At 65.8% G+C, this 57,671-nt stretch carries 49 protein-coding genes and 1 pseudogene (1 of these 50 running past the window's edge); 24 read left to right on the forward strand and 26 right to left on the reverse strand.

Annotation, left to right across the window (positions count from 1 at the left end):
* Positions 1-77, forward strand: a 77-nt coding sequence (locus DIE21_RS38240) for a 4Fe-4S dicluster domain-containing protein (protein ID WP_133168007.1), incomplete at its 5' end; no start/stop codon positions are given.
* 265 nt (positions 78-342) lie between these two features.
* On the opposite strand, the gene DIE21_RS03195 is transcribed toward DIE21_RS38240, so the two are convergent.
* Complete coding sequence (locus DIE21_RS03195) at positions 343-582, reverse strand: hypothetical protein (RefSeq protein WP_409364612.1); 240 nt, start codon at positions 580-582, stop codon at positions 343-345.
* Positions 583-592: 10 nt separating this feature from the next.
* On the opposite strand from DIE21_RS03195, the gene DIE21_RS03200 reads away from it, so the two are divergent.
* Positions 593-1,009: a hypothetical protein gene (locus tag DIE21_RS03200; RefSeq protein ID WP_260432264.1), complete on the forward strand. Its 417-nt coding sequence runs from the start codon at positions 593-595 to the stop codon at positions 1,007-1,009.
* Here the strand turns inward: DIE21_RS03200 and DIE21_RS03205 are convergent.
* The 6 genes and pseudogenes from DIE21_RS03205 to DIE21_RS03230 all read right to left on the reverse strand — a co-directional run bounded on the left by DIE21_RS03205 (position 963) and on the right by DIE21_RS03230 (position 4,116).
* Positions 963-1,241, reverse strand: a complete 279-nt coding sequence (locus tag DIE21_RS03205; protein WP_124495970.1) for a MerR family DNA-binding transcriptional regulator — start codon at positions 1,239-1,241, stop codon at positions 963-965. The genes DIE21_RS03200 and DIE21_RS03205 overlap by 47 nt on opposite strands.
* A gap of 4 nt (positions 1,242-1,245) precedes the next feature.
* Entirely contained in the window at positions 1,246-1,509 is a 264-nt protein-coding gene (locus tag DIE21_RS03210; RefSeq protein ID WP_124495972.1) for a thioredoxin family protein, read from the reverse strand.
* A 110-nt stretch (positions 1,510-1,619) separates the two neighbouring features.
* Positions 1,620-2,102, reverse strand: coding sequence for a DoxX family protein (locus DIE21_RS03215; RefSeq protein WP_124495974.1), 483 nt, complete (start codon positions 2,100-2,102; stop codon positions 1,620-1,622).
* Positions 2,099-3,004 carry a DNA-binding domain-containing protein gene (locus DIE21_RS03220; protein WP_311767428.1) on the reverse strand — a complete coding sequence of 302 codons (906 nt, stop codon included), beginning with the start codon at positions 3,002-3,004 and terminating at the stop codon, positions 2,099-2,101. The genes DIE21_RS03215 and DIE21_RS03220 overlap by 4 nt, the downstream gene beginning before the upstream one ends.
* Positions 2,920-3,784, reverse strand: a pseudogene (locus DIE21_RS03225) (DUF692 domain-containing protein). The gene DIE21_RS03220 and the pseudogene DIE21_RS03225 overlap by 85 nt, the downstream one beginning before the upstream one ends.
* A gap of 11 nt (positions 3,785-3,795) precedes the next feature.
* Entirely contained in the window at positions 3,796-4,116 is a 321-nt protein-coding gene (locus DIE21_RS03230; RefSeq protein ID WP_124495978.1) for a DUF2282 domain-containing protein, read from the reverse strand.
* 130 nt (positions 4,117-4,246) lie between these two features.
* On the opposite strand from DIE21_RS03230, the gene DIE21_RS03235 reads away from it, so the two are divergent.
* Entirely contained in the window at positions 4,247-4,897 is a 651-nt protein-coding gene (locus DIE21_RS03235) for a sigma-70 family RNA polymerase sigma factor (protein ID WP_124495980.1), read from the forward strand.
* Positions 4,894-5,553 carry an NrsF family protein gene (locus DIE21_RS03240; protein ID WP_124495982.1) on the forward strand — a complete coding sequence of 220 codons (660 nt, stop codon included), beginning with the start codon at positions 4,894-4,896 and terminating at the stop codon, positions 5,551-5,553. The genes DIE21_RS03235 and DIE21_RS03240 overlap by 4 nt, the downstream gene beginning before the upstream one ends.
* A gap of 285 nt (positions 5,554-5,838) precedes the next feature.
* Here the strand turns inward: DIE21_RS03240 and DIE21_RS03245 are convergent, their stop codons facing one another.
* Positions 5,839-6,330, reverse strand: coding sequence for a PLP-dependent transferase (locus DIE21_RS03245; protein WP_260432265.1), 492 nt, complete (start codon positions 6,328-6,330; stop codon positions 5,839-5,841).
* Positions 6,331-6,385: 55 nt separating this feature from the next.
* Positions 6,386-6,958 carry a GNAT family N-acetyltransferase gene (locus DIE21_RS03250; protein ID WP_124495984.1) on the reverse strand — a complete coding sequence of 191 codons (573 nt, stop codon included), beginning with the start codon at positions 6,956-6,958 and terminating at the stop codon, positions 6,386-6,388.
* Between the two features lie 441 nt (positions 6,959-7,399).
* On the opposite strand from DIE21_RS03250, the gene DIE21_RS03255 reads away from it, so the two are divergent.
* Both DIE21_RS03255 and DIE21_RS03260 read left to right on the forward strand, forming a co-directional pair.
* Positions 7,400-7,849 carry a MaoC family dehydratase gene (locus DIE21_RS03255; protein WP_124495985.1) on the forward strand — a complete coding sequence of 150 codons (450 nt, stop codon included), beginning with the start codon at positions 7,400-7,402 and terminating at the stop codon, positions 7,847-7,849.
* Positions 7,850-8,007: 158 nt separating this feature from the next.
* Positions 8,008-8,919, forward strand: a complete 912-nt coding sequence (locus tag DIE21_RS03260; RefSeq protein WP_124495987.1) for a LysR family transcriptional regulator — start codon at positions 8,008-8,010, stop codon at positions 8,917-8,919.
* A gap of 22 nt (positions 8,920-8,941) precedes the next feature.
* Here DIE21_RS03260 and DIE21_RS03265 read toward each other — a convergent pair whose 3' ends face one another.
* Entirely contained in the window at positions 8,942-9,844 is a 903-nt protein-coding gene (locus DIE21_RS03265; protein ID WP_260432266.1) for a gamma-glutamylcyclotransferase, read from the reverse strand.
* Positions 9,845-10,133: 289 nt separating this feature from the next.
* Here DIE21_RS03265 and DIE21_RS03270 point away from each other — a divergent pair, with 289 nt between their 5' ends.
* Positions 10,134-11,318, forward strand: a complete 1,185-nt coding sequence (locus DIE21_RS03270; protein ID WP_124495989.1) for a thiolase family protein — start codon at positions 10,134-10,136, stop codon at positions 11,316-11,318.
* Between the two features lie 63 nt (positions 11,319-11,381).
* Here DIE21_RS03270 and DIE21_RS03275 read toward each other — a convergent pair whose 3' ends face one another.
* The 4 genes from DIE21_RS03275 to DIE21_RS03290 all read right to left on the reverse strand — a co-directional run bounded on the left by DIE21_RS03275 (position 11,382) and on the right by DIE21_RS03290 (position 16,463).
* Positions 11,382-12,938, reverse strand: a complete 1,557-nt coding sequence (locus DIE21_RS03275) for a DHA2 family efflux MFS transporter permease subunit (RefSeq protein WP_124495991.1) — start codon at positions 12,936-12,938, stop codon at positions 11,382-11,384.
* 78 nt (positions 12,939-13,016) lie between these two features.
* Complete coding sequence (locus tag DIE21_RS03280) at positions 13,017-14,177, reverse strand: HlyD family efflux transporter periplasmic adaptor subunit (RefSeq protein WP_124495993.1); 1,161 nt, start codon at positions 14,175-14,177, stop codon at positions 13,017-13,019.
* Between the two features lie 70 nt (positions 14,178-14,247).
* Positions 14,248-15,765, reverse strand: a complete 1,518-nt coding sequence (locus tag DIE21_RS03285) for an efflux transporter outer membrane subunit (RefSeq protein ID WP_124495995.1) — start codon at positions 15,763-15,765, stop codon at positions 14,248-14,250.
* A 116-nt stretch (positions 15,766-15,881) separates the two neighbouring features.
* A complete protein-coding gene (locus tag DIE21_RS03290; RefSeq protein ID WP_409364613.1) occupies positions 15,882-16,463 on the reverse strand; it encodes a MarR family winged helix-turn-helix transcriptional regulator in 582 nt (193 codons plus the stop codon).
* A 143-nt stretch (positions 16,464-16,606) separates the two neighbouring features.
* Here DIE21_RS03290 and DIE21_RS03295 point away from each other — a divergent pair, with 143 nt between their 5' ends.
* Complete coding sequence (locus DIE21_RS03295) at positions 16,607-16,900, forward strand: DUF4148 domain-containing protein (protein ID WP_124495997.1); 294 nt, start codon at positions 16,607-16,609, stop codon at positions 16,898-16,900.
* Between the two features lie 269 nt (positions 16,901-17,169).
* Here DIE21_RS03295 and DIE21_RS03300 read toward each other — a convergent pair whose 3' ends face one another.
* Complete coding sequence (locus DIE21_RS03300) at positions 17,170-18,258, reverse strand: LysR family transcriptional regulator (RefSeq protein ID WP_311767429.1); 1,089 nt, start codon at positions 18,256-18,258, stop codon at positions 17,170-17,172.
* 358 nt (positions 18,259-18,616) lie between these two features.
* Positions 18,617-19,288 carry a glutathione S-transferase family protein gene (locus DIE21_RS03305; protein ID WP_124495999.1) on the reverse strand — a complete coding sequence of 224 codons (672 nt, stop codon included), beginning with the start codon at positions 19,286-19,288 and terminating at the stop codon, positions 18,617-18,619.
* 263 nt (positions 19,289-19,551) lie between these two features.
* Between DIE21_RS03305 and DIE21_RS03310 the strand changes: the two genes are divergently transcribed.
* The 8 genes from DIE21_RS03310 to DIE21_RS37075 all read left to right on the forward strand — a co-directional run bounded on the left by DIE21_RS03310 (position 19,552) and on the right by DIE21_RS37075 (position 25,415).
* Positions 19,552-20,661 (forward strand): alkene reductase, encoded by a 1,110-nt coding sequence (locus tag DIE21_RS03310; RefSeq protein WP_124496001.1) that lies wholly within the window; start codon positions 19,552-19,554, stop codon positions 20,659-20,661.
* Positions 20,662-20,901: 240 nt separating this feature from the next.
* Positions 20,902-21,906, forward strand: coding sequence for a LysR family transcriptional regulator (locus tag DIE21_RS03315; RefSeq protein WP_124496003.1), 1,005 nt, complete (start codon positions 20,902-20,904; stop codon positions 21,904-21,906).
* A gap of 141 nt (positions 21,907-22,047) precedes the next feature.
* Positions 22,048-22,848 carry an alpha/beta hydrolase gene (locus DIE21_RS03320; protein WP_124496005.1) on the forward strand — a complete coding sequence of 267 codons (801 nt, stop codon included), beginning with the start codon at positions 22,048-22,050 and terminating at the stop codon, positions 22,846-22,848.
* Between the two features lie 42 nt (positions 22,849-22,890).
* Entirely contained in the window at positions 22,891-23,175 is a 285-nt protein-coding gene (locus DIE21_RS03325) for a DUF3237 family protein (RefSeq protein WP_124496007.1), read from the forward strand.
* A 30-nt stretch (positions 23,176-23,205) separates the two neighbouring features.
* Positions 23,206-23,967, forward strand: coding sequence for an SDR family oxidoreductase (locus tag DIE21_RS03330; RefSeq protein ID WP_124496009.1), 762 nt, complete (start codon positions 23,206-23,208; stop codon positions 23,965-23,967).
* Positions 23,968-23,988: 21 nt separating this feature from the next.
* The gene (locus tag DIE21_RS03335) at positions 23,989-24,444 is read left to right on the forward strand and encodes a nuclear transport factor 2 family protein (protein WP_260432270.1); all 456 of its coding nucleotides are present in this window, start codon (positions 23,989-23,991) and stop codon (positions 24,442-24,444) included.
* Between the two features lie 21 nt (positions 24,445-24,465).
* A complete protein-coding gene (locus tag DIE21_RS03340) occupies positions 24,466-25,185 on the forward strand; it encodes a hypothetical protein (RefSeq protein WP_124496011.1) in 720 nt (239 codons plus the stop codon).
* A gap of 56 nt (positions 25,186-25,241) precedes the next feature.
* A complete protein-coding gene (locus DIE21_RS37075) occupies positions 25,242-25,415 on the forward strand; it encodes a hypothetical protein (RefSeq protein WP_185642724.1) in 174 nt (57 codons plus the stop codon).
* On the opposite strand, the gene DIE21_RS03345 is transcribed toward DIE21_RS37075, so the two are convergent.
* The 3 genes from DIE21_RS03345 to DIE21_RS03355 all read right to left on the reverse strand — a co-directional run bounded on the left by DIE21_RS03345 (position 25,397) and on the right by DIE21_RS03355 (position 28,066).
* Entirely contained in the window at positions 25,397-26,311 is a 915-nt protein-coding gene (locus tag DIE21_RS03345; RefSeq protein ID WP_124496013.1) for a LysR family transcriptional regulator, read from the reverse strand. The two genes, DIE21_RS37075 and DIE21_RS03345, sit on opposite strands and share 19 nt — an antisense overlap.
* 295 nt (positions 26,312-26,606) lie before the next feature.
* Complete coding sequence (locus DIE21_RS03350) at positions 26,607-27,497, reverse strand: AidA/PixA family protein (RefSeq protein ID WP_124496015.1); 891 nt, start codon at positions 27,495-27,497, stop codon at positions 26,607-26,609.
* A gap of 65 nt (positions 27,498-27,562) precedes the next feature.
* A complete protein-coding gene (locus tag DIE21_RS03355; protein ID WP_124496017.1) occupies positions 27,563-28,066 on the reverse strand; it encodes an inclusion body family protein in 504 nt (167 codons plus the stop codon).
* 643 nt (positions 28,067-28,709) lie between these two features.
* Between DIE21_RS03355 and DIE21_RS03360 the strand changes: the two genes are divergently transcribed.
* Both DIE21_RS03360 and DIE21_RS03365 read left to right on the forward strand, forming a co-directional pair.
* Positions 28,710-30,212: a catalase gene (locus DIE21_RS03360; protein WP_409364615.1), complete on the forward strand. Its 1,503-nt coding sequence runs from the start codon at positions 28,710-28,712 to the stop codon at positions 30,210-30,212.
* An 89-nt stretch (positions 30,213-30,301) separates the two neighbouring features.
* Positions 30,302-30,943, forward strand: coding sequence for an ankyrin repeat domain-containing protein (locus DIE21_RS03365; protein WP_124496021.1), 642 nt, complete (start codon positions 30,302-30,304; stop codon positions 30,941-30,943).
* Between the two features lie 72 nt (positions 30,944-31,015).
* On the opposite strand, the gene DIE21_RS03370 is transcribed toward DIE21_RS03365, so the two are convergent.
* The 3 genes from DIE21_RS03370 to DIE21_RS03380 form a co-directional block, all read right to left on the reverse strand.
* The gene (locus tag DIE21_RS03370; RefSeq protein WP_124496023.1) at positions 31,016-32,932 is read right to left on the reverse strand and encodes a serine hydrolase; all 1,917 of its coding nucleotides are present in this window, start codon (positions 32,930-32,932) and stop codon (positions 31,016-31,018) included.
* Positions 32,933-32,941: 9 nt separating this feature from the next.
* Positions 32,942-33,823, reverse strand: a complete 882-nt coding sequence (locus DIE21_RS03375) for a sterol desaturase family protein (protein ID WP_124496025.1) — start codon at positions 33,821-33,823, stop codon at positions 32,942-32,944.
* A 455-nt stretch (positions 33,824-34,278) separates the two neighbouring features.
* Positions 34,279-36,222, reverse strand: coding sequence for a hybrid sensor histidine kinase/response regulator (locus DIE21_RS03380; RefSeq protein WP_260432274.1), 1,944 nt, complete (start codon positions 36,220-36,222; stop codon positions 34,279-34,281).
* Here DIE21_RS03380 and DIE21_RS03385 point away from each other — a divergent pair.
* Positions 36,188-36,868 carry a response regulator transcription factor gene (locus DIE21_RS03385; protein ID WP_124496027.1) on the forward strand — a complete coding sequence of 227 codons (681 nt, stop codon included), beginning with the start codon at positions 36,188-36,190 and terminating at the stop codon, positions 36,866-36,868. The genes DIE21_RS03380 and DIE21_RS03385 overlap by 35 nt on opposite strands.
* A 74-nt stretch (positions 36,869-36,942) precedes the next feature.
* Here DIE21_RS03385 and DIE21_RS03390 read toward each other — a convergent pair whose 3' ends face one another.
* On the reverse strand, positions 36,943-39,027 hold the full coding sequence (locus DIE21_RS03390; RefSeq protein ID WP_124496029.1) for a hypothetical protein: 2,085 nt from the start codon (positions 39,025-39,027) through the stop codon (positions 36,943-36,945).
* 239 nt (positions 39,028-39,266) lie between these two features.
* On the opposite strand from DIE21_RS03390, the gene DIE21_RS03395 reads away from it, so the two are divergent.
* Entirely contained in the window at positions 39,267-40,385 is a 1,119-nt protein-coding gene (locus DIE21_RS03395) for a helix-turn-helix transcriptional regulator (protein WP_124496031.1), read from the forward strand.
* Between the two features lie 327 nt (positions 40,386-40,712).
* Here DIE21_RS03395 and DIE21_RS03400 read toward each other — a convergent pair whose 3' ends face one another.
* Positions 40,713-53,054, reverse strand: a complete 12,342-nt coding sequence (locus DIE21_RS03400; RefSeq protein WP_124496033.1) for an LWXIA domain-containing protein — start codon at positions 53,052-53,054, stop codon at positions 40,713-40,715.
* A 286-nt stretch (positions 53,055-53,340) separates the two neighbouring features.
* Here DIE21_RS03400 and DIE21_RS37080 point away from each other — a divergent pair, with 286 nt between their 5' ends.
* The 3 genes from DIE21_RS37080 to pal all read left to right on the forward strand — a co-directional run bounded on the left by DIE21_RS37080 (position 53,341) and on the right by pal (position 55,799).
* Positions 53,341-53,607, forward strand: coding sequence for a hypothetical protein (locus tag DIE21_RS37080; protein WP_185640650.1), 267 nt, complete (start codon positions 53,341-53,343; stop codon positions 53,605-53,607).
* Between the two features lie 102 nt (positions 53,608-53,709).
* Positions 53,710-54,966 carry a porin gene (locus DIE21_RS03410; protein WP_124496035.1) on the forward strand — a complete coding sequence of 419 codons (1,257 nt, stop codon included), beginning with the start codon at positions 53,710-53,712 and terminating at the stop codon, positions 54,964-54,966.
* Between the two features lie 341 nt (positions 54,967-55,307).
* Complete coding sequence (gene pal / locus DIE21_RS03415; protein WP_124496441.1) at positions 55,308-55,799, forward strand: peptidoglycan-associated lipoprotein Pal; 492 nt, start codon at positions 55,308-55,310, stop codon at positions 55,797-55,799.
* A gap of 170 nt (positions 55,800-55,969) precedes the next feature.
* On the opposite strand, the gene DIE21_RS03420 is transcribed toward pal, so the two are convergent.
* A complete protein-coding gene (locus tag DIE21_RS03420) occupies positions 55,970-56,449 on the reverse strand; it encodes a hypothetical protein (RefSeq protein ID WP_124496037.1) in 480 nt (159 codons plus the stop codon).
* A gap of 207 nt (positions 56,450-56,656) precedes the next feature.
* On the opposite strand from DIE21_RS03420, the gene DIE21_RS37085 reads away from it, so the two are divergent.
* On the forward strand, positions 56,657-56,824 hold the full coding sequence (locus DIE21_RS37085; protein ID WP_185640651.1) for a hypothetical protein: 168 nt from the start codon (positions 56,657-56,659) through the stop codon (positions 56,822-56,824).
* A 92-nt stretch (positions 56,825-56,916) separates the two neighbouring features.
* Here the strand turns inward: DIE21_RS37085 and DIE21_RS03425 are convergent, their stop codons facing one another.
* On the reverse strand, positions 56,917-57,671 hold the 3' portion of the coding sequence (locus DIE21_RS03425; RefSeq protein WP_124496039.1) for a cytochrome c. The gene runs 508 nt beyond the window's last position; only the last 755 of its 1,263 coding nucleotides appear in the window; its start codon lies off the right edge, out of view; its stop codon occupies positions 56,917-56,919.

Raw genomic sequence — 57,671 nt, forward strand, 5'->3', positions numbered from 1 at the left:
ACATCAAGGACCCGACGCAGAACATCGTGTGGGTCACGCCGGAAGGCGGCGGCGGGCCGAATTACCCGAACATGTAAACATATGCTCGAACGTTGGAGCCCACCTACTCAACCACTTTGATTGCATCGCGCCGGTAGGTTTTTAAGCGCTTTCCCTGTTTCCTCTGAGTCAGGGACAGTGCCCACACCGTACAAAGGATCCCCTTGTGCTGAATTTCACGGGAAAGTCTGTACGCGCATGCCCTCTCGCAGACGATACGAATATGCGACGTTTTCGACTTCGAACGCTTGACCAGGCGATCGATACGATCATCGGCAGTCCCTCCCGGCCTTCGGACATACGTTACATGACGCGCGCAATTGCCTTGCGCGTGACTGCCTCGATGCCCGGACCGTCGAGTTGGTAATGCGCGTACAGATGAGTCGGAGGTGCAATGAGGCTGTACTCGTCATAGATGCCGTGGCGAACCAAAGGTACACCTGCACCCTCATCTGCCAGCACTTCTGCAACGGCAGCACCTAAACCACCAATGACGGTGCAGTACGACCGCGTGATGTACCTGCTAGACGATTCGGCGGCCAATCGGAGCCTCGTGCACGAATACGTCGAAGTCGTTGAGTATCCCAATGGCTTGATTGAGGTCCAGGCCAACGGTGTGGCGCTGTCGTGCCGGCAATACGATCGTATTACGCGCATCGATCAGGGCGCCGAGGTCGAGAACAAGCGGCTGGCCAGCGCACTAGAAGTTGCCCGGCGCATCCAGACCATACGTGACGATCGCCGCGCGGCCGATTCACCGTCCCGCACCCATTGCGGTGACGAGGTCCAGGCGAAGAAGGCGCTCATCGGGCTGAAGAAACAGCGTGCGATCGAGCTTGCCGACCTGAATCAAGCCATTCTTGAGGTCAGCGTCGAAGGAATCAGGGGACGGGGGGCGGCTTCGCCGCCCCACCCCAACCCCATCAACAAAGACAAGCCAAAACCCAAACACCGCGACATTTCAATTTAGCTGGAAGCCCGACAATTGAACTTAGCGGGGACATTGGGTTGTAAGAGCAAAGTTGTAATGTCGCACCCCCTCTGGGCAAAGTTGAAATGTCGTAGTTCGAGGGTTTGGGCGCATACAGGCGGTAGCCCGCGCCTGTTTTCGCCGCCGGCGCGAGCAGCCCCTCGCGCTCGTGATAGCTCAGCGCATCGCGGCTCGTGCCCGACTCGACGGCCAGCTTGCCAATGGTCAGCATGGCGCTACGGCTGTCCGAGCCCTGCCGCCCGTAGACTCTGCTCTTCCACACCCCGGCCGGCACAGCAACTTGCGAGTTGTCCGTCGATCACCACGGCCGGCACTGAGCGGATGCCGAGCTGACGGGCGCGGTCCGCGACCTGCGCATCGTGCATATCGAGCACCAGTACCTCACATGACGGGCAGGCAAGCCGTTGCACCATCGCCACCGTGTCGTTGCAGACGGCGCAGCCTGCGCTGAACACTTCGACCCTACGTTTGGCGGTCATTTCTCACCTCCGTGAACCGACCACGATGTCGGGAAGATGGTCCGATGAATTTCCCCCTAATCTACTTCACGATTGACTCTGGAGCACACGCCAGGGTCAAGGCCTGCAGTTCACCTTTCTGCCGGAGTCCGCTGGAGCCAGCGCGTGCGCACCACGTGATCGATCGATAGCAATCCCGCGCCGCGGCACAGCAGCACGAGTAGCATCGCCGTCCATTGAATGTGGGTGGGCCAGGCCAGCGGATAGACGAAAATTTCGATCACCGCGGTCATGCCGATCAGCACCAGCGCGGCGGGTCGGGTAGCGAAGCCCAATACAAGGAGCAACGGCATACTGAGCTCGATCGACACGGCCATGTAGGCGGCGACGTCGGGCGGCAACAACGGTAACCGGTACTCGTCCGTAAAGAGCTGCAGGGCGGCGTCCCAGTTCGCGAGCTTGGTCATCGCCGAGTTCCAGAAGATGGTGGCCACCGCGATCCGCAGCGGAATGGCGAGCAGCCAGTAAGGGACGCGCTCGAGCGTCTGCACGGCGCGCAGTAGCGCGTCGCCGGCGCTCGCCCAGGTATGGGCGGTTTGGGACAGGCGAGTCATGTCGGTGATCCTCCGTCGAACAGGCAGCCGTTCGCCGACTGCGACGCTTCAGCAAAACATCCGCGCGCGAGACAGGTAGCGATCAGCGCGTGTCCGTCCGCTTCCGGAGCGGCCGCCAGTGCGGCACTCATCGCTTCGCCCGCGAAGAGCGCCGTGGTGATCCGCCATTCGGCAACACTCAAACGGAGCGTCTCCACACCTTCGGCCGTGCACTGCACGAGCAGGTGCACGGGCCCGTCTTCGAGCCGGATCGCGCGCAGGGCCGTATCGTCGTGCCCAAGCACGGCGCGCCAGATCGCATCGGCGGGAAAGTCGCAGCAGAGCAGCCGTGCAGCCGGATGGGGCCGCAACCGCAACTCGCCCAGCACGACGTCGTCGAGCCCCGCGAGGCGGGCAAGCTCGAGTATTGGATCGTCCGGCGCGTGAAGCACGAGATTGACTTGCCATTCGAGGCGTGCAACGTCGCCCAGATACGGCAGCGAAGCGGCATGCGGCATTCGCGCGAGAAACCCGGGAAACCGTGCGCCGTATTCGTCCAGCCACGCGCTATCCGGCGGCGCCGCACCGCAGAACAGGCGCGCGGCGCCGTCGAAGAATTCGGGGCCGACCAGACGCTGCACGGCCGGAAAGCTCAGGCGCAGCGCATTGGTCAGCACACTCAGCGCCGTATTCCGGTAGATGTTCAGGCGCGCCTGTGGCGCCAGCCCATCGCCGAGCACCACGGCGGCGATGTCGTCATTCGCGTCGTGATCGGCATCGCGCAGCAGGTTGCGGCTGAAGATATGTTGCAGTTCAGCGAGCGAAGGCGTGTGCGGTTTCATTTCGAAAGCGCCTCCCGTAGCGAATCCGCGATGGCCGCTTCCTGGATCAGAACCTCGATCGGTGGCACGTCGGTATCCCATTCGATCAGCGTCGGCACCGGGCCAAAACGCCGCAGCGCCGCTTCGTAGAGTGTCCAGACAGCAGATGCGACGCGCGATCCATGATCGTCGATGCGCAGCGCGCCGGCCGTTCTCGAGCCGCCTCGTGCTATGGCCGGCGAGATGGATTTCGCCGATCGCCGCCGGCGGCAGCGCAGCGAGATAGGTCTGCGGATCCCAGCCATGATTACAAGCGCTGACGTAGATGTTGTTCACGTCGCAAAGCAGACCGCATCCTGTGCGCCTCGCGATTTCCGAAAGAAATTCCCACTCCGGAATGGTCGAGTGGACGTAGCGCAAATAGGTGGACGGGTTCTCCACCAGAATCGGCCGCCCGAGCGCGGCCTGAACCTGGTCCACATGCCGGCACACGACCTCCAATGCCTCTTCGGTCATCGGCAAGGGCAGCAGGTCCGCCAGATAGCTGCCACCCACCGCGCTCCACGACACATGCTCGGAAACCAGATCGGGCTCAAAGCGCCGCACTGCTGCACGCACCCGTGCGAGATGCCGGGCGTCCAGCCCGTCCGCGCTGCCGAGGGACAAGCCCACGCCATGTAGTGACAGCGGGTAATCGCGACGAATCGCGTCCAGGCATCGCGACGCCGTCCCGCCGCCCATGTAGTTCTCCGTGTGCACCTCGAACCATCCGACGGCTGGCCGCTCGTCAAGGACGGGCTGATGGTGCCGGAAGCGCAGCCCGACGCCCGCCCGGGCCGGAACCGGGCGCGGCGTCGGCTGATGCGGCACGGATACGCTCATGATGCGGGTCGTCAACCGGCCTTGAGCTTGCCGCCGGCAATCTTGCTGCAGTCGCCGGCCGGCAGCAGCACGAATGACTTCGCATCACGGGCCTGCGTGGCTTGGCCCGCGCACGAATGCGCACCCTCGGCGCAGTCGTTCTTGGCGACCGCGTTCACGCCGTAGCATTTTTCCAGGTGGTTTTGTGCCATCCTGGCCATGTTGTCCTTCACGACCTGAGGCATATTGCTCATATCCTTCATACCCTGCGCCTGTCCCGGAGTGGCTTGCATGGCAAGCGCGAGTCCGATCGCGGCGGACAGGGAGGAAATGGCCGAAGCGGATTTACTCATGGTGTCTTCTCCTGATGTGGGGATCGCGCGATGCGCGACCTTGTCAGAAAATTCGCTCTGCCGCGACTAAAGGTTACGCAGCGTGCCGGATAATTTGCTGCGCCGGACCTTGTAGCGGGATACCTTGGGAATGACTGACGAAGAACGCCCTCGTGCAAAGCGTATCCGCCTGGTCCAGCCGGCGGCCGGGCCGGAAGTCGGCGGCGAACGGGCAGCGATCCGGGAGGATGGATCGCCCGACTGGTCGATGCTGATGGCGTGCGCACAGATCGGAGACCGCGAAGCCTACCGCCGGCTGCTCGAGAGCATCGCCCCATACCTGAGGCGGCTCGCGGCGCGCCACGGCGTTCACCCCGACACCATTGAGGACGTGGTGCAGGACATTCTGGTCACCCTCCATCAGGTGCGTCACACCTACGCGCCCGAGCGGCCGTTCGGGCCGTGGCTGGTGTCGATCGCGAGTCGCCGCATCGTCGATGCGCTGCGTCGCCAAGGCCGCGCCGCATCGCGCGAGATGCCGCTCGACCCCGACCACGAAACCTTGGCGGGTGACGGAGCGAATCTTATGGAAGAGGCGGCGGATGCGCAGGTGCTGCGCGACGCACTCGCCCGGTTGCCGCTGGGCCAGCGCGAGGCGATCCGGATGCTCAAACTCGAGGAGATGTCGTTGAAGGAAGCGGCCGTCGCGAGCGGCATGACGGTTGCCGCCTTGAAGGTCGCGGTCCATCGCGGGATCAAGACATTGCGCAAATTGCTGGTGAGAAAAGGGACAGGCGAATGAAACGGTCGACCTCCGAGCTGATCGAATCGCTGGTGGCGGACAGCACGCCGGTCCGCCCGCTGCGCCGGCCGCTGTGGCGAGCGACTGGCTGGCTGGCGTTCGCGGCGCTGCTGCTCGTGGCCATCGCCGTCGCGCACGGCTTGCGACCGGATCTGTCGTTGAAGTTGCACGAGCACGTGTTCGTCACCGGCATCGTGGCGGCTGCGGCAACAGGGATTCTGGCCGCCGTCGGCGCGTTCGTTGCGAGCGTGCCGGGACGCTCGCTGCGATGGGTGTTGCTGCCGTCGCCGGCCTTGCTCGTCTGGCTCTCGACGATCGGCTACGGTTGCCTGACCAATTGGGTCGAAATCGGCCCTGACGGCCTGTCGCCAGGTGAAACGGCCCGCTGCTTCGCGACGCTCGCGCTCACCGGCGTGCCGCTTTCGTTGACGCTGCTGATCATGCTGCGCCATGTCGCACGCCTCGCGCCGGTGCCGGTGGCCATGGCAGGAAGCCTGGCCGTCTCTGCGATGACGGCGGTGGCGCTGTCGCTCTATCATCCGCTCGACGCCACGATGATGCTTCTTGCGTGGAACGTCGGACTGACAATCGCCCTGTTGATCGCGAGCGCATCGTACGGTGCGCAGTTGTTCCGTTGGGTCGGAGTGGGCGCGTGATTGACAGATGATTGTTCACACCGCGCTGAGCTACTCGGTACGGTTGCGGGCCGCGCCATTCGCGTTGCGTGGAGCGGAAGCTGCTCCTGCCGCGGCGGATCGACCGAATCAGCGCCGGATGCGCGCCCTGATCCGCGGCTGGGCGCTGCATGTCGGTGATCGACTTCGTTGGTTTCCGCCCGACTCGTCTCACGATCCGGTGCCGCGTTGCTTACCCCCTCAACGCCCCCCGTGCGCTCGACCTCAGCGAAACACTTGAGTGACTGGGGCTGGATCATGGCCGTTTCAGGCGAACGTTTCGTCCAGCGCCGCCGCGATATCCGCGATCAGGTCGGCCGGATCTTCCAGACCGATCGACAGCCGCAGGTGCCCGTATTGCCTGAACGCTTCCGGATAGGACGTCGATCCGCCCCGCCCGTCCTTTCCGACATGCACGATCAGCGACTCGTCGTGCCCGAGCGATACAGCCGATGTAATGACACGGAGCGCCGCCACGAAGCGGTTCTGTACGTTCGGGCCGCCCGCCATGGCGAAAGCCATGACCGCACCATATCCCGTACCGGCAAACTGGCGCGACGCGAGCTCGTGCTGGGGATGAGACGGCAGCCCCGGAAACGCCACGAAGGCGACACGCGAATCCTGGTCCAGAAAGGCCGCAACCGCCATTGCCGTCGACATGTGCCGCGCCACGCGCAGCGGCAGGGTGACGGAGCCGCCAATGTAGTGCGGCATAGTGCCAAATTCTGTCACCATGGTCGCAGAGATCGTGACGGTCAAATGCGTCGCCGGTCCGCTCGCCCCCATGCATCGTCCCGGCACGCTATCGTTGCGATCACAGATCAAGCGACAGTCGCATGACGAACCCCATCTTCGGTTCCCGCGTCAGCGTGAAGCCGACTTTGCGGGCCAGCGCGATCATCGCCGCGTTTTCGTTCAATGTCGTGCCGAACAACCGCGTCACGCCCGAGCGCTTGGCGAGGTCGACGAGGCTCATTAGCAGACGGCCGCCGAGCCCTTTCCGCTGCCATGCGTCGTCGATCACGATCGCGCATTCGCCGACGCCGCACTCCCCTTCGTTCATCGCATAGCGCGCGACGCCGACCAACTGCTCGCGGCCATCGGCTTCGGTCGTCACGATCACCGCACCTTCCCGCCGACGATCGATGCGGGTCCATCTGACCATCTCGTCTTCGGTCGGCCGTCGCGCCGACATCAGCCGCATGTAGAGACTGTTGCTGGACAAGCGTCCGATCAAGGCTCGCTCGATTTCGAAGTCGGCGGGAGCAATTTCACGCACGCGCATCGGTGTGCCGTCCCGTGCTTCCCATGTTCGGCGAATGCTTTCAGCCGCCACGTCCGGCACGATCGCGCGACATGCATCCCACTCGCTTTCGGATTCGCCCATCCTTACCTCCGCATTCCGTTCGCGCCGCCCGATACGCGCATGCCTGCAAGCGTTTCGTTGGCCGGCATTGCATATCGGGGTGCTTCGTCATGCATCGAGTCTAGCGATACGCCTGCAATCGCCCTAGAGACGGCGGATCAATTCGGCTTTCCATTCGGAACAATAATGTCGGCGCAAGTTGCCGCGCCGGTCACGCCGGCCGACGCTACGCGCTCAAGCCTGGCATTGGGTCTTGGCTGCATATTTTTCAGCATGGTATCTCTGTACCGCCATCGTTCGAACATCCGCCCGTGAGCAAGCCGATTATTGACGGATATGGAATGCCGCATTCATCGCCTCCCCCTTACTCAACAACGCCACGCTTCGTACATTGGCCTGAATCCGGCCGATGACACAAAGCCGTCATCGGCCGGATCCTTTCCACCGCAACCCGAAACGAACATGGACCCGCAAACCCTCTACTTCGACGACCTCGCTGTCGGCGATACCTTCGTCACCGGCACGTACGAAATCGGCGCAGCCGATATCAAGCGGTTTGCCGCCGAGTTCGACCCGCAGCCGTTCCATCTCGATGAACACGCGGCGCGCGACACGATGTTCGGCGGACTCGCGGCCAGCGGCTGGCATACGGCAGCCGTCACGATGCGGCTGCTGGTCGCGGACGGACCGAAGCTGGCGAACGGCCTGCTCGGCGCCGGCGGCGAAATCGACTGGAAACTGCCCACGCGGCCCGGCGACGTGCTGCATGTCGCAAGCGAGGTGATGGAACTCGTACCGTCACGCTCGCGCCCGGTCGGAACGCTGACGCTGCGATCCAGCACGATCAACCAGCGTGGCGAAGTCGTGCAATTCCTGACCGCCCGGCTCATCGTCGCGCGCCGCCCGGCGTAACGCGCGTCGGGAACAGGCGTGTATCCACTTCGCAGCATGCGTGGCGTCAGCCCCTTTCGGTGACCGGCACCGCCTCGCCATCGACATATCCATGCGCTAGCCGCATGCAGCAGGATGCGGTTTAATGGCGATTCCCCTTTCGACCGGAGTCGCTCGTCATGGACCGCATCACTGCGATGAACGTTTTCGTCCGCGTGGTGGAAGCCGGCACCTTCACGAAGGCGGCCGACACGCTCGATATGCCGAATGCGACAGTCACCCGGCTGATCCAGAAACTCGAGGAAGACCTGCAGGTTCGCCTGCTGCATCGCACCACGCGCTCGGTCACGGTCACGCCGGAAGGCGCGATCTACTACGAGCGCGTCGTGCGGCTGCTCGCCGATCTCGCGGACATCGAATCGTCGACGACCCATGGGCGCGCGAAGCCGTCCGGCAAGATCCGCGTCGATACCGCCGCGGCAATCGGCACACTGGTGCTTGCCCCGGCGCTTGCGGACTTCTACGACGCGTACCCCGACATCGAGATCGAGCTCAATATCGGCAACAGGCGGACCGACCTGGTTGCCGAGGGTGTCGACTGCGTGATCCGTGCCGGTGCGGTCGATGAGCAGCTTCTGGTCGCGCGGCACATCGGAACCTTCAGCTTCACGACCTGCGCGACACCTGCATTGCTCGATGCGCACGGTATACCGGCGTCGCCCGATCAGTTGCACGATCTGCCGACGCTCGGCATGATTCCCGCCCGCGGCAACCGCGCACTGCCGTTCCGGTTCTCGCACGACGGAAAACAGCACGAGCTGGTGCTGAACCATCGGCTCGTCGTGAACGACACCAATGCCTACCTGGCTGCCGGGCTCGCAAGCCTCGGCATCATGCAGACGCCGGCGTATTCGGTGCACGAGGCGATCGCGGCCGGCACGCTCGTGCCGATCCTCGAGGACTGGCAACCGCCTGCGAATCCGATCTACGTGATCTACCCGCCGAACCGCTATCTGAGCGCGAAAGTACGCGTGTTCATCGACTGGGTCGTCGAGCTGTTCGAGCGCGACGAACATCTGAAGCGTCGCTAGACAGCGATACGCCGGCCCTCGGCTACGCAACGGCATCCGCGTCGTCGGCGTCGCGGATGCTGCGCGCGAGACGCGCGATGCCGGCGTCGTGAATCCCGAGCCGCGCCAGCGCCTGCACGGTCGACTCGAAATACGCGCGCGACGTGCCGAGCGGGCCGCGGCCGCTGCGAATCAGCTGCGCGATGTGTTCGACGGGATAGTCACCCAGATAGCGGTCATGCGAACGGTTGACGACGAACGTCAGCGCCCGGATCGGCCGGCCGTCGACCGTCGTCGCAAGCCACTGCGGTTCGTACGAATCGGCCAGCATCTCGCGCCGCCACAACAGCCTCAACTCGGCTTCCACCTTCGCGGCTTCGATCCTGTACAGCATGCCGTCGCACATGCCGCCACGGTCGAGCGCCAGCATCGCACCGGGCTGTTCGGGGGTGCCGCGCGCGACCACGAGCCGCAGGCAGAACGCCCGGTGCCAGCCGTCGATCCGCGCGACCGACGAGCCGGCGACATCGAGCGCCGGATTCCACATCAGCGATCCATAACCGAATAGGTGAAAATCGCGGCCGTGCTCATGGCGCTCGAGCGTCATACGCAACGTACGCTCCAGTTCGGCGTCGCTCCGCAACGTCATGCCCACGGGCGGATCGGCGCGTAGCGCACGAAGCAGCGTGCCGCGCGCCAGATGCTTGCGCGTCATTTCGTAGTCGGCGTCGGGAATGGGGCGATCGTCGGACATGAAGCGGAGGCAAGCACCCTTCGTTGCGGTGACACGACTGTATGTCGCTCGGCGAAGCGCGGAAAGCCGCCGACGAACAATGCTCTTTTGTCGGGAACGGAACAACGGATGCGCGTACCGGACGCCGTGCGTTGCATCGCCGTCTCGAATATCTCGTCGGCCCCCCCTCGCCGATCCCCGTTTGACCGTCACGACGGCAGACGCATTGACAATATGCATATGCATAGATATCGTTTCTTCGCATGAGCAGCCGCGATCCCGAATCCGGTTGCAGCACCGATTGTCCGTACCGGGATATCCGGCACGGACGGTTGTCGCCTGCGCCAACGCACCACACATATCGAACAACACGGTCGGCCGACATCGCATCGAAAACGTTGCGCGGCGAGCCGCTCGATCCGACGGAGCAAAGGTGACGCGAACCGCGCGGCGTGCCCCGCCGCCGCTGCCGCGTCGAGGTACATCGATTGAGGAAACCATCATGAGTACACCTGAAGTTGTCATCTGCCATCCCGTGCGCACGCCGATCGGCACGTTCAACGGATCCCTGAAGGACACGCCCGCCGCCGAACTCGGCGCGATCGCCGTGCGCGAAACGCTTCGTCGCAGCGGAGTCGACGGCTCGACGATCGATACGGTCGTGATGGGCAACGTGATCCAGGCCGGCAACAAGATGAACCCTGCGCGACAGGCGTCGATCGGTGCGGGCCTTCCGGTCGGGGTGCCCGCGCTGACCGTCAACCGCGTTTGCGGTTCCGGCGCACAGGCTATCGTCAACGCCGCTCAGGACATCCTGCTGGGCTTCGCGAATGCGGCGATTGCGGGTGGCATGGAAAGCATGGAGCGCGCGCCGTACCTGCTCGATGGCGCACGCTGGGGATACCGGATGGGTGACGCGCCGATCCGTGACAGCGTGTTGCGCGACGGGCTCGTCGATGCGTTCTCCGACCAGCATTCGGGGTGGCATACCGAGGATCTCGCGAGCCAGCTCGACATCGCGCGCGAGCGCCAGGACCGCTGGGCGCTGCGCTCGCAGCAGCGCTTCTCCACCGCGCTCGCGGACGGCAAGTTCGACGCCGAGCTCGTGCCAGTCGAGGTCCTGCAGCGCAAGGCCCGCATCGCGTTCGCGCGGGACGAAACGCCGCGCGCGGACACCACGCTCGACATACTCTCGAAACTGAAACCGGCGTTCCGCCCCGACGGCACGATCACCGCCGGCAACGCGCCGGGGCTGAACAGCGGTGCATCGGCCATGATGGTGACGAGCCACGCGTTTGCCGACCTGCACGGCATCGCACCGAGCGCACGACTCGTCGCCTTCGGGGTCGCGGCCGTCGAACCCGGCATGTTTGGTCTCGGCCCCGTTCCCGCGGTAAAGATCGCGCTCGAGCGTGCCGGTTGGTCGCTCGGCGACGTCGAGCGCTTCGAGATCAATGAAGCGTTTGCGGTCGTGCCGATCGCCGTCGCCGGCCAACTCGGCATTCCGGAAGATATTGTCAACGTCGAAGGCGGTGCGATCGCGCATGGTCATCCGATCGGCGCGACGGGCGCGGTGCTCACTACCCGTCTGATTCATTCGATGCGGCGCGACGGCATCCGGCGCGGCGTCGTGACGCTATGCATCGGTGGCGGCCAGGGCATCGCACTTGCGATCGAGACGTACTGAATCCGGCCAGCAGCCTGAGGGGGCACACGATCACCCGATCGCGCCCCCGTCGTCAGCCAGTTGTCAGTGCGCAGCCGCGGCCGCGTCGCTCGATCCACCGGCCTTGCCCGGCTTGGTGATCCAGATCAGCGGAATGATCACGATCATGACGAGTGCCGCACCGTAAAACACATCGTTCAACCCGAGCATCGCGGCCTGCGTCTGCACCACGTGGTCGAAGAGTGCATACGACGAGCCCTGGCCGAGACCGAGCACCGAATGGTACGCATTCATCTGCGCATTGAAGATCGGGTTGGTCGGGCTCGACTGCTGCGTGAGGATCTCATGGCGCATGATCGTCCGGTTGTTCCAAACGACGCCCGCGAGCGACGTGCCGATCCCGCCGAAGAACATCCTGGCAAAGGTCGACAACCCTGCCGCGGCCGGCACTTTCTCGGGCGGCTGGCCTGACAGGATAATCACCGTCAGCGGCGCGAAGAACAGCGCCATCGGAATGCCCTGCAGCAGCGTCGGCAGGATGATATAGCCCTCGCTGAGGTCGGTGTAGAAGAACGAGCGCATGTAGTAGACGATCGCGAAGCCGACGAACGCGAACGTGCCAATGATGCGCGCATCCGAGCGCGGCAGGATCCTGCCCATGATCGGCGCGCCGATCACCGCGAAGATGCCCAGCGGCGCGGTCGCAAGCCCGGCGTCGACCGCGCGGTACCCGAGGTACTCCTGCATCCACTGCGGCAGCAGCACGAGCGTTCCGAAGAAGATTGCGTACGCAACGGCAATCGAGATCGTTCCGCCGAGGAAGTTGCGTTGCTTGAAAAGCGTCAGGTCGACCACCGGATTCTTGTCGGTGAGTTCCCAGATGATGAACAGCACGAGCCCCACGATGGCGACAATGGTCAGCACGATGATCGTGTTCGACGAGAACCAGTCGAGGTCCTTGCCCTTGTCGAGCATCACCTGCAGCGACGCGACCCAGACGATCAGCAACGTCAGGCCGACGAAGTCGATCGGCAGCTTGCGGGTCGGCGTGTCGCGCTTCCGGTAGAGAATCCACACCATCGCCGCCGCGAACAGCCCGACCGGGATGTTGATGTAGAAGATCCACGACCACGCGTAGCTGTCCGTCACCCAGCCGCCCAGCGACGGCCCGACGATCGGCCCGGTCACGACGATCATCGAGAACAGCGACAGCGCCAGCGACGATTTCGCCTTCGGCCACGAACTGAGCAGCAACGCCTGCGACATCGGGATCAATGGCCCTGCCACGGCACCCTGCAGCACGCGGGCGAACAGCAGGATCGGCAGCGACGGCGCGATGCCGCACAGCCAGGAAGCCAGCACGAACAACAGGATGGAGCCGACGAACAGCCGCACCTGGCCCAGGCGCTGGGTCAGCCAGCCGGTCAGCGGAATCGCGACGGAATTGGCGGCGGCAAAGACGGTGATGACCCAGGTGCCCTCGTCGACCGATACGCCGAGGTTGCCAGAGATGGTCGGGATCGCGACGTTGGCGATCGATGAATCGAGTACGGTCATGAAACCCGCGAGGCCCACGGCGAACGAGCCCAGCGCGAGTTTCGCCCCCGTCAGCGGGGGAGGATTCGGATGATTGGCGGTCATGGTGATAGTCCGGTTACGATAGGTCCGGCGAAGCAGGCGCACACGGATCGGCGCGCCCGCTCGTCGAGCGACGGGAGGTCATTTGTTGGCGGCGATGATGTCGGCGATCGCGGCATCCGCCTTGTCGCCGTACTTCGCGAACACGTCGGTCTTGTAGATCGATGGCGGATCGGCTTCCGGGCCGGCACCGCCCTGATCCTTCACGTTGACGTCGACATTCATCGACAACCCCACGCGCAGCGGATGCTTCTCAAGTTCCGCGGCCGGGATCTCGATCCGCACCGGCAGCCGCTGCACCACCTTGATCCAGTTGCCGGTCGCGTTCTGCGCGGGCAGCAGCGCGAGCGCCGAACCCGTGCCCGGCGTGAAGCCCACCACCTTGCCGTGGTAGACGATCGACGAGCCGTACACGTCGGCGACCAGCTCGACCGGCTGGCCGATCCGGATATGGCGAAGCTGCCATTCCTTGAAGTTCGCGTCGACCCACACCTGATTCAGCGGCACGACCGACATCAGTGCGGCGCCCGGCGACACACGCTGCCCCACCTGCACCGAACGCTGCGCGATGTAGCCGGTGACCGGCGCCGGCAGCGTCGTGCGCGAATAGGCCAGATACGCGTCGCGAACGCGCGCGGCACTTGCCATCACGTCAGGATGCTGGTCGACGGTCGTGTTCGACGTCAGCGCACGATTCGAGCCGAGCTGCTGCTTCGCGGCGTCGAGCGCGGCCTGCGCCGACCGGACCGCATCGCGCGCATGCGAAATGTCCTCGTCCGATACCGCGCCCGCGATGCCGGTGGACAGACGGCGCCGCAAGTCATCTTGCGCCTTGGCGAGATCGGACTGCCGCTCCGCGATGCTCGCGCGGTACTTGTCGTCGTCGACATAGAGGCCGTGAACCTTGCGCACCGTCTGGCCGAGATTCGCCTCGGCCTGCTGCAGCGCGATCTTCGCGTCCGCCGGATCGATCTGCACGAGCGGCTCGCCCGCCTTCACGATCTGCGTGTTGTCCGCGTTGACGGCGATGACCGTGCCCGACACTTGCGGCGTGATCTGCACGACGTTGCCGTTCACATACGCGTCGTCGGTGTCGACGTGATAGCGCGCGTCGAGGAAGTAGTAGGCGCCGTACGCGGCGCCGGCGATCCCGACGGACGCGGCTACCAGTGCGAGCAGCGCCTTGCGCTTGCCCGGTTTCTTGACGGGTTCATCGGTCGGTTGTGCATCAGGGGTATTCATCATTCGCTCCAGTGAAGTTTGGGGTATGTGTCTTGCCGTCCGGCGCAAGCATCCGCACCGGACAAGTCGTTCATTGCGCCGCCTTGGGTGCCGGCGATCCGGGAATCGGGGTTTGTGCCGTCGCGGCGAGACCGGCGCTCGACGCGTCGAAGCCGCCGCCGAGCGCGCGGATCAGGCCGATCTGTTGCGTGCGGCGCCCCATCTCGAGATTGACGACGGCCGTCTCGGCCGCCAGCCGGTTGTCGTCCGCGTTCAGCACCTGCAGTTGCTGGGTCAGCCCTGCCCGGTAGCGCGCGACGGCGAGTTGATACGCGTTGGTCTGCGCGTCCAGCGCCTGCCGCGCGTCGACCAGTTGCGTGTCCGTTGAGCGGATTTGCGTGACCTGGGTCGCGACATCCGACAGCGCATTGATCAGCGTCTGGTTGTAGGTGGCGACGTCGTAGTCGAAGTCCGCGTAGCGGCCCTTCAGTTGCGAGCGCAGCGCGCCGGCGTCGAAGATCGGCAGATGGATCGCGGGCGCCGCCTGCAGCGTCCGGCTGCCCGCCGTCAGGAAGCGTCCCCAGCCAAATGCATCGAGGCCTGCGGCCAGCGACAGGTTGACGTCCGGATAGAACTCCGCCTTCGCTTCCTTTACGTCGTGAACGGCCGCATCCACTTTCCAGTACGCAGCGACGATGTCGGGGCGGCGCGACAGCAGGTCAGCCGGCAGGTTGTCGGGCAATGCGACACGCGCGCCGGTGCCGAGCGACGGCTTCGCGATCTGCAGGCCGCGATCCGGACCGGCGCCGAGCAGCGTGCCGAGTTGGTAGCGCACCGTCGAGATCTGCCCGTCGAGATCGCTGACACTGGAACGGCTCGTCGCGGTTTCACCGTAGGCGGTCTGCCGCTCCACGTTGCTGTCGAGCCCGGCGTTCACGCGGCCGTTCGTGATGCGCGAGATCGTCTCGCGGTTGCCGACTTCGCGGACCTGGATATCGCGCAGCGCGTAGAGCTGGGCCAGCCGGTTATAGGTGCTCGCCACCGATGCGGCGAGCGTGATGCGCACCTCCTCGGCCTCGGCGTCCGCCACCTTTTCCGACGAGACCGCCTGGCGCAGTCGTTCGCGATTCTTGCCCCACAGGTCGAGATCCCACGATGCGCTCGCAAGCAGCGTGTTCTCGCTCTGCCACGAGCCGCCGTACGGCGGCGGCACGATGCCGTTTTCCGTATAACGCTGGCGCGTCCATGCGTAGCTGGCCGTCGCATGCGGATAGAGCGTCGACTTTGCGCTGCCCACGTACGCCGTGGCGCGCTCGATGCGGGCGCGCGCCTGGTCGATTGTCGGGTTGCCCTTTAATGCCTCGTCGATCAGCGCGGGCAGTTGCGGATCGCCGAACTGGCCGGCCCAGTCCATCGCGGGCCACTGTCCGCCTTCGGCCGGCAGGCTCGCTTTCGTCTCGAACTTCGCAGGGGATGCGATCTGCTTGTCGCTATGGATGCCGGCGAAATTCACGCATCCGGCCAGGCTCAACGCCAGCGTCATCGCACCGATCGAGGCCGTCAGCGCACTCGATCGCGGCTTGGGGCGGGAGGGGTTCATCGTTTCCATTTCTTTACGCTCGTCAGGTTAGAAATTCGGCAAAACCATTTTGTGCATATGCACTTATCGACATCAACGGATTCGCATGCCGGTACGCCGGTCTGCACGAATCGGTTATTGCGTGATTACGGTTCGGACTCGTCGCGCGTCATTCGAAACAGTTCGCTGCGCAGATGCGCCGCCTGCTGTTCGCCGAAGCTGCGTTCGAAGCTGTCCTGCGCGGCGATCCAGTAGGCCGTCGCCTCGTCCAGCTTCCCTGCGCCTCGCTCGGTCAGCACGAAGCGCAACCGACGCTGACCCTCGCCCTTCCCCGACGCAACGACCAGCGCGCGCTTGAGCAACGGCTGGAGCGCCCGGACGACCGTCGTCCGGTCCATCACCATCGCCCTGGCCAGCTCGGTCATCGTCGAATGCGGATGACGATCCAGCATGCCGAGGATGCTGAACTGCGTGGGCGTGATGTCGACTTCGGACAGGTGGCGCTCGTAGAGCCTCGAGATATGTCGGGAGGCCTGGCGCAGCGCGAAACAGTCGTCATCGGGGAATTCATTCGAGTCCATGACCCGAAGCGTAATGACCGCGGTGCCGACTTGCGATGGCGATCGCGCCATGAATTTATTGTCGTTTTGCGCAAGGATCGGCGGCCGGAGCAGTCGGTGCGTCAGACGTGCCCTTTTGACGAACGGCTCGGCGGGTTGGTCAGTCAAGGGAAGGCACCGCATCGGCACTTTTGTCCAAAGCGGAATATTGAATTGGAGCGACGCGCATTTATCGGGTCCACGCCCGCTCCTAAGCTCCGGTCAACGGCCTCGACATACGTGGCGTCGCCCAATCTCCGGAGGTAATCGCAATGAAATTCCTGATCCGAATCATCGCCGTCGCCTCGGCACTCGTCGCACCGGCATTCGCGCTTGCGCAGTCGAGTCAGCCGCTGACGCGTGCCCAGGTCCGTCAGGAACTCATCCAGCTCGAGCAGGCCGGCTACAACCCGATGAATTATTACTACATTGAAAGCCTGCAGGCCGCCGAAGCGAAAATTGCCCGGCGGCGGGCTGCCCAGGGCGTCGATGCGGCCGGCGTCGGCGACCAACAGGCGCTGGCTCAGGCCGAAGCGCGCGCTCCGCTGAATGTCGTGCGGAAATGAACTGCGTGCGGAACATGGCCGCCGGTTGCCGCCGATCCGGCGTGGCGCTCGCGCGTCACCGCGGCGCGATCCGGCCCGACTACTCGAATTCGCGGTGAATCTGTCTTTGCAAGGGGGCGGAAGGAATCAAGGCAGCGCATTACCCGCGCGCCGTCAGTGGCGGCTGAGGTAGGCGCCGTCGACGGCGATCACCTGGCTAACGGCGTCGCGCCATAATTCGTTAGAACCCTTGGTCATATGGCGCTGGCCTGGAGTTGGACTTCATCGAGTCACACCCGGGCATGTCGGCCGACGTACTCGTGTTCGTGTTCATGGCCGCGGTTTGCGGCACCGGACACTCCCCTGTCGAGCTGCGATGAATTCGCGATCGTCGACATTGCCACGAATTCTCCCGTGTCCGGCAGGAGATGCTGGCTCAGGAAATCGACGAACACGCGCGTCTTCGGCGCCATCATGCGTCCCGAGGGCCAGAGGGCGCGAAAGGGAACGCGGTCAGCCGTGAAGTCTCGCAGCACGGCCACGAGCGTCCCCTGGGCCAGTTGTTCGCGCACCGAGAATTCAGGCACGCTTGCAAGGCCCAGCCCCTGCTCGGCCAGTACGATCAGAGGCTCGACGGTACTCACGGTCGCCGTCGAAGGAAGCTCGACCTCGAACGTGACGCCGTCGCGTGCGAACGACCACTGCCGCAAGCGGCCGGTTCGCGGGAAACGGTGCTGCAGGCACGCATGCATGACGAGATCTTCAGGCACGACCGGCACGCCGTGCTCCAGAAGGTACGCCGGCGAGGCCACGATCACATGCGAAAAATGGCCGAGCGTGCGCGTGGTCAATTGCGAATCGGCGGCATCGCCGGTTCGCAGGACAACATCGAAGCCGTCCTCGATCACGTCCACGATACGGTCGCTGAAGTCGACGTCGAGCTGTACCTCCGGGTACTTGCGCATGAACGCCGCCAGTACCGGCGTCAACAGCATGCCGACCAGCGGAACGCTCATGCGCAGGCGGCCCGCGGGCATCGCACGCGAGACGGCCAGCTCCGATTCCGCTTCGACGATCTCGTTAAGAACGCGTTGGCAGCGCGCCAGAAAGAGTTCGCCTTCAGGTGTGAGACGCACACTGCGCGTGCTTCGGTGAAACAGCCGAAGGCCGAGGCGTGTCTCCAGCCTCGCGATGGACTTGCCGACCGCCGACGCCGAAATCCCGAGCTGCCGCCCTGCCTCGGAAAAACTCAATACTTCGGCTGCACGCGTGAAGATGGCGATGCCGCTCATGCGCTCCATCGCGCCGCTCGACCGTCCGTTCTCGACGGGCACGTCGAGCGGCATTGAACGCTTGGCTGGCGTGTCCATCCTGATCATTGCATGGCTCCTCGATCACGCCTCGTCGCGCAACGACCGCCGGAACCGTAGCGCTGCTTCGCATCGATCCGCTCGCAGTCGAATTTCATCCTGGCTTCGTCGCCCGAGGGCATGTGTGCCGAACCGGCGTCGTTCCGGAACCGAGGTTCGGCACAAACGCGCGTTCCGTTTCAGTGGCTGACGTGCGCGCCATCGGCTCGACATACGGGCGAGCGAAAGGCGCATGCGAGTCGCGACGCGATGCGCGCCGCGTCCTTCGAATGGCTGAATTATCGGAATGATCGCTTGCCGGATAAAGGCGCGAAAAAAGACATGATAGTTCTCCGCGCCAGAACAATGGCCTGCGAACCCATCACGGTCAGCCCGGCTCCTGCCCGGCTTCGCTGCCGGTGCCAAGGAGCCCCGACGCTTGCAGGTCGTCCGGATCGGGAAGCGTCGAAGAAAACGCCGTCAATTGCATCGCGCGCTGTGCGAGCGCAGCCAGTTCAGGGAACGCTGCGCTGTTGACCGCGTGCGGCACCACCACCATGGCGCTCTGGAACGCGACCACGGTCATGATGTCCGCTTGCGAGATGTGTGCTCCGAGCATCCATGGTGCCGCGCGCGTGTCATTCAATATGCCGAACCCGATCTGCATCTGTTCCTGGTAGCCGGCCTGCAAATGCGCCAGCCGAAACGATTCGGGGCGCAGCATCAGTTCGTCGCAGTAACGAGCCAGTTTGTCGTAGCAGGCCGTGGCATAGCTCACCAGTTGCATCGCATGCACACGAGATGGGCCGCCCGCCGGCATCAGGTGCCGGTCAGGCGGCACGAGGCTGTCCAGATAGTCGACGATCGCGCTGCTGTCGATGAGCACCTGGCCGTCGTCCAGTTGCAGCGCGGGCACCCGCTTCATCGGGCTGAACGCGCTGACTCGTTCGGGCTGAAGGTAGGCGTGATATGGCAGATGCTCGAACGCAATGTTCAGAAGATTCAGCGTTACGCCTACCCGGCGCGTATAGCCGGACAACCACGGGCCCACCAGTTTCATCGGAATTCTCCAGCGGTATGGGTCGGACAGCGGAACCGCTCAAGTCTAAGCCCATTCATGCACGGATTCGCGGATGCACGCGTTGCGACCGCCGCCCGACATCGGCGATTGCGGACACACGTGTCCGAAGTGTGTCAACCGCGCGGCTGTTTTTCTCGCAGTTGCCAACGTCTACATTGCCGCCAAGCGAAGCCGTTCGCCGGCCTCTCCCGGCCGTGACCCATCCGGTTTCTTACTGAATTCCCCATTTGTGGAGATAGAAAATGTCGAAGCTCTTTTCGAAAATCGCGGTCGGACCATACGACTTCGCGCATCGCGTCGTTCTGGCACCCCTCACCCGCATGCGCGCTGAAAGCGGCGCGCGGCCCGGCCGATTGATGGCGGAGTATTACGCGCAGCGCACCTCGCCCGGCGCCTTCCTGATCGGCGAGGCCACTATCGCCGCGCCGAACGGCAACGGCTATCTCGGTGCGCCGGGCCTCTACGACGACAGCCAGATTGCGGGCTGGAAAACCGTGACCGATGCCGTGCACGCCAAAGGCGGCCGGATCTTTCTGCAGCTGTATCATGCAGGCCGCCAGTCGAACGCCGAACTGCAGCCCGATGGCGGCCGCCCCGTCGGGCCGTCCGAAGTGCCGCATGGCGGTGTTGCCCACACCGACGCCGGATGGGTGCCCAATACGCCGAACCGCGCGCTGGAAACGGCGGAAGTCGTCGGCATCGTGGAGCGTTTTCGTGCGGCAGCCGAACGGGGCGTGAAGGCGGGCTTCGACGGCGTGGAGCTCCACGCCGCGAACGGCTACCTGCTCGATCAGTTCCTGCAGGACGGTAGCAACAAGCGTAGCGACGAATACGGTGGCTCGATCGCCAACCGCGCCCGCCTGCTGCTGGACACGACACGCGCCGCCATCTCGGTGTGGGGCGCGGACAAGGTCGGCGTCCGGCTGGCCCCGAGCGGCTCCTTTGGCGACATGTTCGATAGCAGCCCGCGGACGTTGTTTACCTACGTCGCTTCGGAGTTGGACAAACTCGGCATTGCATACCTGCATCTCATCGAGCCGCGCATCGCCGGCGCCGCGGAGAACGACGCACGTGACCAGCGCCCCGTCGCTGCCCACATGCTCCGGGCGCACTTTCACCACCCCATCATCGCCGCGGGTGGTTTCGACGGCGACAGCGCGGAAGCGATTCTCCAGTCCGGCGACGCCGATCTCGTCGCTTTTGGCCGGCACTTCATCGCCAATCCCGACCTGCCCGAGCGCCTGCGTCGCAACTTGCCGCTGAACGCGTACGACCGCTCGACGTTCTTCGGCGGCACCGACGCGGGCTACACGGACTATCCGTCCTACGACGAGGAATCCGTCGCGGCATGAAACCGCGCGCCACCTGCGAACAGGCACCGGGCGACCGGCATCCGGGCCTGCGTGTGGCGGCATTGACAGCGTCGGTTTAGACTGCGCGCTGGGTGTGACCGGTCGATACCGCCTCGAACGCTGCGCCGCGGCGTCGACCGATGCGTCTTCCGCTCGCCCGTTTTTCCGGCCTCCCACGCGCCTGACGCGCGTCGGGGGCCGTCTGCATTTTCAACGTGTGATTCCGACGAGGTGCAGCCAATGGATATCGTGCTGGCGATGAGAGTCTTCACGCGCGTCGTGGAAACGAAGAGCTTCACGCGCACGGCCGACATGCTGGACCTGACACGGGGACGCGTGACCGTGATCATCCAGAGCCTCGAGGCGCATCTGAAAGCGCGCCTGCTGCAACGCACAACGCGCAGCCTCAACCTCACGCCCGATGGTGCGGCGTATTACGAGCGATGCATGCGCGTCCTCGCGGACATCGACGACATCGAGAATTCGTTCCTCGGCAAGGAGCGATCGCCGCGTGGCAGGCTGCGGGTCGATATGCCCGGCGCGCTCGGGCGCCTCATCGTGATGCCCGCGCTGGGCGACTTTCACGAACGCTATCCGGAAATCGACCTGATGCTTGGCCTCGGCGACAAGCCGCTCGACCTGGTCCAGGAGGGTATCGATTGCGTGGTACGTATCGGCACCCTGCAGGATTCGTCGCTGGTGGCCAGGCGTGTCGGCGTCTATCAGGGCGTCACCGTCGCGAGCCCCGGATATCTCCACAAGTCGGGCACCCCGCGCACGCTGGATGAACTCGCCAATCACCGCACTGTGAACTACTTCTGGGGGCGTACGGGCCGAATCATGCCCCTGACGTTCGAAATCGACGACAAGGTCGTCGAGGTGAAGATGCGCGGCGCCATCGCCGTAAACGACGCGGAAGCCTATCTGGGCAGCGCGCTGCAGGGTCTCGGCATCGTCCAGGGCGCCCGCTTCATGGCATTGCCGTACCTGGAATCGGGTGCGCTGGTCGAGATTCTGTCGCAATGGAAGCCGCCGCCGCTGCCCATTTCCGCGGTATATCCACACAGCCGGCATCTCTCCGCCACCGTGCGCGCGTTCGTCGACTGGATCGCCGAGCTCTTTCGCACCAGCCACCTGATGTCCAGCACGCCGGAGACGGATGCGCGGTGCCGCCCGACGAGCACCGACGTCGAGGAAGACGACGTGATCGACCTTTCCGGAGATGACGTGGAGCCGATCGCATAAGCGGGCCCCGCCAAAGCAAGACGAAATATTGTTCTCTTCGAGAGAACACTGTTGAGGCAAGCCCAGGATTTATCGGCCCGGCGTCAACGACCAGAATTCGTGCATTGTTCATGTGAGTGAGAACGCTGCGCGTTGAATGGTATGTCTACCGTTTCCCATTCAGGTGTGCTGGTCGAAGAAGTTCGCATCAACGGCTATAGCCAGCCGATCGCGATGCGCAGCTTCAGACCGTCGTCGACACAGAAGCACCCGTTGTCGATCATCCTCTATTTCCACGGCGGTCGGTTCACCGCCGGCTCGCTCGACGAGACAAATACGGCATGCGAGACGCTCGCGCTGCACGTGCGCGCATGGGTGCTCTCGGTCGGCTACTCGCTGGCACCGAGGTTTCCCTTTCCGAATGCCGTCGAAGACGCGCATCGCGCCCTGCAGTGGGTACGGGCGGAAGCCAGCGGCGTGCGCGCGGACAAGCGGCAGATGGCGGTCGCGGGTCACGATGCCGGCGGGAATATCGCCACCTGTGTCGCCGCCATCGCGCGCGACCGCGGCGATGCAGGCATCCGCGCACAGGTTCTGTTCGCGCCACTGCTGGATCCCGGCATGACGCGAGTCGGTCGATACGCGGCGAAGGCAGCGCCCGCCATCGACGCACTCACCGCCAGCTACCGGGCGTACCTGCCGATGCTTTCACAGCGCGTTCATCCCTATGCCGCGCCGCTCGAATCGCGCCGCCTTGCCAACTTGCCGGCCGCATTCATTGCCAGCGTCGAGCATGACCCGCTGCATGTCGAAGCCGAACAGTACGCCGCCTCGCTCATCGCCGCGGGCGTGCCCACCGAATGCGCACGCTACGCCAATACGACGCGCGCCGGTATCGCAACTCACGCGCCCACGCTGCTCGCGGCGAGCAGCTTCCTCCAACGGCATCTCGCGGGCGGCTGATGGTCACCATCACCACCGGAAAATCCCCAGGACACAACCCCTATGAACACGCTTCCCGCATTCAATGAGTTACCGGACGGGCTGCAAACGGTGCGCACGCGCCCACTGTTCGTCATGCAGCTCGATGTGAAGCCGCTCGTCATGGTCGGCGCGACGCCCGGTCCGTTCCGCCCGGTCGGCATCGTGCCTTCGGGACGTTTCGAAGGCGACAGGTTATCCGGCCAGGTGATCGACGGAAGCAGCGACTGGCTCAATCGCGTGATCGCCGTCGGCACTGGCCACCGCTTTCGCGACGGTCCGGTTTACAGCGCATTCGAAGTGCTCTGAACAACCTCTCCTCAATCGGGAAACGTCATCATGAAACTCACTGGAAACACCATCTTCATCACCGGCGGCACGTCCGGCATCGGCCGCGCACTGGCGCAAGCGCTTCATCATCGCGGCAACAAGGTCATCGTTGCCGGCCGGCGCAAGGCGCTGCTCGATGAAATCGCGCAGCAAAACCCCGGCATCGATACCATCGAACTCGATATCGGCAACGCAGCACAGATCCGCACGGTTGCCGCGCAACTGACCGACCGTTATCCGACGCTGAACGTCGTGATCAACAACGCGGGCATCATGCCGTTCGACGACGCAGGCGGCCCGCTCGACGACGAGCAGGCCGTGCGCCTCGTCGACACCAACCTGCTCGGCCCCGTGCGCGTGAGCGCCGCATTCGTCGAGCATCTGAAGCGGCAGCCCGCTGCGACGATCATCAACAACAGTTCGGTGCTCGCGTACGTGCCCCTCGCGGCGACTGCGCTCTATTCGGCGACGAAGGCCGCGATCCACTCGTACACGCTGTCGCAGCGGTTCGTGCTGCGCGACACCAGCGTGCGTGTGCTCGAAATCGCGCCGCCGTGGGTCGACACCGATCTCGTGCACAAGAGCGGCGACCCGCGCGCGATGCCGGTCGACGCGTTCATCTCGGAAACCATGAAGCTTCTCGAAACCGCGACGACCGAAGTCATCGTCGAAGCAGCGAAGCCGCTGCGCGATAACGCCGGGCCGAACGAGCACGCGTTCGTCGAGCAGTTCAACCAGTTCATCGTCGATAACCCGATTCCCGTGGAATGACGCCGCACGCACGCCGCGCAGATGCCGACGCGCGCCGACCGTCCCGGGAAAACCATTACAGGAACACACATCATGACCACCCCAGCCGAAGAGAAAAATATCGCTTTCGTTCTCGAAGCACTCGATACGCTGTTCAACCGGAAGGACTACGATCGCGCCGCGCAATTCTGGGCGGACGACTATGTGCAGCACAGCCAGCTTGTGCCGGCGGGCCGCGACGGGCTGTTCGGCCTCGTCGATTCGATGCCCGATCTCCGGTTCGAATACGACATGGTCGCCGCCAATGGCGACTTCGTATGGATACACAGCCGCTACACGAATTCGGCGAACCCTGTCGCACTGGTCGCAATTGACATCGTGCGCATCGAGAACGGCAAGCTCGTCGAGCATTGGGACGTGTTGCAGAACGAGGCGAAGCGCAGCGAATCGGCGGGCGGCCACCCGATGTTCGGGCATGCGTTTCCCGGCGAGCAGTGACGCGCGCACCAGGAGAATGCGATGAGCACGTTACTCGAACACGCGTTGGCCGCTCACGGCGGGATCGATAACTGGTCGAGGCAGCGGATCGTTTCGGCGGCACTCGATATCGGCGGTGCAATCTGGCATGTCAAAGGTCAACCGGGCCTGTTCAACGATATCGGGTTGTGGGCCGATCTTCGAAGCCAGCACGTTGCGATCGCGTCGTCGGGTGGCTGGCAAGGCAGCTTCGCACCTGACGTCGTCCGCATCGATTCGTCACACGGGGGAGCCGCCGAGATGCTGCGCGATCCCCGTGAGTCTTATCGGGGCCAAACCCAGATGACGCCGTGGGACCGACTGCACGCACTGTACTTCACCGGCTATGCGCTCTGGACGTATCTGACGATCCCGTTTCTCTATACCTACCCAGGCTTCCGAACGGAAGAACTACCGGATTGGGAAGAAAACGGCGAGGTCTGGAGGCGCCTGAAGGTGACGTTTCCAGATTCCATCGCCAGTCACAGCCGCGAGCAGATTTCCTACTTCGGCAAGGACGGCTTGCTGCGGCGGCACGACTACACGGTCGACGTGATGGACGGCGCGCCCGGTGCCAACTATGCGTCGAACTATCAGGAAGTCAACGGCGTCATCGTCCCGATGTCGCGCCGCGTGTTCGCGTACGACGGTGCGGGACAAAAAGTGGCCGAGCCGCTACTCGTATCGATCGACTTTCGTCGCATCGATTTCCACACCGAATAAGCGTTCGCGCTGGCCATGCGTTGACCGCGCACATCCGACAAGACTCACGGAAAACCATGCAAACCGACAACCACCAGCCCCTGCTCAAGCCGATCCGGCTCGGCATGCTCGAATTGAACGCGCGCTTCGCCGCCGATGCGCCGCTGGCGGACATCGACTGGCCGAATGTCTATGGGGCGACCGCCACGGGCTATGTCGATTACCCCGCGTTTCAGCCGGTTCCGGCCTGAGCCGACGCGCCGAAGAAAGCGACCGCATGATCGATGAACGCACGCACCTTCGCTGGCAGCAGCGTGCGATTGCTGTAGGCGAGCTGGAGCTCGATACTCTCGTCGGCGAGCGGGAAATCGGCCAGCAGTTGCTGCAATGTGCCTGATGCCAGTTCTCGATCGATCAGTGCCAGCGGCGCGATGCCGATGCCGAAGCCCCGCAATACCATTTCCCGGTTGAACGCGGAACTGTTGGACGACACGTCGAAGCGAAGCGCGACGGTCACGTCATGCCCGTCCACCAGGAAGCGCAGGTCGGGACGACGGATGGACGGCGACAATGGCACGAACAGGTGGTCGTTCAGATCGGACGGGTGCCGAGGCGTCGAGGTTCGCTTCAGATAGTCCGGCGAAGCGACGATGACGAAAGGGATTCGCTCGAGCCGACGGACGACAGTCGTCTCGCTGATCAGCATGAACGGCACGACGATCCCGAGGTCATAGCCTTCTCCGACCAAGTCGACCGGGCGTTCCGTCAGCGTTATGTCGAGCGCAACCTTGGGATGCGCCTGCTTGAAGGCCGCGATCAGCGGAACGAGCCGGTGGATCGTCGCGGTCGTGTGCGCGACGAGGCGCAACACGCCGCTCGGCTCGCGCGTCTGCGTGGCAACTTCCGCCTCGACCGCGTCCACCTCGTCGATGACGTGCACGCAGCTTTCATAGAAGCGCTCGGCGGCCTCCGTGAGCGACACGCGGCGCGTCGTGCGGTTCAACAGCCTGCAGCCCATCTTCTGCTCGAGCGCCGAAATCGTCCGCGACACGGCAGGTGGCGCCATGCCGTGATGTTCCGCGGCACGACTGAAGCTCTTCAGTTCGACCACCGTCCGGAAAATCCGCATGCTTTCGATGTAATCCATGGCCGCATCTCAAGGACGAGTTGAAATGGAATTGTCAGCATCTCGTCGCGGATGTCAGGCGGCAACCGACAATGTCCGGCTTGTCGCTGGCGGCTGATTTCATCGCAAGCCAGCATACGCAACCGGCCACATCGTGCCATGCAACGCTGATTCGGTGAACTCGGGTTGGACATGAGATTGCGGGATCCAGGTGGCACCACACCATTTCCATCGCACGCGCGTCTCGATGTGGCAGTGCTTTCGCGCTCTCCGGAAGTCATCGCCAGCACCGCGACCCTCTGCTTCAACCCGCCGCTTAGCTGATCGGCCATTGCAAGATGACGATGCCATCGTTGAAGTCGGCATCGACACCGTCCTCGGCGCCGAGCCAGCCCAGCCAGGCCCGATCACCTGCCGACAACGGCGCCAATCGCGCATCCACTGCGGATTTTTTGCCATTGGCCGACGCCTCGATCCGGATTTTTCCGCCGCTCGAGTTCAAGATGAACAGCCTGACGCCATCGTCGCTGTTCCCCAGGAACGATGCAGCCGGTTCGGTCGCGTCGTCGATGAACAGTTTGAGGTCTTGCTTGAACGCGGCATTCGCGTAGAAGATCGCCTTGAAGCCGGTATTGGGCGGCAGGTTGAAATTGCCGTTGCGGTCCGACGACGGCTTGAAGTCCGGTTGCTTGGAATCCGGCTTGCCCCCGTCGATCTCGATCGACGTCTCCCAGCGGAAATAACCCGAAACGGCACCGTCGCGGTCAAGTACGGCGAAATCTGCCGTACATGAAGTGGCGCCCTCAGCCAGCACGTCGCTGCGCCAATAGTGGTCTTGCCTCGGGCCGCATTCCGGTTGGAGCGGATCATCGGCATTCGGCACCGGCATCGTGGCGTCGCGCAGCTCCGCGACGATCGGCGCGACGATGCCCGCGTCCTTCAACGTGAACCGGATGAACAGGACGCTCACCTCGGCGCGCAGCGCCAGCGCCGTTTCGCGCAGGTTGATCTGGTCGCCCGGCTGCAGGCCGGCAAAGAGCCGGCTGTCGTTGTGGCCGAGCTGTCCGGTGTCGCCGGGGCTCACGACGTAGATGTGCCGGCCGTCGATCACAGTCGGCTCATCGGCGTTCCGGCTCGCATCGGGGTAAGCCGACAGCAACGTGACGGCGTCGACGATCGCGAGTACATCGCAACGAAGTCCAGACATGGGCGCTTCCTCCGGAACAAGAAAATGACACGGGCGACCGCCGTGCGGCCGCCCGCCTGCCGCGATCAGTTGTGGATCGAGATGAACGGATCCCACTGATAGCAACCCAGCGACTGGCAATTGCGGTCGATGATCTGGAAGTAGAAGTGGTAGGTGACGCGCCCTTCCGACAGCGTTTCCGATGACCAGTAGTAGTTGTCGACCTTCTGGCAGGTCGGCGTCGACGGCGAACTCGGGTTCGGAATCGGGATCGATGCGGTGGCCTTGCGCGGCGTCGGCGTCGAAATCAGGTCCTTGCCCTGATTGGCGATGAAGCCATAGAAGATCACCTGCTTCTCGAAGCCCAGCGACAGACTCGTTTCGCGCCAGCGGATCAGGTCGCCGACCTGCGCTTTCAGATCGAGTTCGCCGCCTGCCTGCCCGGAAACCACATTGTCCTGGTTCGTGACCATGTACACGTGCTTCCAGTCGATCAGCGTCGGATTTTTCGGATCCCGGCTGGGGTTCGGATATTTCTGGAGAATTGTTTCGGTATCGATCGAGACGAGCACATCGGTAACGCGTGACATAGACGCTCCAATTGAAATAAATGGGCCTGCCATTGCGCGGACTTTTCCAAACGACCTTCGATCACCGAGCGGTTGACGATTCGCATGGAAACTTGAGCCCTCAAGTTGTCCCGCGATTTGAATCTACACAGAATGGTTAATCGAATAAACCTGTAAACCCTGACAGCCAATCGCTTGACTTCATTAATTTTAAATCCAGAAAACAATACCTCAAATTGAATCAATATTTATCTCAATTTTCAGAAAAATAAATCCATTCGTTTGAATGAAAAATCGCTGCCGAGCCGAACCGGAGTGCCGTCTGGAATGGCGACATTATTTCAACTTTCGCTCCATCAGGCGTAATTGAAACGAAATCCGCACCCAAACACCCAGAGTCTGACCGTGCAAACGCCGGGTGCGGACGTTCAAGACCGGTGCCGGCAACAGATCAAGAATCCCGATCCCCATGACCGCCTGGCCAGGCGTCAGAGAATAGTTCAGTCAACCGAAATATTCGCGCAGATATACGTCGACCTATCACGGAATTAGTGAGATTCAATTGGCCTGCCCCATGCCGGCAAGATTAAATTTCGTCGGCATTCCCCCTCAGCCAAGGAACCTCATCGATATGTCCTACCCCGCGAATCGTTTTTTGCAGAGCATGATTGCCGCGGCCTGCGTCGCACTGGCCTCTTCCTCGCATGCCGCCGAGCTGACGCGCGACAACGGCTCGCCCGTCGGCGACAACCAGAATTCCCAGACGGCCGGACCGAACGGGCCGACGCTCCTGCAGGACTCGCATCTCATCGAAAAACTCCAGCGCTTCGATCGCGAACGCATCCCCGAGCGTGTCGTGCATGCCCGCGGCACAGGCGCGTTCGGTGAATTCGTGCCGAGCGCCGACATCAGCGACCTGACGACGGCCAAGGTCTTCACGCCCGGCACGAAGACGCCCGTGTTCGTACGCTTCTCGACCGTGATGGGTTATCGCGGCTCGCCCGAGCAGGCGCGCGACCCGCGCGGTTTCGCAGTGAAGTTCTATACGGAACAAGGCAACTGGGATCTGGTCGGGATCAACCTGCCGATCTTCTTCATCCGCGACGCAATCAAGTTCCCTGACTTCGTTCATGCGAACAAGCCGAGCGCCGTCACGGGCGTACAAGACCCGAACCTCGCGTTCGACTTCTTCGCGCATGCGCCGGAGGCGACCAGCATGCTGACGCGGCTGTATACGACCGAAGGCATGCCCGATTCGTACCGGCACATGGACGGCTACGGCGTGCACGCGTTCAAGTTCGTCAACGCCGACGGCAACTTCACGTACGTGAAGTTCCACTGGAAGAGCCAGCAAGGGATGCACGGGCTGCGCCCGAAGGACATCGCGGGTTCGATCGGCGCCGACTGGAACCTGATGACGAACGATCTGTATGGCGCGCTGAAGGCCGGCAACGCGCCGAAGTGGGATCTCTACATTCAGGTGTTGAAGCCGTCCGAACTCGACGCGTTCGATTTCAACCCGCTCGACGATACGAAGGTGTGGGCCGGCGTTCCCGAACGCAAGGTCGGCACGCTCACGCTGAACCGCGTGCCGGACAACTACTTCGAGTCGACCGAGGAATCCGCGTTTGCCCCGTCGCGGATGGTGCCGGGCATCGAGCCGTCGGAAGACCGGATGCTGCAGGGCCGGATGTTCTCGTACGCGGATACGCAGATGTATCGCCTCGGCGCGAACTTCAACCAGTTGCCGATCAACCGTCCCCGCGTGGCCGTCACGAACAACAACCAGGACGGCGCGATGAACTTCGGCGACCGCAAGGGTGAAGTGAACTACGAGCCGTCGACACTGAACGAACTCGCGCAGAACCCGCGCTACAAGTCGGTGGCGACGCCGCTGTCCGGCACGACGCAGCAGGCCGCCATCCACAAGACGCTGAACTTCCGGCAAGCGGGCGAGTATTACCGCATGCTGCCCGCGCAGGAACGGCAGGACCTGGTGACCGCGCTGTCGGGCGACCTGAACCACGTGACGAACGACGCGAACAAGTACGCGATGCTGTCGTACTTCTACAGGGCCGATTCGGATTACGGCACGCGCCTGGCGCGCGCGACGCACGCCGACCTGTCCCGCGTGAAATCGCTCGCCGACACGCTCGTCGAGAACTGATCGGGCAATCTCGCGAAGGCTGCAAGCGCGGCCTTCGCGCCCTGACCTACCTGATTGCGCCGCGCGGCCACGCGCGGCGCGCATCGCTGATGAAGAACCGACTCCGAACCGCCCTCTCCCGCACGCTCGCGATCGCGGGTGCCGCCGTGCTCGCGGCCTGCGCGCAGACTGCGCCGCCCGCGGCCGTTCCTCGCCCCGACGCGCACACCGACCTGCGCCGCTACGACGATGCGTGGTTTGCCGCCGCGCGCGTCGGCCGCATCGACATCCTGCAGTCGCTCGTCGACGCGCGTTATCCGATCGACGCGACGACGCGCGAAGGCTATACCGCCGTCATCCTCGCAGCCTACCGCGACCAGCCTGCCACGCTCGACTATCTGCTGCGCAACGGCGCAGACCCGTGCATCGGCGACCGTCACGGCAACACGGCACTGATGGGGGCGCTGTTCAAGGGCGAGACTGCGATCGCGAAGCGGCTGGCCGATACGCACTGCCCGATCGACCAGACCAATCACGCCGGCGAAACGGCACTGTCGTTCGCCGCGCTGTTCGGCCGCCTCGACATGCTGCCGGTGCTCGTCGCACATGGTGCGAACCCGGATCACGTCGACGCGCTCGGCCGCACCGCGCTGCAGAACGCCATCCTGCAAGGTAACGATGCGGCGGTGGCGGCGCTCGAAAAGGTTGGCGCGACACCGAATGCCGATGTGACGTTGCGATCGAGGCCGTAAGCGCCTGATCTTGACGTTGCCTTCAAGGTTAGCCGGCTCGATCGTCGCTCATCGCGCCCGTCCCCCTGGTTCTCACGCTCGCTGGCACAGCCATCCGGAAGCTGCCATCGTCTCGACGTCGTTCACGTTCGTCATGCTGATTTCGAACAGATCGCGGCCGGGCATGACCGGAATCCTGACGGTCATCCCGCAGCGGTCGTCGGCCAGCGGCTTCAACAGCTGGTAGCTGGTGTGGACGCCACCGTCGGTGCTGTAGGCGAACACGACATAGCCCGGCAGCGCGTCGAGACTGCCGAGCGAGACGCGCAGCTTGCCGCCAGAGAACACCGACTGCGCCGATTCGTTGATCACGTTCCACGACGTGTTCACGCGCGCCTGCCATGCGGCGTCGAGCGCCGGCAACGCCTGCAGTTGCTGCGCGTACGGCGTGACGCGGAACACATAGCCGGAGCCGTCGACGACACGCTTGGTCAGATACCGGTTGCTCACCGCGTTGCCCGCGTCGTCGGTGCCGGGCAGGATATCGAACCGGTACGACACGGTATCGCCGTCACTCCACCACCAGCCGTCGCTGCGGTACACGTACGGCGCGGTACTCGGGCCGACGTCCGTCCACGTCGTGCCGTTCCATTTCGTCAACGCCAGGGTGCCGTCCGCGTTCACGGCCACCTTCATCGGAACCGATTCGTTGCCGTAGATGCCGCTGACCGCGGACACGTCCGGCGACGAAGCCGCCGCCGGCGCGCCGACATTCACCCTTGCGGGGGCGCCGGCGATGCTGCCGTCCTCCCGCAATGCCTGCAGCAGGATCGCGGGCGCGATGCTGCCCGCGTCATAGCCCGTGTTGCCGGTGATCATCAGCGCCATTTGCGCGGCCGGCAGCACGTAGAAATGACTCGAAAAGAACTGCGTGCCGCCGCTCTTGTACGCCCCCGCCGCGCCGGCAGCGCGCAGGACCGGATCGTCGACGTCGTCCCAGCCGAGACCATACGCATACGAATAACCGAGTTGGGTCGACTTGATCAGCCACCGGTTGGTCTGGTCCGTCAGCATGTCGGCGATCCCCGCCGCCGACGCGATCTGCTGCCCCTGGAACAGGCCGTTGCCGATGAACAGTTGCGCGAGGTTCATCATGTCGAGCGGCGTCGTCGACAGGCCGCCCGTGGCGTACGGATTCGCGAATTCCTGTCCGTACTGCGTGCCGTTCGCGTACGCCAGCGCGAATTGGCCGCGCGTCGGCACGCTGGTCAGAAAGCCGGAGTTCGTCATGTTCAGCGGCGCGAGGATGTTGCGCTGAACGAAATCGGTGAAGCTCAGTCCCGTGACTGCCGCGACCACCTGTTCGAATAGCGTGAAGCCGTCGTTGCAGTACACCGCGAACTGGCCCGGCGGATGATTCAGATGCTCGTTGGCGAGCACCTTCTGCGCGGCCGCCGCATAGCCCGGAATCGGCGCATACCCGAACATGTCGTCGACGTTCTGGCCGGGCAACCCCGACGCGTGCGACAGCAAATGACGCGACGTGATCTGCGCGTACTGCGGCGACAACATCGAAAACGACGGCACGTACCGGACGATCGGCGCGTCGAGGTCGATCAGCCCGCGATCCTGCAGGATCACGCCGGCCAGCGCCGCGATCACCTTGGTGACCGAGCCGATGTTGTAGCGCGTCGTCGGTGTGGCAGCCACCGCCGGGTTGACCGCGGCATTCCCGAACGCCTGCGCCCACACCACCTGATTGCCCTTGAGCAACGCCACCGAGATGCCGGCAAGGTTCTGCGGCTGTGCGTCGAGCGCGGCCTGGATCGTTTGCCGCCCCGCCGCGATGGTCGCGCCATAGGTCGGCTGCTGGATCGTGTCCGCGCCGCCGCATCCGGGGAGCACCGCGGACAACAACCCCGCGCCCGCGTATTCGAGGAATTGCCGGCGGCCGGCGCTGGAGGGCGCCGCGTCGTGGCGCCGTTCGTGTGGGTCGCGTGTATGGGCCATATCGCCTTCTCAGGAAACCTGCTGTGCGGCACGCCGCGCATCGCGCGTCGTCAGGGAACTGCCGTCGGGGCTCCAGCCCGGCGGCCGGATCAGGTATTGGATCGCGGTGTGCACGCTGTCCGCCTTCGCGAGATCGCGCGCGATGTTGCGCCACTCGTAGAACGCGATCCTGAACGGATTGTCGGTGCCGATACTCGACGTCAGCCCGTAGTGCGGCGTGAATCGCTCGGGCGTGTACGACCGGAACAGCCGGTCCCAGATCATCGTGGTGCCAGCGTAGTTGGTATCCAGATAGTCGAAATCGCTGCCGTGATGGACGCGATGCTGCGACGGCGTGTTCAGCAGCGCCTCGAACCAGCGCGGCATCTTGCCGATCGCTTCGGTGTGGATCCAGAACTGGTAGATCAGGCTCACGGACTGCATGAACAGGATCATCTTCGGATGGAACCCGACCCAAGGCATCCACGCCCAGAACAGGAACGCTCCTGTGATCGTGCCCGTCCACGTCTGGCGCAGCGATACCGACAGGTTGTATCGCTCCGACGAATGGTGGACCGAATGCGACGCCCAGAACCAACGCACCTCGTGACTCAGGCGGTGGAACCAGTAGTAGCTGAAATCGTCAGCGAAGAAGCACAGCACCCACGCCCACCAGACGTTCGTCGGAATCGTGAAGATCCGGTGCGCGTACACCCAGCTCAGCACCGCCAGCACGAGTCCGCCGGTCAGCACGCTGGCGACGAACGCGCCAATCGCGAGCGCGAGATTCGCCAGCGTGTCGCGGGTCCGGTACAGCGACCGGCCGAGCACCGCCGCGAGACCGATTTCCACCGCGATCAGCACCGCGAAGGCCGGGAACGCGGCCACCATGATATTGGGCAGATTTTGCATAACCGTTGCGCTCCAGGCCGGCGGGCGACGAGGCCACGCCATGACCGTTCAGGAATTCGACCGCGAGAAGCCGGTCGGCTCATGCGCAAGGTGAGCGCGATTCAGGGTGCAGGCACGGCACCCTGTCGCGATGCTTTCAGAAAGGACGACGCCCGGAAAAGGATCGGCCGCATTGTGACCGATCGGTTTTTCCGCGATGTCAGGCCGTGCCGGCGCCGTGCCGATTCGATCGGACGTGCGGCCCGAACCGTGGGTTGGTCTCCCCGGCTGTCCAGGCTTTCTTCGATACCCCGCGCAACTGTTCTTTTACGATTGCCAGCAGGTGCGAAGGTACTGCACCCGTTTCGTTTGGGAAATACCGCATATGCAGTAGTGCAGTCGTCGCCGCACCGGCTGCCGTCGCGAACGCGTCGCATTCGCGTGTCGGCGCAAACGGGCACGATGCCATCACGCCATCACGCCGACGCATCGATCAAGGTCTGCATTTCCTGCGGGTCGAGCGGCTTGTGCATCACGCTGAAGCCGCTCGACGAAGCGGCATGGATGCCCTCGGGCGACGTATCGCCGGTGATGATGATGGCCGGTATCTCGCGTTCGATGACACGAAACACACCGTGGACGACATCGGCGCCGGTCACGTGCCCCGCCAGCCTGAAGTCCGTCACGATCATGTCCAGTTCCGTGCGACGGGAGGCGGCAAGCTCGATCGCGCGCTCCAGCGATGGCGCGGCGATCACGGCATGCCCCCAGGTCTGGAGCAGCGTCTGCATGCCGGCCAGCACGTCGCGATCGTCGTCGACGACCAGGATGGTTCTGCGCGTCCGCCCGCGCCCGATGTCCGCGCCCTTGCCCGGCCGATTCGCATCGGCGTCGCGCGACCGCACCGGTTCGGCCATGGCCAGCCGCACCGAGAACAGCGAGCCGCGGCCCGCTGTCGAATGCACCTGGACGCTCGCATGGATCAGCGCCGCCGTGCGCTGCACGATGGCCAGCCCGAGGCCCAGCCCCTGCTCCCGATCGCGCGCCGCATTGCCGATCTGGTAAAACTCCCGGAAGATGTTCGGCAGTTGATCGGCCTCGATGCCGATACCGGTGTCGAAGACCTGGATCTCGACGTCGTTGCCGCGCCGCCGGCAGGCCAGCAGGATGCCTCCGCTCCGGGTATAGCGCACGGCATTCGACAACACGTTCGACAGGATCGTGTGCAGCAGCACCGCATCGGTTTCCAGCCAGATCGCGGTCGGCCGGATCCGGAGCGTCAATCCCTTGGCCTGCGCGGCCTGACGAAACTGGTTGTCCAGCGCATCGAGTTCCTGCTGCAGCGGAAAGCGGCGCGGCTCGACGTCGATCACGCCCGCGTCGAGCCGGGAAATGTCCAGCAGCACGTTCAGCAATTGCGACATGCCTTTCAACGCGGTCCGAAGCCGTTCGGCGATGTCGTCGAGCGCGGTTCCGTCGACGCTCGGCGCGCGTGCCATCGCGCGCAGCGTCGCGATGTAGAGGCCGAGCGCATGCGTCGGCTGACGCAGGTCGTGGCTGGCGGCGGCGAGGAATTGCGATTTGCTGCGATTGGCGAGTTCGGCGCGCTCCTTCTCCTGCGTCAGTTGCCGGATCAGGTCGACGTTCTCGAAGCGTAGCGATACGGCATCGCGCACGGTACGCTGCAGCGTCCGGCTGAACGCGAGATTGACCGCGAGCAGGAAGAGCGACAGAAAGCCCAGCACCGAAAACAGCGCACTGCCGTACATGAACGACCGGATCGCGAACGGCAGCACCGTCGGCAATGCGTAAGCCACGTAGGTCGGCCACCACGACGAGAGCGACGCCACCGAGCCGCCGGTCATGCCGGCCAGCACGATGCAGATGAGCGCCGTCACGATCGTGTTGTCCGGCGAAAAGAACAGCACGCCCATGGCGCCCCACAGGCAGCCGGACATGCCCGCGAACAGCATGTATTTCCGGGCGCGGCGCGTGGCCGTCCCGGCAGGATGCTCGCCTGCGCGGCGATCCCGCCAGACCATGACCGTGCGGATGGCGGTCAGCACGCAGATCGCCGCGGCCCACGCGAGCAGCGCGTGCCGCGACACTTCGTTCCACAACAGAAAGGTGGTCAGGCTGACCACGGCGATGTTGCCGAACAGGATCGGCGGAGACTGTCGGTACAGCGTATTGACCAGCTCCAGCTGCACATGGGCACGATATTCTTGCGCTATCCTTGTTGCCATTTCAAAATCGCGTAGCGGATTCGACGTTGGACGGGTCGGGCGTCGATCTTGCCCGCCGCGTGACCCGTCGCAACGGGGTTGCATCGTATTGTCGCAAAGGAATGAGCTTCCGGGTGCCCCGGGAGAAGGCGAAAGAAAAATGAAAAAAATCGTGCTTGCCGAAGACCACGCCATTATTCGCGACGGGCTGAAGTTGTTGCTGAAGACGCGAGCGAACTGGACCGTCGTCGGGGAAACCGGTGACGGCCGAATGGTCGATCAGCTGGTGCGCGACACGCAGGCCGATTTGCTGCTGCTCGACCTCGATCTACCCGGCGTCCCCGGCATCGACCTCGCGAAACGAATCAAGGCGCAATCGCCGCAGACCCGAATCCTGGTGGTCACGGGCAGCCAGAATCCGGCCACGGTCCGGGCGGCCGTGGCGATCGGCGTCGACGGATACATGCTCAAACACGAAGATGGCGACGAACTAATGCGTGCGGTCTCGCTGGTGCTGTCGGGTATCCGCTATGTCAGCGATTCGCTAGCCCATGTCCTCGAGAACACCGGCGGTAGCGCCGTGCCACCGGTGACCGCGCGAGAGAAGGAAATCCTTGTGCTGATTGCCAATGGACACTCGAGCAAGGAGATCGCCATCAAGCTGAATCTCAGCGTGCTGACGGTACGCAAGCATCGACAGAACCTGATGTCGAAACTGTCGTTGCACAACGTCGCCGAAGTGATCGCGTATGCGCTGCGCGACGGCATGACCGTGCTGCCGCTCTCCGACGATGTCGGCGCGGAGGAAGGTGTGATTCGTGCGCTCTCGCCCGCGCCGTGACAACAACGCGCCGGCGGAACAGCGAACCGTTCCGCCGGCCAATCGTTCGCCGGCCGTACCCGGCCAGCCGCCCGTTACCGGTCGTATTCGAGCGATTCGGTGAAGAGCGTGTCGACCGTGTCCGTCCAGTTCAGGTTCATGAACGAGAAGTCGGTGCTCCCCGTCCAGCCGGCCACCGCCGGGAACGCCACGCCTTGATCGCCCGGCACGTCGAGCGTGACCGCGGCGCCCGGCTGCGCCGGCAACGCTCGCGCGGAGCCGTTGACGAACACCGGCGACGGCTGCCCTGCCGCGGTTGCGCGAATCTGCACGTTGCCGCGCTTGACGAACGGCAGCCCCGCTTTCGACGTCCAGCTCAACCGGAACGTCGTGCCGCCCGCAAACGTGCTTGCGGTGCCCGGCGTCAGCGCGTCGCGGGTCGACTGCGCGACGTCGTGCCACGCGTACTGGCGCAACGCATCAGGCAACGGCGACGGCGTGCGCAGCCGGACCGTATAGTGCCTGGCCGGCGCCGCGGTGTTGCCGTTCTGGTAAACGTCGATCGTGTAGGCGCTGAACGGCTTGATGTCGGCGAGCTCGGCGGCGCTCAACTGCGGCTTCGCCCAGGCGGTATTGTTGCGCGGCGCATCGCCCGGCCACGAAAACAGGCCCTGGTTGGCCGGATCCTGCGCGACGCCCGCCAGGCGGAAATTGTTGCGGCACTGCGCATTCTTCGCCAGCGCGGCAAGCTGGGCCGGCGTCTGCCCGCTCGCAATCTGTGCACGGATATTCAGCGTGTCGCAGGTGCCGCTCGACGGCTGCAGGAACACGCCATTGCGCAACCCCGGGCCGTTGACGATCGCGAAGTCCACCGCGGTGCCCGCCGCATCGACGGTTCCTACCTGCAAGTTGAGCGAATCGACGAACGCGTTCGTGCCCGTCGACGGATTGGCCGCATTCAGCCAGTCCCACTTCTGCGCGTTCGCGTTCACCTTGCTCAGCACCGCGCGTTGATTGCCGACCACGCGCCAGCCGGTATCGCCGCTCGCGAGGCTGCCCGCCCGGACGGCGAGCTGCACATGCTGCTGCATGCCGTCGCGAATACCGTCGGTGCGCGTCCATGCAAGCTTCACCCACATCGTATCGCTGGCGACGACGCGGATCACCTCCGGCACGCTGAAGCTTGCGTTGTTCATCGCATCGTCGGCGACGATGCCCGGCGTGCCGCCGCCGGCCGGCGCGCCGAACTCCTGATCGACCGACATGCCGTTGTTGAGATAGGCAGCGGGCACGCCGGTGTTCAACGCGCCCGCCGCGACGTCATCGACGAAGAGCAGCCCGCACGCCGACACCTTGCCACCCGTGCGCGAAGCACCGGTCGAGCCGGCAAAGCACTGGTTGAGGGCGCTCTGCAGTCCAGCCAGATCGCTGGCGCTCGGCAGGTTCGACACCGCCGCGCCGTTGATGGTCGCGACGGCCGGCAGGCTGGCCTTGTCGCTGGCCTGCGGCGCGACGCCCGGCGCGAGCTCGAGTTGCACGGGCGTATCGCTGGACGCCCCTGCCACCGAACTGATCTGGACACCGCCATTCGGCAACACGCTGATCTTCACCTGATCAAGCAGCCGGTCGAGCCCCGGCGCACCCGCGGTCAACGGACCGGAAATCAGGTCGACGCCCGTATTGCCGGTCGCGGCCAGCAGGTCGGCCAGCACGGCGGAATACGCCTGCACCGTGCCCGCAACGGCCTGCGCCGTGACCTTGCTCTGCAGCAACCCCGTGTCGCCCAGCAGCTTCGTCGGGTTGTCGCCGACGATCGTCGCGGCGATCGCGTTCGTGATCGGCGTGATGTTGATCGTCTGCGTGCCGCCGGTGGCGCTGAGCGCGATCAGGGTGGCTTGCGAATCGGCGACGTTGCCATACGCGGACAACGCGAAGGGCGCGGTCAAGCCGGTCACGGTGCAATGAAACGCACCGGTCGCGGCGTCGGCCGGACAGTCGACTGATTTGCCGGTCGCGTCGACCAGCTTCACGGTCGCGGCCTGCATCGCCGCGCCGGCCGCCGCGACACCGCTGACCGTCTGCGCGGCAGGTTCGGGCGGCGACGAGGACGAACTGCCTCCGCCTCCACAAGCCGACAGCACGAGCGCTGCAATACCGGACATGACAGGTTTGAGTTTCATTGCTTTTCCCCGAGAGTCTTCTGGTTGTCAGGTGCGCTACGCACCGCGCATGCACGCTGTTGTCGGGGATTCTCGCAAAGGCGTTTTCTTCGATCATCATTCAGGTGAATGAAAATCGCAAAACAATGCGACCCTGAATGCAATCGACCTGTGTTAGCCTGAAAAAAATTCGGCATTCAAAATAAATATCATCAGACAAAAACGCCATATACGAAGACCACGATTCGGCGGGGGTGTGCATGCTACGGGACCAACTTATCGGGGACCTCTATGAGGCCGCGATGCAGCCTGACGGTTTTCTCGAGACATTCCATCAGGTATCCGAAGCGCTTGGCGCAAACGTTTTTCACATGTTCAGCTGGGATACCGCACGCAACGCGCCGAAGTTCTCGATCTACTCGCCGCGCGCGGAGCTGGACGGCGTCGTCGCACTCTACGACCAGTACTATGGCGCGCTCGACCCGCGCCGCGGCTTTGTCGAGAGTGCCCCGCTCGGCGAATTCGTGTGCTGTCAGGATCACCTGACCGACCGCGACGTCGAGCGCAGCGAGTTCTTCCAGGACTACCAGATTCCGTCGGGCATTCGCTATCTGATGGGGGTGCGCCTCGCGCGTCCGGGCAGCGACGACATTCTGCTCGGGTTACTACGCGCCCACGGCCGACCGCCCTATTCGTCCGACGAACGCGCCACGCTGGCAGGCATGGCGGGACATCTGCAACGCTCGATCAACCTGTGGCAGGACGCGCGCATCCTGCATCGCGACGCCATGCTCGGTGCCGAACTGATGGAGGAACTGGGCTTGTCCGTCTTCGCGCTGGACCGGCATTCGCGCGTCGTATTCGTCAACGGTGCGGCCGAAGCGATGCTGCGCGCGACCGCCTGCCTCAAGCTCGAACACGGGCACCTGAGCGCCGCGGGCGCGCCGCAGAACGATGCGCTGAAGGCCGCGCTGTCCCGCGTCGCGAAGACCCGAAAGAGCGAGAGCCTCGCGCTGTCCGGCACCCTGAGCGACGCGCACGAAATCTTTCTCGGCATCGCGCCACTGTCGGGGCAAGCGCTGCAGGCGACCTTCGGCGACGCGACGATGCTGGTCACGGTCAGGCAACGCAGCACCGCCCCGCTCGTCGTCGCGCAACAGTTGCGACAGGCGTTCGGCTTGTCGAGCGCCGAAGCAGCCGTCGCGGAAGCGCTGCTCTGCGGCAAGACGCCGGACGAATGCGCGGCGAATACCGGCGTAGCGCTCACGACCATTCGCACCCAGTTGCGCGCGATCTACGAGAAGACACATTCGCGGAATCAGGCCGAGGCCGTTGGACGCATGCTCTGGGTGCTCCCGCAGCGCAAGCGCGAAGGCTGACCCGCCGATGTTGCGGGCTAGGGCCTGTTCACGCTAATAACGGGCTTGCGAACGTGCCTTTCCGCCCGCAGTGCAAGGAGAAAGGAGGCGCAATAGCCGTAGCTATTGCAACGACGAACGACGCCGCAATGCGGGCGGAAAGGCACGTTCCCCTGTTTGGAAAAAATCATTCGTGGGGCTGGCCCCCAGAAGGGCCGATCGCCGCGTCATGCTCCTCGCGAATACGTCGAGTATTCGCTTCGTCGCATTCCTTGCGCTCGGCCCTTCTGGGGGCCAGCGCAAGCCCGTTATTAGCGTGAACAGGCCCTAGCCTTCGCCGCACCGCGCTCACCCGACAATGACCTGCTGCCCGGGATCGATCTCGCCCGGATGGCTCGCCAGGTTCCGGTTGAGCTGCAGGATCTCGTTGAACGCGGCGTTGATCCGCTGCCCCTCCGACATCCGCTGCTGTTCGTCAGCCGGCACCTGGGCCGCGGCAAGCAGCGATCCTTCGTGACTTTCGGCGATCGTCCACAACGAATCGCCGGCGACCACGTTCACCGTCAGCGGCGTCGGCGTCGGCGTTGGCGTCGGGCTGGGCGAGCTCGTCTGGGTCGGCGCCGGTTGCGATGGCGCGCTCGACGGCTGCGTGCCTGCCGTCGGCGTCGCGGACGCACTCGGCTGGGCCGGCGCCGTCGTCGTGCCGGGCGACGGCGCGAACGATGCGCCCGGCGCCGGTGTCCCGGGATTCGAACCCGACGGTGTCGGCGGCGAACCCGGCGGCTTGTGCTGATCGTCCGGCGCGGTCGCCGACGTGTACAGGTTGATCCCCTGCATGATCCCGAAGATCGCCACCGGCGCCAGCGCGATGCCGGTCGGCAAGCGCTCCATCCACGGCGTCGCATTCGGGAAATGCGAATGCAGCCGCCCGGCGCCGAGCAGCGCACCGGACATCGCGGTCAGCGAGCCGGTCACCGGATCCTGCGTCAGCGCGGTATGAACGCCGGTTGCGATGCCGACCGCCGATGTCAGATAGTCGCCGGTCGCGCTGGCGATCCGCGCGAGTTGACTGCGGTTCTCGGCATTCACGCCGCGCAGGCTGCCCCTGTAAACGATGCCGGTGTAGGCGGCGCTGAACACGCCGCCGATCGCCTGTCCGCCGGCCAGCCAGTCGCCGTGCGTGAACGCCCTGAACGCATTCATCGTGATCGACCCGCCGTACCCGCCGAGCGCCAGCACGCGGCCGACCCGGCCGATCGAATGCCGCGGGCTGCCGTGGTGCAGCAGCTTCAGCGACGTCCCGCCGACCACGCCCTGCATCTGCGCGAGCATGTCGGCGGCGATCGCCTTCGTATGCGTGACGGTGTCGTCGAACGACAGCATCCCGTCGTCGTTCAGCGCACGAAGCTGCGCGGCCATCGCCTTGCCTTCGTGCGCGATCTGCTCAAGCTGCGTGCCGCGTGCGGCCACGTCGAAGCCGTTCGCCTTCAGTTGCGCCTGCAGCCCGCGCACGAGCCGGTCGACGACGCGGTCGAACACGCGCGGATCGCCGCTCTTCAGGCTCGCGACCGCGCCGTGATGCAGCGCCTGGAACACGCGTCCGACCCGCAGGCCCGCATACAGCGAGTTCGTCGCGGTGCGCACCGACTCCCGGCCGACCGCGACGAGCACGCCCGCGCCCGCGCCGCCGGTCACGGTGGCCGCGGCGATGTCGCCGGCAATCCGCCTGGGCGACGGCGGCGGCGTGTTCTCGCCGATCGGCGCGTCGTGCACCCGCAGCGCATGCAGTTCCGCCTGCGCGCGCTTCGCGTCGGGAATGTCGACCTTCGCGAGCTGGGCGGCTTCCCGGCGGCTCGCACCGATCGGCTTGGTGCCGTCGTTGATCAGCGCCGGGTCGCGCACGACCGCGCGCCAGTGCTCGACCGGGTCGGCGGTGGACGGCCGCTTGCCGGTGGTCACCCGGTCGGGCACGCTGCCGCCGTAGTCGGCCAGCCAGCGTCCGCCGAACGTGCGTGCGCCCTTGTCCGTCGTGGTACGCGGCTGGTTGCCGTCGTCGTCCCACAGCTTCGTCGCATGCTCGATCGTCGCCTTGCGCGCCTGGTTCAGCCAGACGGTCGTGTTGCCTTCGTAGAGCTTCTGGCGCAGCGCGGCCAACTCGGCGGGCGCCATCCCGTCCGCGGCACCGAGCCGCTCGACTTCCGCGAACAGCAGTTGATGCTGGTTCGCGAGCGTCTGCCGGTCGACGCGCTCGAACACGCGCGTCAGCGCATCGGCGCCGTGCAGGCGGTTGATGACCTCGGGCCGGTTGCGGTTCTCGACGATCAGCTTCGCGAGCGCGCCGGTGAGATCCTGGTTGCCGATGAAGTCCGCGCCGTGCGTGCCGTACGACAGCCCCATGTGCACCCATTCGAGCCCCTTGTGCTCGAGCACCGCGCGCAGCAGCTTCTCGTGCCCGCCGCCCGGCACCGATTCCGGCACCGCGTCCCAGCCGTGGAACGTGATCATCACGTTCGGCGCCGTCGTGTCGGGATGCGCGTTCGACCAGCTTTCGAGCGCGCTCATGACCCGTACGTAGTCGTGATACGTGTCGTTGGTGCCCGACTGGAACCGGTAGTCGGTGCCGGACACGAGCGCGCGCGACGGTGCGGTCTCGAGCCGGATCGCGAAACCGGTCCGGGCGGCCTCGTCGAGCCAGCGATGCAGATGGGCGAGATCGTCGAGCGGGAGCGCGGTCCCGTCCGAATCCGGCGCGGGATGGATCATCCCGTTCTCGCCGTCGAACACGGCGCGCTTCTGGTCGCCGAGCGCACGCACCGCGCTCAGGAAGTCCGGATCGTGCGCCTTGCCGAGCACCGCGGCGAGCGAATGCGGATCGATCACGAGCGTGGCGACCGGCATCACGCCGCCGTACCGCTCGACGAGCGCACCCATCAATGCCGGATCGTCGCTCAGCGAGAACGAGCGCGCCATCGGCACCATGCGATCCTGCAACGCCGCGTCCGAGCGCGTGAAGATCTGCCGGATCCGCTTGTCGGCGACGGTCGCCGCGCCCAGGTTGCGCGTCCGCGCGCGCAGCTTGCCCGGCACCGGCAGGAACCGCGACGCCGACGTCGACACGTCGCGCGCGACGTACAGCTTGTTGAGCAGCGTGCGCCACATGCCCACGTCGACCATGACAGCCTGCGGCTCGCCCTTCAGCACGAGGTTCACGTGGCCCGGCCGCTGCGCCTGCTTGTTGTACGCCTCGATCTGCTCGTGCGTCGGTAAGTACTGCTCGGGCTTCGCCGCGCCGTTGCGCAGGCTGAACGCGACGGAGGTCGCCGACGACAGCCCCGGCTGGTACGGTTCGATCGACAACGGCTCGGGCGCGGCACCCTTGCGCCTCAAGCGCCGCAAGTCCACGAGCACCTCGTTGTAGCCGTGCCGCGTGCGGGCCGCGAGCGCGCGGAACGGCGCCGAGTTCAGGCCGCGCGCTTCCGCATCCTTCCATTGATCGTGCAGCGCCTTCGCGCGCGCTTCGAGCGCGGCGACGCGCGTCGGCCGCGCGCTGCTCAGGAAATCGCCCGGCGACAGCTGCGTGAGCAGGAAATGCACGTCCGTCCCGAAACGATCGTTGCCGATCGGCATTTCATCAAGCGGCAGGCCCGGATGATTCTGGTTGCCGGCCTGCGGGAGCTTGTCGAACCAGCGCATCTCGCCGTTGCGCGCGGCGATCACGCCGAGCGGGTCGCCGAGCGCCTCGGCCACGGCGCCGTCGGTCCTGAACACGTAGATCACATGGCGGCCGCCGTCCAGCGCGCCGTTCCGGATCGCGGTCAGCAGGTGCGGCACGCTGTTGCCGCTGAAGTCGACGGCGTTGAGCGCGGACTGCTCCGACGGCAGCAGATGCGGGTCGACCGGCGGCAGCGGCGCCGCGTTCGCATCGTCGCCCTGCTCCGCGCGCGCCAGCGGCCGGCGCACCGGCACGATCGACTGGAACAGGTCGCCGGCCGAGCGGAATGGTTTCTTCTCGACGGCCGGGGCCTCCTTCGCCGGCCGGAACCCGCCGATGCGATCGACGGTCGCGGGCGCCACGTCGCTGACGATGAAGCGAATCCCGCGGCGCGGCGACCGGCCGACCGGAATGCCGCCGCGGCGGCGTCGCCGGAACACCGTGCGCAGATCCTGCTCGGGAATCTCGGTATCGCCGAGCGGCGCCTTCTCGACGTACTTCCACTCGTGGTTCGTGTTGCGCTGCGCGTAGCCGAGCACCTTGCCCGTCTCGTCCTCGACCACGTGAATCCAGCGCTGCTCGCCGGAGACCGCACGCACGGCCTGGCGCGGCCGCTTGAAGACCGGCGCGTCCTGCAGCTTCGACACGTCGGCCGCGAGCGTCTTCTCGATCGCCTGACCCGTGGGCGTCACGGACCACGACGTCTTGCCGTCCGGCGTCTCGATCTTCGACGGGCCGCCGAACGCCACCAGTTCGTCGTGCGCGACCGGCGACACATGGAAATCGAACTTGCCGCGGGCGCGTCGGCCGCTGTTGTCGGCCCGCTCCAGCGCCTTGCTCAGTGCATGCGGCACGCGCTTGCCGTCCAGCATCCGCACCGGGCCGAGCACACCGTTCGCGTCGGTCTCGAGCACCGCGATGAACGCCGGTGCCGCGTGAGCGCCGGTGCCGGCGGGCGGTTCCGCATGCGCGGCGACCAGCACATGCGCGTTGGGGCCAAGCTGGCGAGCGAGCCCGTCCAGCGTCGGCACATGCCGGCCGTCGACCCGCGTGAGCGTGCGCCGTCCGAGGGTGTCGAGCCAGGACGCGGCGCGCGTCTGCTGTTCCGCCTCGACCACGGCGGCACTGCGCGGCGCGGCGGGCGCGCCCGCATGGCCGGAAACGGCGGCGGGCGGCGTCGCACCGGACGGGTCGCCGGCCGTGCTCGCGAGGCGGCCGGCCGGCCCCGCCGGCCCGAGCATCGGCCAGGTCGGGCTGCCGTCGACCGCGCCGACAGCGCGCGTACCGCCGGCATGCACGGCCGCATAGCCCTCCGGCAAGCCTGAACGATCGATGCCGGCGAGCCGGTACGACACGTCGCCGGTCGCCGCATCGCGGGTTCGCACGACATACATGTCGACGCCGGCCGGCTTGAACAGCGTGCCGCCGTCGGGCGTGGCGATGCGCAGCGCGCTCGCCGGATCGTGGCCGAGCGCCGACAGCAGCACGACGTCGGTCGCTGCCGCGGCGTCGACGGCGGCCAGGTTCGCGGTGGCGCTGGCCGCGACGCGATCCGCCGGCGTGAGGTCGCCCTGCGCGAACGCGCTGTCGGCCGGCAACGTCTCGGCCGGCACGTACGCGTGATTGCGCGGCCCGGTATGCGCGGTATCGAGTGCCTGCGCAAGCTCGTCGTGCGAGACCGTCCGCACGCCTTCCGGCAAGGCGAGCCGGGCATCGACACCCGCGCGGCCAGGCGCGTGCGTTGCGGCCGCCGCCGTCGCGTCCGGCACCGTGCCGCTGAACCGGAACCAGCCTTCCTCCGGGTCGAGCGCGCCGAAATCGGTGCCGCTGCCGAGCACGACGCTGCCGTCCCGCGTCACGAATTCGACGCGCAGGTTCGTCAGGCCCGCCGCGTCGAACGCCTGCATCACGTCGTCGATCACGCGGGTCGGTTCGGGGCCGTCCAGGAAATAGCTCGGCCAGTGCTGGCTCACGGTGCCGCCGGCTTGCGTCACGCGCGCGGCGTCGCCGATCACGCCCGGCCGGTCGGCCAGCGCGGTGCGGAACGGATGGTCGAGCGTGACCGATTCGAACGTGCCGTCCGGGATCGCGCCGAAATCGTAGCCGGGATCGGCAAAGGTCGGATCGGCCACACGCGGCACCGTGGGACGCGGCGGCGGATCGGCGATCGGCCGCGACGCGGTGCGGGTGGTCGTCGGTGCCGGTTCCGCGTCCGGCCCTGCGGGGAGCGCCGGGCGGCCGGCGCGCGCCGGGTCGCCGCGGAAACTTTGCATCGGCAGACGATCCTTGTCGACCTGGCCCGTCAGCCGCGTTCCGCGTACGGTGGTCGAACCGTCGGGTTCCACGAGCAGGATATCCGGCGGCGCCCAGACCGAGGTCGGCCGTCCGGTGATCTCCGACAGACGCTGGGCCAGCGCTGCCGCGAACGTCGTGCTCGCGGCCCGCACCTGGCCCGGCGCAACGCGCAACGGGTCATGCTTGTTCGACCCGCCGAAACAGGAATACAGCGTCACGTCCTGCCCCGGTTCGAGATGCGGCGCGACACGCTCGGCCACGTCGTCCGGCGTGAGCGGCCGGCCTTCGGGGCCCAGCATCGCGTCGGCCGACATCCCGTGACCGAACACCACGTGATGACCGGGCGGCGACATCAGCCCGCGCGCGCCGATCGCATGCAGCGGGTCGGTGCCAGGCATCAGCAGCGTGTCGGCCGGACGCAGGAATTCGGGATGCTGCGTCGCGTCGACGCCGGTCACGTCGTCGAAACCGGGCTGCAGCACGGACTGGCCATGAATCGTCGTCGTGACGACGCCTCCGTTGGCGATCTTGCGGTCCGTATAGACCCGGCTGGTCTTCGGATAGATTTTCTGCGTTTTCCCCGACAGGCCGTCGTCGGCTTCCGCCTCGGCGGCCTGCTCGGCGCGCGCGGCCCATTCGTCCGCCGTGAAGATCCGCCCCGGCTCGACCTCGACGAGCGGGGCCGGCTCGTAGACGGGCGGCTCGCCCGCGTCCGGCTCGGGGGCGAGCCGCGGATGCGCGGGCACGCCGGACGTCACGCCCTGCCGGCCGGCCTCGCCCGGCGCACCGCCATCGCCGCGCCGGCCGCTGTCCGCGTCCGGATCGATCTGCGTGTCGATCGGCCGCACCGGCTCGACCGGCGCATCGCCATGCGCGGCCGTGCGCGCCACGGGCTCGCCCCGCTGCGCGAACACCATCGGCGGGTCGCTGGCATCGGGCGCCTCGGGCAGGTGCAGATAGAGCCGCGTCGCGACGTCTGGATCGTGTGCCGGCAGGACGATGTCGTCGTCGATCGGATACAGTTCCAGCGCACCCGTGCCGCGCACCGAGTTGGACGTGATCGACGCGATCACGGGTACCTGCAGTTCGTACGCAAGCTCCTGTGCGAACGAATAGCCGCCTGCGCCGAGATAGCATCCGGTCAGCAGCACGCCGTTGCCTTCCGTATAGGCCGGATCGTCGAGCAGCTTGCGCGCGAATTGCCGCGGCGAAATCGTGCCGCCTTCGGTGATTGCGGCCGCGCTATCCAGGCTCACGTCGCGCGGCTTGGTGCCGTGCGATTCGGCGATGTCGAAGCCGGACACCTTCAGGAACTGCCGCGCGGTCGCGTGGCCGAGCAGGTTCACGACGTTCGAACCCGGCACGGGCCGCAGCTCCAGCGGATTGATCCGGACCGGTTGCGCGCCGCCCGGCGAGAACTTGCCGTTCACGTCGGGCTCGATCTCGAAGCGCGCGAGACGGCGGCCCGGATTGGGGAGCGCACGCCGCCATCCTGCCGCGTCGTCGTCGCCCAGCCGGCCGAATACCGGCGCCTGGATCAGGTCCGCGAATTCCTGCAGCAACTCGGGATTGGTGCCGCTGTGCGGCCCCTCCAGCGCGATCGGCGTGCCCGGCGTATAGCCCTTCCACGCCAGCTCTTCCAGCGCGTGCGTCATCTCGAGCGCGCTGGCCGAACGGCCGCTGCGCGGATTGATGATCGACCCGCGTTTCGTCAACAGGCGCCACACGTACACGCCGATCGGCACGCGCGCGTCGCCCGTCGTCGCGCTGCCGCCCCAGTGATTCGACACCGGGCGCGGCGCGACGCCGCTCCAGTTGACCGGATGCGCTCCCTGGTCGATGACCGCCAGCGCCGGCGAGAACCGGTAGGTGCGCGGTTCGCCGCGGACCGAATGGTCGGGCACGCCGGCCTGGTCGGGCGCGCCGGGCTCGATCAGGATGCCGCTCGTATAACCGGAATCGGGACTGCCGTCGGCGCGATAGCGCGGCGAACGCCATGCGACGAAGCCGCTTGCGCCGTACACGTCGACGCCCAGCACGTTCGCGAGCAATTGCGCGAGCGGACTCACGCGCGTGCCGGCGCCGCACGCGTAGAGGATGACCGGCGATTTGCCGTCCCAGCCGCTCTGGCGCACCATCTCGGCCAGGTCTTCCGCGCTCATCGCCTTGCCGGTCGCGCTCGCGAATGCATCGGCCCACGCATGCGCGTACACGGCGAAGTAACCGGGCGGCACCGGCATCAACGGCCGCTCGCCCGGCGGCAGCCGGTTCTCGGGCTGGTCCGGGTGGTTCGAATAGATCGCGAGGTCGGCCTCGCGGCGCGGATAGGCGGCCCACTGCGTTTCGCTCATGCCGAACGACGCGTTGATCACGTCGACGCGCCGGCCGTCCTCGCCGCGGATCAGCGGCTTCTGCGGATCGAAGCCGCGCGGGTACAGCACGCGCACCGTGCGGTCGTACGCATCGTTCATCGACAGCATGAACGCATCGCCGGCGTCGGTCAGCCCGACATGGCCGACGACCGCTTCGGGCGGCACCGTGCCGTCCGCGGCGAGCGCCCCGTGATCGACCAGCGCGATCCGGTAGCGGCCCGCCGCGACGCCGTCGGCGCCGACCATCAGCGCGTCGTGGTACGTCGAGTAGCGCGTCACGCCGATCGTGCCGCCCTCATCCGGCGCAGCGGCCGCGCGCGCCGGCGCATCGTCGAGCGCATTCGCGCGCCGCCCGTCCGCCTTCGCCGCGTTCATGTCGTCGAGCAAATCGCCCTTTTTGGTCGCGGGCAGCCCGTCTTCCTCGGGGTTGCGCACGTTGCCTTCGGCATCCTCCAGCGCATACACGTAGTATTCGACGTCCTCGAGCCGATTGCCGCTCTCGATGATCCGCCCGACCACCTCGCTCAGCATCGCCCGATCGGCCGCGATATGCGCGGGAATCGCCCACGACGCGGGGTGCGCGCCATTTGCCGGCCCACCGGCCTTGGCAGGCGACGCCGCATCCTCGCCTGCCGATGCGGCGGCGACGGCCGGCGTCCCTTCGCCGTCGATCGGTTCACCGTCGGGCGCGAGCCGCAATGTCACCGCGTCGTCGTCCGGCGTGCCCTGCGTGCGGCGCCCGCGCAGCCACGCGGAGACGCGCGCTCGCAGCCCCTCGTCGGCCGGCGCGACCGCGCCGCCGTCGTCGGCCGGTTCGCCGAAACTGTTCGCCTGCTCCTCCGCGTGCCGCCACGGGTTGCCGATCTCGCCGACCGCGAGACGCTGGTTCGCCAGCCCGTTGCCGAACATCGTGTCGACGACGTCGATCGCGACCGGCCTCGGCATCGCCGGCGGCGCGGGCGTCCTGGTGATCGCGCGGATCGGCCGCTCCATCAGCGTGCGCGAGCCGAGCCCAATCTGCGCGATGCCGATGCCGAGGTTCAGCAACTGCTGCGCGCGGTCGGAATCGGTCATCGCATCCCAGTTACGGATCAGCGACACGCCCTGGTCGGCCATCTGATAGCCGCCGATCACGCCGCCGCTGACATTGAGCACGCCGGCCGTGCGGCCCGTCGTCTGCGCGAGCGACTGGAACGCGTCGGCTTCCTGCGTGAAGCGGCCGAGACCGGCCACGTCGGCCGCGGCGCCGTCGCCGCGCGATGCCACCGTGAGCAGGTCCGAGACCTGCCCCGTCGTCCGCAGCAGCGACGATGCCTCGGCGAGCGACTTCGCCGCCACGCCGAGCCCGCCGCCGGCGATGCCCGCGCCGCTGCCGATCAGGCTGATCCAGTCGCCGCGCGCCTGGGCGTTACCGAAACCGATCGACTGGCCGTGATCGCTGAGGTTCTTCAGATCGCCGATCGCGGCCGGCACGCCGACGGCCATGCCCGCGCCGACCGCCGTCCACGCGGCGCCGAGCAGCACGCCGCCGACCGGCGCCCCGATGCCGCTCGCGACCAGCACGACGCCGCCGGCCGCGGCGAGAATGCCGGTGCCGATCTCGAGGTAGTGTTCGACGTGCTGGTACCACTCCGTCTTGTGCGCGTCGATCGGCTCGTATTGCGAGAAATCGCCGGACGCCCCACCGCTCGTCAGGCTCTTCGGCACGTACAGCTTGCCGTCGTCGGACAGCGCGTTGTTGTGCTGGTAGTTGTCGAGGCTGTCGTACTGCCAGCCACGATCGTCGATCAGTTTGTACTGGTCCGGATGGCCCTCGACCTGCACCTTGAACAGCGCACTCGGCGCGGTACCCGTTCCCTTCGACACGTAGTAGATCGGCACCAGCGACACCACGGCATGATCGCCGCCGACCTTGCGGATCTGGTCGACGACGGCCTGGATCATCTGCGACGCCGCCGAGTTCTGCGCGTACAGCGATCGGCTGTTGACGGCCGTGCCGTTCTGCAACTGGCCGTTGCTCACGATCAGCTGCTCGAGCAGCGCCATCGACGGCACGTCGTTCCGGTCGGTCGGCACGGCGCCGGGATCATCCGGCTGGATCCCGAGCCCCGCGCCGACGAAATTCCTGAGCTGATCGGAGCCGGTCGTGAACGTGTAGGACTTGTCGCCGAGGTTCTTCTGGAAGTCGTTGAAATACGCGCTCAGCTGCTTGCCGGGATCGGCCTGGAACAGCTTGTAGCTGACGCTGGCGGCGTCCTTGTTCTGCTTGTCCTGCGCATTCTTCGTGCCCTGGTCGTAACGCAGCTGGAAGTCGTTCGCGAAGCCCGAGCGGAACCGGTCGTCGTTCTGCATCTTCGACAGCAGCGCCTTCGACAACGCCGGATCGACGCCCGACGACAGCGCCTGGCGCACGCCGTCGAACCCATAGCCGGCGTCGCTGCCGCGCAGCGTGTAGATGAGCGTCTTCGCGTTGCCCTTGTCGTCGAGCAGCCAGTTCGCGACGTCGTCCTCGCGTTGCACGGGCACGCCGCTCGCGGTCGGCTGCTGGTCGGCGAGCCCGACCGCCGTGCTGAGGCCCTTGTAGAACTCGATGCCGTCGCCGTAGGGCTGCGGCGTGCCCGTGTTCGACTGCGTCCACTTGTTGCTGAAATCCTTCTCGACGGTGTCGAGCACGACGCCGGCGAATTCGGGCGGTGCATTGGCGAGGATGTCCTGCATCCACTTGCCGGCCTTGTCGGCATTCATCCGGCCGTCGTAACGCGCCTGCATGCTGGCCTGATCCGTCGCCTGCGAATCGGGCTTCCGCATCAGCGGATCGATCTGCGCATGGATGAACTTCGCGTCGAAATGCGGCTGGCCGGCCTGCGTCCACAGCGCCTGGCGCTCGTCCAGCGAGAACGACGCGTTCATGTTGGTTTTCAGCACCTGGAGCGCCGCCCCCGGATTGCTGCCCGGATCCTGCATCAGCTGCGCGACCTGCTGCTTCGTGTACTGCAGCCGCACGTCGGGCGCCGCCGCGAGCAGCGTCTGGATCTTCTGATAACCGGGATTGTTCTTGTCCGCCTGTGCCTTCGCCATCGCATACGCGAACACGCCGCCGGCCTGGTCGATCTGCGCGTTCAGCGCCTTCGCGTCCGCGTCGCTCAGGCCGTTCGTGCTCACCGGGATGCCCGTCATCTTGACGAACGCTTCCGCGAGCGGATTCTGCTGCGCGAGCGCCTTCTCCTGCGTCGACAGCTTCGGGTCGTTCGGATCGACGCTCACACCGGTGTCCTGCAGCAGCGCGAACGTGACCGGATCGGACTGCGCGAGCTGCTTCATCTGCGGCGACAGCGACGGATCGTCGGGATTGATCGTCGCGATCGTGCGCTTGAGCTGGCTTTCCTCGCCCAGCGCGTCGACGAGGCCGGTGTACCACATGCCGTCGTGATTCTGCTTCACCGACGCGACGACCTGCTTCTGCTCGTCGGCCGTCACGTAGGTCAGCGCGGTGTCGTCGCCGCCCGTCACGACCTTGTCGTACTGGCTCTGCGCCTGCGACAGCTCCCGCGTGATGTCGGCCTCGTCGGCACGGCGCAGTCCGCCCGGCTCCTTCTGCCACGCCGCGTAATCGGCCTTCGCGTCGTTCAGGCGCAGCGTCGCGGCCGACGTGCTGTATTCGTGGCGCAACGCGGTGGTGAGCGCCGTGTACGCGTTGTTGGCATTCGTGTCCGCCGTGCCGGCCGCCTGGCGCAGTTGCGCGCCGACTTCGGGATCGGCCCGCCGGATGCCGCCCGGCAACGCGTTGTACTGTTGCACGTCGGCGTTCGCGGCCTGGTCCTTCTGCATCGCCATCGCGAACTGGAACGCCTTTACGTTGGTCGCCCGCTCGGGCGCCGATTCGGCCGACACCGCCTTTTGCGCATCGTCGAGGACCGAGCCGAGCACCGGATCGTTCGGCGACGCATTGCGCAGGTCCGAGGCCACGCCCGCGATCGCCTTGTTCGTGTCGCCGCCGCCGTCGGCCGCGACGCGCATCTGGTTCTCGACGGCCGCCTGCACCGCGCCCCATGCGGCTTCGGCCTTCTTCACCTGGTTGTCGAGATCGGCCTGCGACGCGCCCTGGTCGTGCAGGCGCTTGAGCGTCGCCATCTCGGCCTGGGCAAGCTTGAGCAGGCGCTGCGTCTCGGCCTGCGCGGCCGCGAGGGCCTGCTGTTCCGGCGTCTGCGCCGGCGGGGCGCTGCCGGCCCCGTTCCCGGGCGCCGGATCGTTGTCATCCTGCGGCTGCGGCACGTTTACCGGTCCGCCCCCGCCCACAGCCATCAACACCATGTCCGTTCTCCCGCGGCATGCGTGGCGTGCCGGCACAGCGGCAGTCGGGCCACGCGCAATGGTCCATTGTGCCGAACGCTCGCGCGTGAAAAAGTCGCGCATTACGTAGTCGTCGACCGGGTTGCGGCGGCGCGGGGAGACGCATGCTACGAACGTGCCGCCGGCCGCGATTGCCTTCAGCGGCAAAATTTGCCGGTTGCGCCGGTGCGCGTCATAAATACAGGCCGTGTTCAATCGGCAACCCGCGATCCGCGCGATGCACGACCACCCCGACGAGCTCCGTCGCATGCTGTCGAGCGTGCCGACGCTCCCGCTGAATCGGCCCGGCCCTGTGGCATCGCTCCTGCGTGCCCTCGTCGACACCGGCGCGGCGCCCGCACACGTGCCACGCGACAATCCGCGCGTGAGCGGCCAGCCGCTCGACTTCCACGACGTCTGCCAGCAAACACGCGCATCCGTGCAGGTGTTCCGTACGTTCGCCGTACCCGGGCTGCGGCGCGAGGCCGCGATTCCACGCGATTTCGCAGAGGACCTTTCCTGTGCAGCGCCTTAATCGACGGTCGCACGATCTCCAATAATGGCCGCTCGATCCGTCGGCCCGCGCGCCGACGCGCCCCACCGGCGATCGAGCCGGAGACCAACGATAAAAAATCCTATGCATTCCTACCAACCGGGCCAGCGCGCCGGCGCGCGCGCTGCCGCGCCGCATGCCGTCCGTCGCGGCCGCCGCACCGTCGCACTCAAGCCGGCCGTGATGGCCGCCTGCGTGGCCGGCTTCGTTCCGTGCGTCGCGCACGCGCAGAGCAACGTGACGCTGTACGGCCTGATCGACACGTCGGTTACCTACTCGACCAGCCAGCGTACGCACGGCGCCGGTTCGCCGGGCAGCGGCAGCGTCGCGCTGACGAGCGGCGCATTGAACGCATCGCGCTGGGGGCTGCGCGGCCGCGAGGATCTCGGCGGCGGGATGGCGGCGGTCTTCACGCTCGAAAACGGCTTCTCGGGCACGACCGGCAAGCTGTCGCAGAAAGGCGTCGACATGTTCGGCCGTCAGGCGTGGGTCGGCGTGAGTTCGCGCACGGCCGGCACGCTCACGTTCGGCCGCCAGTACGACCTGATCCTCGATTTCGTGACGCCGCTCGGCGCGTCGGGCCCCGGCTGGGGCGGCAACCTCGCGGTCCACCCGTACGACAACGACGACTCGAACCGCAACCTGCGCATCAATCATGCGGTGAAGTACACGAGCCCGACGTATCGCGGGCTGACGTTCGGCGCGCTGTACGGGTTCTCGAACACGGCCGGCGCGTTCTCGAACAACGCCGTGTGGAGCGCGGGACTCGGGTATGCGAACGGACCGCTGAAGCTCGGCGCCGGTTACCTGAAGATCAGCCGCGACCGCCACGCGCCGAACCCGGACGGCGCACTGAGCACGGTCGACGGCTCGGCGACGATCACCGGCGGCAACCAGCAGATCTGGGCCGTGGCCGGCCGCTATGCGTTCGGCCCGCACTCGGTCGGCGCCGCGTGGTCGCACTCGGCCACCGACGGCGTGAGCGGCGTGCTGCAGGGCAGCGGCATCACGCCGTTGAAGGGCGAATCGCTCGTCTTCGACAACTTCACGGTCGACGGCCGCTACTTCGTCACGCCGGCGTTCAGCCTGTCCGCCGCATATACGTATACGATGGGCCGTTTCGACACGCGCACGGGCCAGACGCGCCCGAAGTGGAACCACGTGGTCACGCAGGCCGGCTATGCGTTCTCGAAACGCACGGACGCCTATCTCGAAGCCGTCTATCAAAGCGTGAGCGGCGGCAACGGCAATCCCGCGTTCAACGCGACCGTCTGGACAATGACGCCTTCAGCCAGCAGCAACCAGGTGGTGGTCGCGCTCGGATTGCGGCACAAGTTCTGACGACACGGCGGCGCGCGACGCGCCCGCGGGAAAATCGCGCGTCACGCATCGCTGCGCATCCCGCGGCGTTTGCGCAAGCAAGAAGGCGTCCTGCGTCGTTTTCGCGCGAAATAATCGGAGAAACTGGTCACGCAGTGACATTTTTCCTAATCTGGTTGCAGTGGCGCCGTGATTCGGCGGTCCGGCCGAGACAATCTTTCATGGGGCACATCGCCGGCTTACGAAAGCGCATCGAATTGCGCACGGGAGCCTGCACCACTTTCGTGCCGTCTCCGCCGGTTCGTGACGTGCCGGTTCGCACCCGCGACGTATTCCACGCAGTCAACCGCAGGAGACGCACAATGAGCAAAACAAACCGATTTGCGGTCATGGCGGTCTTCGCCCTGCTGGCGGGTTGCCACCACGCGGCGAAAACACCCGAGAATGCCGGGATGGCACCGGCGCCCTCGAGCGAGGCGGTCGCCACGGTGGCGGCCGACGATCTCGACAATCCGAACAGCCCGCTTGCGAAGCGCAGCGTCTATTTCGATTTCGACCAGTACTCGGTGAAGCCCGAATACCAGTCACTGCTGCAGGCGCACGCCGACTACCTGCGCAGCCACCCGTCGCGCCGCGTGCTGATCCAGGGCAACACCGACGAGCGCGGCACGTCCGAATACAACCTCGCGCTCGGCCAACGCCGGTCGCAAGCCGTGATGAGCGGGCTCGAAACGCTGGGCGTTCAGGCCTCGCAACTCGAAGCGGTGAGCCTCGGCAAGGAAAAGCCGGTCGCGCTCGGTCACGACGAGGATTCGTGGGCGCAGAACCGCCGCGCCGATCTCGTCTATCGTTGACCGGATGCCGCCGCGACGGCGGCATTCCGGCCACGCATCACCCGCACCCGCCATACAGCGAATCGCCGGGGCACCACTCGCCCCGGCTGTGCGTTGCCGTACGACCCGGCGCGTCCGGTTCATGCGCACCCTCATCCCGGACGTCACGCACCGGTCGCCGGCGCCCCGCTTCAATTCGAACGCGCGCGTTCGAGCCGTCGATGCAGCCAGCGCGACATCACGGCCGACGTCACGATCGAATCGAGTATCGCGATCACGTTGATCCCGCCGATTTCGTCGTCGTTCAGCAGATGGGATTGCAGCAGCACATAACCGACCATCAGACCGGTGCCGACGATCATGCCCAGCAGCACGAACCAGCGCCGCCCGATGCGCGTGCCGATCGCGCCCATGATGCCGCCCGCGAGCGTCGCCGGCAGGACATAGCCGAACACGAACGACGCGCCAAGGATCATCAGCACCATGCTTGCGCAGAGTTTCAGCGTGTCCCACTGCGGGCCGTTGATCACGGACCATGCAACCAGCATCACGGCCGGCCACACGAGCGCCGCGACCAGCGGCGCGCCCAAGGTAAACGACACGCAGCCGAGCACGACGGGATTGGACAGGCGCGACGATTGGCGCGGTGGGCGCTCGAGCGTGGTGTGCATGGTTCTTGTCGTCGGAATCGGAATGGCGGCGAGCCGGAGTGTACCAAGCCGCAGTGTCGGGCAGCCGATCCGGCACCCACATGCGACGCACGCCGACCCGGGCCGATACGCAAAAACATGGAATAAGCCGCCCACCTCGAACGTTTCGTCATCGCGCGCTCGCCGGTTCACGCGAACCGCGCTGCCGCGCAGCGAAAGGAGTGTGAAATGAAATCGACAAGACTGGCCGCGGCACTGCTCGCGGCGCTGATGCTGGTGCTGTCAGCGGGATGTACGTCGTCGGGCGGCGGCGTATCGCAAGGATCCGGCATGAGCCGGTATGGCGGCGCGGGCGGCAGCGGAGGGGGCGGTGGCGGAGGGGGCGGCGGCTACTGAAGCGCCGCCGGACAGGTTCGGGCGGGGCATCGTGCGCGAGCGCAGCCGGAAGCCGGCCGCGTCGTGCGCGACGCCCCGCTCCACCGCACGCGTTATCGACGCATGGCCGTCACGTCGGCCGGCGTGACGTTCGCGGGCTGGCCGCCCCACGTCGCGCGCAGGTAGTTCGCGAGCTGCGCGAGTTCGTCGTCGCTCAGCGTGTGCGCGAAACCCGGCATCGGCTGCAGGTTTTCGACGCCGGCAAACTTCTGCTCGTCGATGCCGTCGAGCATCGCGACCAGCAGGTTGCGCGAGTCGCCCTGACGCAGCGTCGAATTGCCGTTCATCGGCACCGCCACGTGCGGCTTGCCTTCGCCGTCGAGGCCGTGACAGCCCGCGCACACCGCCAGGTACACCGAGCGGCCGGCCGCGAGCTGCGCGGCGTCGGCCGACACCGGCTTCACCGGCTGCGGCGCGGGCGGCGTATCGCCGAGCAGGTACACAGACAGCGCGCGCAGGTCGTCCTTCGTCATGTATTGCGTGCTCAGGTGCACGACCGGATACATTTCGCCGAACGCGGAGCCTTGCGGCGCGATGCCGACGCCGAAGAACGTCTGCAGGTCGGTGCCCGTCCAGCCGCGCGCGGCGAGGCCGGCCGGCGTGATGTCCGGCGCGGCCACGCGGCCGAGCGCGGCGCCCGCGAACGGCTTCGCGCCGTCGAGCTGGCCGGTGAACGCTCGCGGCGTGTGGCATTCCGCGCAGTGGCCGAGCGCGCCCGCCAGGTAGCGGCCGCGCTGCCAGTCGGCGGACTGGCCGGTCGACGCGTCGGGCAGGCTGTCCTTCAGGAACACCATGTCCCAGAACACCA

Source organism: Burkholderia sp. Bp9140, assembly GCF_003853425.1.
In the GTDB taxonomy this organism is placed as follows: domain Bacteria; phylum Pseudomonadota; class Gammaproteobacteria; order Burkholderiales; family Burkholderiaceae; genus Burkholderia.

Excerpts from the sequence above, each read along its gene's own strand:
- DIE21_RS03205 (WP_124495970.1), bottom strand. The coding sequence starts at position 1,241 with ATGCTGACCATTGGCAAGCTGGCCGTCGAGTCGGGCACGAGCCGCGAT.
- DIE21_RS03210 (WP_124495972.1), bottom strand. The coding sequence starts at position 1,509 with ATGACCGCCAAACGTAGGGTCGAAGTGTTCAGCGCAGGCTGCGCCGTC.
- DIE21_RS03215 (WP_124495974.1), bottom strand. The coding sequence starts at position 2,102 with ATGACTCGCCTGTCCCAAACCGCCCATACCTGGGCGAGCGCCGGCGAC.
- DIE21_RS03220 (WP_311767428.1), bottom strand. The coding sequence starts at position 3,004 with ATGGGATACCGACGTGCCACCGATCGAGGTTCTGATCCAGGAAGCGGC.
- DIE21_RS03230 (WP_124495978.1), bottom strand. The coding sequence starts at position 4,116 with ATGAGTAAATCCGCTTCGGCCATTTCCTCCCTGTCCGCCGCGATCGGA.
- DIE21_RS03235 (WP_124495980.1), top strand. The coding sequence starts at position 4,247 with ATGACTGACGAAGAACGCCCTCGTGCAAAGCGTATCCGCCTGGTCCAG.
- DIE21_RS03240 (WP_124495982.1), top strand. The coding sequence starts at position 4,894 with ATGAAACGGTCGACCTCCGAGCTGATCGAATCGCTGGTGGCGGACAGC.
- DIE21_RS03250 (WP_124495984.1), bottom strand. The coding sequence starts at position 6,958 with ATGGGCGAATCCGAAAGCGAGTGGGATGCATGTCGCGCGATCGTGCCG.
- DIE21_RS03255 (WP_124495985.1), top strand. The coding sequence starts at position 7,400 with ATGGACCCGCAAACCCTCTACTTCGACGACCTCGCTGTCGGCGATACC.
- DIE21_RS03260 (WP_124495987.1), top strand. The coding sequence starts at position 8,008 with ATGGACCGCATCACTGCGATGAACGTTTTCGTCCGCGTGGTGGAAGCC.
- DIE21_RS03270 (WP_124495989.1), top strand. The coding sequence starts at position 10,134 with ATGAGTACACCTGAAGTTGTCATCTGCCATCCCGTGCGCACGCCGATC.
- DIE21_RS03275 (WP_124495991.1), bottom strand. The coding sequence starts at position 12,938 with ATGACCGCCAATCATCCGAATCCTCCCCCGCTGACGGGGGCGAAACTC.
- DIE21_RS03280 (WP_124495993.1), bottom strand. The coding sequence starts at position 14,177 with ATGAATACCCCTGATGCACAACCGACCGATGAACCCGTCAAGAAACCG.
- DIE21_RS03285 (WP_124495995.1), bottom strand. The coding sequence starts at position 15,765 with ATGGAAACGATGAACCCCTCCCGCCCCAAGCCGCGATCGAGTGCGCTG.
- DIE21_RS03295 (WP_124495997.1), top strand. The coding sequence starts at position 16,607 with ATGAAATTCCTGATCCGAATCATCGCCGTCGCCTCGGCACTCGTCGCA.
- DIE21_RS03300 (WP_311767429.1), bottom strand. The coding sequence starts at position 18,258 with ATGATCAGGATGGACACGCCAGCCAAGCGTTCAATGCCGCTCGACGTG.
- DIE21_RS03305 (WP_124495999.1), bottom strand. The coding sequence starts at position 19,288 with ATGAAACTGGTGGGCCCGTGGTTGTCCGGCTATACGCGCCGGGTAGGC.
- DIE21_RS03310 (WP_124496001.1), top strand. The coding sequence starts at position 19,552 with ATGTCGAAGCTCTTTTCGAAAATCGCGGTCGGACCATACGACTTCGCG.
- DIE21_RS03315 (WP_124496003.1), top strand. The coding sequence starts at position 20,902 with ATGGATATCGTGCTGGCGATGAGAGTCTTCACGCGCGTCGTGGAAACG.
- DIE21_RS03320 (WP_124496005.1), top strand. The coding sequence starts at position 22,048 with ATGTCTACCGTTTCCCATTCAGGTGTGCTGGTCGAAGAAGTTCGCATC.
- DIE21_RS03325 (WP_124496007.1), top strand. The coding sequence starts at position 22,891 with ATGAACACGCTTCCCGCATTCAATGAGTTACCGGACGGGCTGCAAACG.
- DIE21_RS03330 (WP_124496009.1), top strand. The coding sequence starts at position 23,206 with ATGAAACTCACTGGAAACACCATCTTCATCACCGGCGGCACGTCCGGC.
- DIE21_RS03335 (WP_260432270.1), top strand. The coding sequence starts at position 23,989 with ATGCCGACGCGCGCCGACCGTCCCGGGAAAACCATTACAGGAACACAC.
- DIE21_RS03340 (WP_124496011.1), top strand. The coding sequence starts at position 24,466 with ATGAGCACGTTACTCGAACACGCGTTGGCCGCTCACGGCGGGATCGAT.
- DIE21_RS37075 (WP_185642724.1), top strand. The coding sequence starts at position 25,242 with ATGCAAACCGACAACCACCAGCCCCTGCTCAAGCCGATCCGGCTCGGC.
- DIE21_RS03345 (WP_124496013.1), bottom strand. The coding sequence starts at position 26,311 with ATGGATTACATCGAAAGCATGCGGATTTTCCGGACGGTGGTCGAACTG.
- DIE21_RS03350 (WP_124496015.1), bottom strand. The coding sequence starts at position 27,497 with ATGTCTGGACTTCGTTGCGATGTACTCGCGATCGTCGACGCCGTCACG.
- DIE21_RS03355 (WP_124496017.1), bottom strand. The coding sequence starts at position 28,066 with ATGTCACGCGTTACCGATGTGCTCGTCTCGATCGATACCGAAACAATT.
- DIE21_RS03360 (WP_409364615.1), top strand. The coding sequence starts at position 28,710 with ATGATTGCCGCGGCCTGCGTCGCACTGGCCTCTTCCTCGCATGCCGCC.
- DIE21_RS03365 (WP_124496021.1), top strand. The coding sequence starts at position 30,302 with ATGAAGAACCGACTCCGAACCGCCCTCTCCCGCACGCTCGCGATCGCG.
- DIE21_RS03370 (WP_124496023.1), bottom strand. The coding sequence starts at position 32,932 with ATGGCCCATACACGCGACCCACACGAACGGCGCCACGACGCGGCGCCC.
- DIE21_RS03375 (WP_124496025.1), bottom strand. The coding sequence starts at position 33,823 with ATGCAAAATCTGCCCAATATCATGGTGGCCGCGTTCCCGGCCTTCGCG.
- DIE21_RS03385 (WP_124496027.1), top strand. The coding sequence starts at position 36,188 with ATGAAAAAAATCGTGCTTGCCGAAGACCACGCCATTATTCGCGACGGG.
- DIE21_RS03380 (WP_260432274.1), bottom strand. The coding sequence starts at position 36,222 with ATGGCGTGGTCTTCGGCAAGCACGATTTTTTTCATTTTTCTTTCGCCT.
- DIE21_RS03390 (WP_124496029.1), bottom strand. The coding sequence starts at position 39,027 with ATGAAACTCAAACCTGTCATGTCCGGTATTGCAGCGCTCGTGCTGTCG.
- DIE21_RS03395 (WP_124496031.1), top strand. The coding sequence starts at position 39,267 with ATGCTACGGGACCAACTTATCGGGGACCTCTATGAGGCCGCGATGCAG.
- DIE21_RS03400 (WP_124496033.1), bottom strand. The coding sequence starts at position 53,054 with ATGGTGTTGATGGCTGTGGGCGGGGGCGGACCGGTAAACGTGCCGCAG.
- DIE21_RS37080 (WP_185640650.1), top strand. The coding sequence starts at position 53,341 with ATGCTGTCGAGCGTGCCGACGCTCCCGCTGAATCGGCCCGGCCCTGTG.
- DIE21_RS03410 (WP_124496035.1), top strand. The coding sequence starts at position 53,710 with ATGCATTCCTACCAACCGGGCCAGCGCGCCGGCGCGCGCGCTGCCGCG.
- pal (WP_124496441.1), top strand. The coding sequence starts at position 55,308 with ATGAGCAAAACAAACCGATTTGCGGTCATGGCGGTCTTCGCCCTGCTG.
- DIE21_RS03420 (WP_124496037.1), bottom strand. The coding sequence starts at position 56,449 with ATGCACACCACGCTCGAGCGCCCACCGCGCCAATCGTCGCGCCTGTCC.
- DIE21_RS37085 (WP_185640651.1), top strand. The coding sequence starts at position 56,657 with ATGAAATCGACAAGACTGGCCGCGGCACTGCTCGCGGCGCTGATGCTG.